General features: G+C 68.1%; 53 protein-coding genes (2 of these 53 running past the window's edge). 34 read left to right on the forward strand and 19 right to left on the reverse strand.

Translation table 11 applies throughout. The features are described 5' to 3' along the window. On the reverse strand, window positions 1-1,034 hold the 5' portion of the coding sequence (locus tag U8D42_RS07570; RefSeq protein ID WP_322860719.1) for a YncE family protein. The gene continues 25 nt to the left of window position 1, outside the view; the window shows 1,034 of its 1,059 coding nt (coding positions 1-1,034); its start codon is at window positions 1,032-1,034; the stop codon falls past the left edge of the window. A 119-nt stretch (window positions 1,035-1,153) separates the two neighbouring features. On the opposite strand from U8D42_RS07570, the gene U8D42_RS07575 reads away from it, so the two are divergent. From U8D42_RS07575 to U8D42_RS07605, 7 genes are all read left to right on the forward strand, one after another. Continuing rightward, a complete protein-coding gene (locus tag U8D42_RS07575; protein ID WP_085239800.1) occupies window positions 1,154-1,456 on the forward strand; it encodes a hypothetical protein in 303 nt (100 codons plus the stop codon). Window positions 1,457-1,548: 92 nt separating this feature from the next. Then, window positions 1,549-2,376: a histidine phosphatase family protein gene (locus U8D42_RS07580; RefSeq protein ID WP_322860587.1), complete on the forward strand. Its 828-nt coding sequence runs from the start codon at window positions 1,549-1,551 to the stop codon at window positions 2,374-2,376. Between the two features lie 73 nt (window positions 2,377-2,449). Further along, window positions 2,450-3,037: a DUF3090 domain-containing protein gene (locus tag U8D42_RS07585; RefSeq protein WP_085239802.1), complete on the forward strand. Its 588-nt coding sequence runs from the start codon at window positions 2,450-2,452 to the stop codon at window positions 3,035-3,037. Further along, window positions 3,021-3,836: an SCO1664 family protein gene (locus tag U8D42_RS07590; RefSeq protein ID WP_322860588.1), complete on the forward strand. Its 816-nt coding sequence runs from the start codon at window positions 3,021-3,023 to the stop codon at window positions 3,834-3,836. Before U8D42_RS07585 ends, U8D42_RS07590 begins: the two co-directional genes overlap by 17 nt. Before the next feature lie 92 nt (window positions 3,837-3,928). After that, entirely contained in the window at window positions 3,929-4,717 is a 789-nt protein-coding gene (locus U8D42_RS07595; RefSeq protein ID WP_085239804.1) for a 3'(2'),5'-bisphosphate nucleotidase CysQ, read from the forward strand. Window positions 4,718-4,741: 24 nt separating this feature from the next. Further along, the gene (gene mshC, locus U8D42_RS07600; RefSeq protein ID WP_085239805.1) at window positions 4,742-5,977 is read left to right on the forward strand and encodes a cysteine--1-D-myo-inosityl 2-amino-2-deoxy-alpha-D-glucopyranoside ligase; all 1,236 of its coding nucleotides are present in this window, start codon (window positions 4,742-4,744) and stop codon (window positions 5,975-5,977) included. A 33-nt stretch (window positions 5,978-6,010) separates the two neighbouring features. Beyond that, window positions 6,011-6,895, forward strand: a complete 885-nt coding sequence (locus U8D42_RS07605) for an SDR family oxidoreductase (protein ID WP_322860589.1) — start codon at window positions 6,011-6,013, stop codon at window positions 6,893-6,895. Here the strand turns inward: U8D42_RS07605 and U8D42_RS07610 are convergent. After that, a complete protein-coding gene (locus tag U8D42_RS07610) occupies window positions 6,892-7,782 on the reverse strand; it encodes a PAC2 family protein (protein ID WP_085239807.1) in 891 nt (296 codons plus the stop codon). The two genes, U8D42_RS07605 and U8D42_RS07610, sit on opposite strands and share 4 nt — an antisense overlap. 301 nt (window positions 7,783-8,083) lie before the next feature. Between U8D42_RS07610 and metH the strand changes: the two genes are divergently transcribed. Beyond that, window positions 8,084-11,851, forward strand: coding sequence for a methionine synthase (gene metH, locus U8D42_RS07615; protein ID WP_322860590.1), 3,768 nt, complete (start codon window positions 8,084-8,086; stop codon window positions 11,849-11,851). Window positions 11,852-11,930: 79 nt separating this feature from the next. After that, a complete protein-coding gene (locus U8D42_RS07620; RefSeq protein WP_322860591.1) occupies window positions 11,931-12,218 on the forward strand; it encodes a hypothetical protein in 288 nt (95 codons plus the stop codon). A gap of 37 nt (window positions 12,219-12,255) precedes the next feature. Here the strand turns inward: U8D42_RS07620 and U8D42_RS07625 are convergent, their stop codons facing one another. The 10 genes from U8D42_RS07625 to U8D42_RS07670 are packed head-to-tail and all read right to left on the reverse strand — an operon-like array spanning window position 12,256 to window position 22,755. Next, entirely contained in the window at window positions 12,256-13,023 is a 768-nt protein-coding gene (locus U8D42_RS07625) for a mannan-binding family protein (protein ID WP_322860592.1), read from the reverse strand. After that, on the reverse strand, window positions 13,020-13,700 hold the full coding sequence (locus U8D42_RS07630) for a DUF3329 domain-containing protein (RefSeq protein ID WP_322860593.1): 681 nt from the start codon (window positions 13,698-13,700) through the stop codon (window positions 13,020-13,022). The genes U8D42_RS07625 and U8D42_RS07630 overlap by 4 nt, the downstream gene beginning before the upstream one ends. Window positions 13,701-13,731: 31 nt before the next feature. Continuing rightward, window positions 13,732-15,006, reverse strand: a complete 1,275-nt coding sequence (locus tag U8D42_RS07635) for an MlaD family protein (protein ID WP_431523864.1) — start codon at window positions 15,004-15,006, stop codon at window positions 13,732-13,734. Continuing rightward, on the reverse strand, window positions 14,988-16,223 hold the full coding sequence (locus U8D42_RS07640; RefSeq protein WP_322860595.1) for an MlaD family protein: 1,236 nt from the start codon (window positions 16,221-16,223) through the stop codon (window positions 14,988-14,990). The genes U8D42_RS07635 and U8D42_RS07640 overlap by 19 nt, the downstream gene beginning before the upstream one ends. Next, window positions 16,220-17,314 (reverse strand): MCE family protein, encoded by a 1,095-nt coding sequence (locus U8D42_RS07645; RefSeq protein ID WP_322860720.1) that lies wholly within the window; start codon window positions 17,312-17,314, stop codon window positions 16,220-16,222. Before U8D42_RS07645 ends, U8D42_RS07640 begins: the two co-directional genes overlap by 4 nt. A 41-nt stretch (window positions 17,315-17,355) precedes the next feature. Beyond that, entirely contained in the window at window positions 17,356-18,402 is a 1,047-nt protein-coding gene (locus tag U8D42_RS07650; protein WP_322860596.1) for an MlaD family protein, read from the reverse strand. After that, the gene (locus tag U8D42_RS07655; protein WP_322860597.1) at window positions 18,395-19,450 is read right to left on the reverse strand and encodes an MlaD family protein; all 1,056 of its coding nucleotides are present in this window, start codon (window positions 19,448-19,450) and stop codon (window positions 18,395-18,397) included. Before U8D42_RS07655 ends, U8D42_RS07650 begins: the two co-directional genes overlap by 8 nt. After that, window positions 19,447-21,039 carry an MlaD family protein gene (locus U8D42_RS07660; RefSeq protein WP_322860598.1) on the reverse strand — a complete coding sequence of 531 codons (1,593 nt, stop codon included), beginning with the start codon at window positions 21,037-21,039 and terminating at the stop codon, window positions 19,447-19,449. The genes U8D42_RS07655 and U8D42_RS07660 overlap by 4 nt, the downstream gene beginning before the upstream one ends. Before the next feature lie 11 nt (window positions 21,040-21,050). Further along, window positions 21,051-21,914, reverse strand: a complete 864-nt coding sequence (locus tag U8D42_RS07665; protein WP_322860599.1) for an ABC transporter permease — start codon at window positions 21,912-21,914, stop codon at window positions 21,051-21,053. Window position 21,915: 1 nt separating this feature from the next. Beyond that, on the reverse strand, window positions 21,916-22,755 hold the full coding sequence (locus U8D42_RS07670; protein WP_085239817.1) for an MlaE family ABC transporter permease: 840 nt from the start codon (window positions 22,753-22,755) through the stop codon (window positions 21,916-21,918). 316 nt (window positions 22,756-23,071) lie between these two features. Here U8D42_RS07670 and U8D42_RS07675 point away from each other — a divergent pair, with 316 nt between their 5' ends. From U8D42_RS07675 to U8D42_RS07695, 5 genes are all read left to right on the forward strand, one after another. Further along, window positions 23,072-23,674, forward strand: coding sequence for a TetR family transcriptional regulator (locus U8D42_RS07675; RefSeq protein WP_322860600.1), 603 nt, complete (start codon window positions 23,072-23,074; stop codon window positions 23,672-23,674). A 56-nt stretch (window positions 23,675-23,730) separates the two neighbouring features. Beyond that, complete coding sequence (locus U8D42_RS07680) at window positions 23,731-24,012, forward strand: phosphoribosyl-ATP diphosphatase (RefSeq protein ID WP_322860601.1); 282 nt, start codon at window positions 23,731-23,733, stop codon at window positions 24,010-24,012. Window positions 24,013-24,014: 2 nt separating this feature from the next. Next, window positions 24,015-24,872 (forward strand): ATP phosphoribosyltransferase, encoded by an 858-nt coding sequence (gene hisG, locus U8D42_RS07685; RefSeq protein WP_085239820.1) that lies wholly within the window; start codon window positions 24,015-24,017, stop codon window positions 24,870-24,872. Between the two features lie 115 nt (window positions 24,873-24,987). After that, a complete protein-coding gene (locus U8D42_RS07690; protein WP_322860602.1) occupies window positions 24,988-25,497 on the forward strand; it encodes a DUF4126 domain-containing protein in 510 nt (169 codons plus the stop codon). Further along, complete coding sequence (locus tag U8D42_RS07695) at window positions 25,494-26,867, forward strand: FAD-containing oxidoreductase (protein WP_322860603.1); 1,374 nt, start codon at window positions 25,494-25,496, stop codon at window positions 26,865-26,867. Before U8D42_RS07690 ends, U8D42_RS07695 begins: the two co-directional genes overlap by 4 nt. 77 nt (window positions 26,868-26,944) lie before the next feature. On the opposite strand, the gene U8D42_RS07700 is transcribed toward U8D42_RS07695, so the two are convergent. Next, window positions 26,945-28,240 carry a DEAD/DEAH box helicase gene (locus U8D42_RS07700; RefSeq protein WP_085239822.1) on the reverse strand — a complete coding sequence of 432 codons (1,296 nt, stop codon included), beginning with the start codon at window positions 28,238-28,240 and terminating at the stop codon, window positions 26,945-26,947. A 244-nt stretch (window positions 28,241-28,484) separates the two neighbouring features. Further along, window positions 28,485-29,363 carry a RecB family exonuclease gene (locus U8D42_RS07705; protein WP_322860604.1) on the reverse strand — a complete coding sequence of 293 codons (879 nt, stop codon included), beginning with the start codon at window positions 29,361-29,363 and terminating at the stop codon, window positions 28,485-28,487. 73 nt (window positions 29,364-29,436) lie between these two features. On the opposite strand from U8D42_RS07705, the gene trmI reads away from it, so the two are divergent. Next, window positions 29,437-30,279: a tRNA (adenine(58)-N(1))-methyltransferase TrmI gene (trmI, locus tag U8D42_RS07710; protein ID WP_085239823.1), complete on the forward strand. Its 843-nt coding sequence runs from the start codon at window positions 29,437-29,439 to the stop codon at window positions 30,277-30,279. Between the two features lie 24 nt (window positions 30,280-30,303). Here trmI and U8D42_RS07715 read toward each other — a convergent pair whose 3' ends face one another. Both U8D42_RS07715 and U8D42_RS07720 read right to left on the reverse strand, forming a co-directional pair. Further along, entirely contained in the window at window positions 30,304-30,597 is a 294-nt protein-coding gene (locus U8D42_RS07715; protein ID WP_085239824.1) for a DUF503 domain-containing protein, read from the reverse strand. Window positions 30,598-30,605: 8 nt separating this feature from the next. Continuing rightward, complete coding sequence (locus U8D42_RS07720) at window positions 30,606-31,199, reverse strand: hypothetical protein (RefSeq protein ID WP_322860605.1); 594 nt, start codon at window positions 31,197-31,199, stop codon at window positions 30,606-30,608. A 310-nt stretch (window positions 31,200-31,509) separates the two neighbouring features. Here U8D42_RS07720 and arc point away from each other — a divergent pair, with 310 nt between their 5' ends. Continuing rightward, window positions 31,510-33,339, forward strand: a complete 1,830-nt coding sequence (arc, locus tag U8D42_RS07725; RefSeq protein WP_085239965.1) for a proteasome ATPase — start codon at window positions 31,510-31,512, stop codon at window positions 33,337-33,339. Between the two features lie 94 nt (window positions 33,340-33,433). Here the strand turns inward: arc and U8D42_RS07730 are convergent, their stop codons facing one another. Beyond that, on the reverse strand, window positions 33,434-34,075 hold the full coding sequence (locus U8D42_RS07730) for a hypothetical protein (protein ID WP_322860606.1): 642 nt from the start codon (window positions 34,073-34,075) through the stop codon (window positions 33,434-33,436). A gap of 308 nt (window positions 34,076-34,383) precedes the next feature. Between U8D42_RS07730 and dop the strand changes: the two genes are divergently transcribed. The 11 genes from dop to U8D42_RS07785 all read left to right on the forward strand — a co-directional run bounded on the left by dop (window position 34,384) and on the right by U8D42_RS07785 (window position 46,594). Continuing rightward, a complete protein-coding gene (gene dop, locus U8D42_RS07735; protein ID WP_090422253.1) occupies window positions 34,384-35,892 on the forward strand; it encodes a pup deamidase/depupylase in 1,509 nt (502 codons plus the stop codon). Window positions 35,893-36,012: 120 nt separating this feature from the next. Continuing rightward, window positions 36,013-36,207, forward strand: a complete 195-nt coding sequence (locus tag U8D42_RS07740; RefSeq protein WP_068060237.1) for a ubiquitin-like protein Pup — start codon at window positions 36,013-36,015, stop codon at window positions 36,205-36,207. Next, window positions 36,204-37,082 (forward strand): proteasome subunit beta, encoded by an 879-nt coding sequence (prcB, locus tag U8D42_RS07745; RefSeq protein WP_322860607.1) that lies wholly within the window; start codon window positions 36,204-36,206, stop codon window positions 37,080-37,082. The genes U8D42_RS07740 and prcB overlap by 4 nt, the downstream gene beginning before the upstream one ends. Then, a complete protein-coding gene (gene prcA / locus U8D42_RS07750; protein WP_322860608.1) occupies window positions 37,079-37,873 on the forward strand; it encodes a proteasome subunit alpha in 795 nt (264 codons plus the stop codon). Before prcB ends, prcA begins: the two co-directional genes overlap by 4 nt. A 180-nt stretch (window positions 37,874-38,053) precedes the next feature. Next, entirely contained in the window at window positions 38,054-39,412 is a 1,359-nt protein-coding gene (pafA, locus tag U8D42_RS07755) for a Pup--protein ligase (RefSeq protein WP_090422251.1), read from the forward strand. A 194-nt stretch (window positions 39,413-39,606) separates the two neighbouring features. Continuing rightward, a complete protein-coding gene (locus tag U8D42_RS07760) occupies window positions 39,607-40,611 on the forward strand; it encodes a helix-turn-helix transcriptional regulator (RefSeq protein ID WP_322860609.1) in 1,005 nt (334 codons plus the stop codon). Next, window positions 40,608-41,579, forward strand: a complete 972-nt coding sequence (locus tag U8D42_RS07765) for a helix-turn-helix transcriptional regulator (RefSeq protein WP_322860610.1) — start codon at window positions 40,608-40,610, stop codon at window positions 41,577-41,579. Before U8D42_RS07760 ends, U8D42_RS07765 begins: the two co-directional genes overlap by 4 nt. 72 nt (window positions 41,580-41,651) lie before the next feature. Then, window positions 41,652-41,933 carry a Sec-independent protein translocase subunit TatA gene (gene tatA / locus U8D42_RS07770; RefSeq protein WP_322860611.1) on the forward strand — a complete coding sequence of 94 codons (282 nt, stop codon included), beginning with the start codon at window positions 41,652-41,654 and terminating at the stop codon, window positions 41,931-41,933. A gap of 45 nt (window positions 41,934-41,978) precedes the next feature. After that, window positions 41,979-42,947, forward strand: coding sequence for a twin-arginine translocase subunit TatC (tatC, locus tag U8D42_RS07775; protein ID WP_322860612.1), 969 nt, complete (start codon window positions 41,979-41,981; stop codon window positions 42,945-42,947). After that, window positions 42,937-45,756, forward strand: a complete 2,820-nt coding sequence (locus tag U8D42_RS07780; RefSeq protein WP_322860721.1) for a DEAD/DEAH box helicase — start codon at window positions 42,937-42,939, stop codon at window positions 45,754-45,756. Before tatC ends, U8D42_RS07780 begins: the two co-directional genes overlap by 11 nt. Before the next feature lie 79 nt (window positions 45,757-45,835). Beyond that, on the forward strand, window positions 45,836-46,594 hold the full coding sequence (locus tag U8D42_RS07785; RefSeq protein WP_085239833.1) for a DUF4333 domain-containing protein: 759 nt from the start codon (window positions 45,836-45,838) through the stop codon (window positions 46,592-46,594). A 4-nt stretch (window positions 46,595-46,598) separates the two neighbouring features. On the opposite strand, the gene U8D42_RS07790 is transcribed toward U8D42_RS07785, so the two are convergent. Continuing rightward, window positions 46,599-47,519: a 5'-3' exonuclease gene (locus U8D42_RS07790; protein ID WP_348636962.1), complete on the reverse strand. Its 921-nt coding sequence runs from the start codon at window positions 47,517-47,519 to the stop codon at window positions 46,599-46,601. A gap of 140 nt (window positions 47,520-47,659) precedes the next feature. On the opposite strand from U8D42_RS07790, the gene U8D42_RS07795 reads away from it, so the two are divergent. The 5 genes from U8D42_RS07795 (at window position 47,660) to U8D42_RS07815 (ending at window position 55,176) form a co-directional block, all read left to right on the forward strand. Beyond that, complete coding sequence (locus U8D42_RS07795; protein ID WP_322860614.1) at window positions 47,660-48,787, forward strand: M24 family metallopeptidase; 1,128 nt, start codon at window positions 47,660-47,662, stop codon at window positions 48,785-48,787. Between the two features lie 34 nt (window positions 48,788-48,821). After that, window positions 48,822-51,104 carry an alpha/beta hydrolase-fold protein gene (locus tag U8D42_RS07800; RefSeq protein WP_322860615.1) on the forward strand — a complete coding sequence of 761 codons (2,283 nt, stop codon included), beginning with the start codon at window positions 48,822-48,824 and terminating at the stop codon, window positions 51,102-51,104. Between the two features lie 61 nt (window positions 51,105-51,165). Then, the gene (locus U8D42_RS07805; protein WP_322860616.1) at window positions 51,166-54,279 is read left to right on the forward strand and encodes a TNT domain-containing protein; all 3,114 of its coding nucleotides are present in this window, start codon (window positions 51,166-51,168) and stop codon (window positions 54,277-54,279) included. A gap of 32 nt (window positions 54,280-54,311) precedes the next feature. Beyond that, complete coding sequence (locus U8D42_RS07810; RefSeq protein WP_322860617.1) at window positions 54,312-54,884, forward strand: hypothetical protein; 573 nt, start codon at window positions 54,312-54,314, stop codon at window positions 54,882-54,884. A gap of 28 nt (window positions 54,885-54,912) precedes the next feature. Continuing rightward, a complete protein-coding gene (locus U8D42_RS07815; RefSeq protein WP_322860618.1) occupies window positions 54,913-55,176 on the forward strand; it encodes a hypothetical protein in 264 nt (87 codons plus the stop codon). A 351-nt stretch (window positions 55,177-55,527) separates the two neighbouring features. Here U8D42_RS07815 and U8D42_RS07820 read toward each other — a convergent pair whose 3' ends face one another. Then, on the reverse strand, window positions 55,528-55,941 hold the full coding sequence (locus U8D42_RS07820) for a F420-dependent biliverdin reductase (protein ID WP_085239840.1): 414 nt from the start codon (window positions 55,939-55,941) through the stop codon (window positions 55,528-55,530). Between the two features lie 35 nt (window positions 55,942-55,976). Here U8D42_RS07820 and U8D42_RS07825 point away from each other — a divergent pair, with 35 nt between their 5' ends. Both U8D42_RS07825 and cbiE read left to right on the forward strand, forming a co-directional pair. Beyond that, entirely contained in the window at window positions 55,977-56,726 is a 750-nt protein-coding gene (locus tag U8D42_RS07825; RefSeq protein WP_322860619.1) for an SDR family NAD(P)-dependent oxidoreductase, read from the forward strand. A 49-nt stretch (window positions 56,727-56,775) separates the two neighbouring features. Next, window positions 56,776-57,671 carry the 5' portion of a precorrin-6y C5,15-methyltransferase (decarboxylating) subunit CbiE gene (cbiE, locus tag U8D42_RS07830; protein ID WP_322860620.1) on the forward strand. 277 nt of this gene lie beyond the right edge of the window, so only the first 896 of its 1,173 coding nucleotides appear in the window; it begins with the start codon at window positions 56,776-56,778; its stop codon lies beyond the right edge, outside the window.

Genomic DNA, 57,671 nt, shown 5'->3' on the forward strand with positions numbered 1-57,671 from the left:
ATGACCTGAACCCCCGCACCGGACCCGGACACCACGTACAAGGTGTCCGACGCTTCGTCGAAGCCCAGTGAGTTCGGTTGCTGCACGGTTGGGTAACGCACCTTTTCGACGGGAATTCCGGTGGACAGATCGTAACCAATGACCATATTAGAAGCGGTCTGCGAAACCCAGGCCAATGCGCGCGAGCCGGCCAGGCCGTACGGCGCCTGGGGCACCGGGTAGGCCTGGCGCAGGATCAGGGGGTCGACGCCGTACACGAGCAGTTGGCCGCCCCGGGTGTCGGCGACCAGGATGCGGCCCCAGGGGTCCGCGGCCATGGTGGTCGCCCCTTCGCCGGCCCGCAGCGCCTGTTGGACCCGGCCGTCGGCGCCTATCGTGGTCACCGAGGTCTGCCCCCGGTCCAGGACCGCCGTCATATTCCCTTGCGTGGCAAGGCAATCGACGCGCGCGAAGATCTTGGTCCGGCTGCCGGCGGTCGCGGTGGCCACGGCCCCGGGTGTCGGGGAGGTGAGGGTATAGACGGCCCCGTCGGCGCTGCCCAGCACCAGCTTGCCGTCGGCGCGTTGGGCGACCGCGGTGAAGTCGGTCTGCTGAGCGTCGGCGACGCTCACCTCTCCCGTGTGGCCGGTGCGCAGGTCGACCACGAAATAGCCGCCGCGGGCAGCGAGGAAGAGGGTGCCGTGGCCGTCATCGGTCATGGCGCTCGCCGGGCCCGGCAGGTCGATGACGCGCGGTGCGGCCTCCGGGGCGTCGAAGACGGTGACGCTGGACCGCCCCGCCGGGGCGGCGCCGGGCGCCAGCACGGCCAGTCGGTGGGTGCCGCCGTCGAAGGTGGCCGCGGCCGCGTGCACCGGCAGCGGGCGCACCGTGCCGGCGGGGTTGTGTGACACCGGCGGGGACACCGCGGGGGCGGCCGGTTCGATGGTGGGCGGCGCGGAATTGAATGTATTGGACGAACAACCCGTCACCGCGCTCAGCAAAATTGCGACGCCGAGTGCAACGCAGTGAGCTGCCGATTGATCACGACCGCGCAGTGACAGCAATTATTTTCCCTCGTGCAGTGAATGTGGACTTCCCACTCTAAGGAACGCCTTCGCATCCAATATCGCCATGTCGCGCACATCAAGTCTCGCGGGCGAGGTATGGTCGGCTCATGGCCGTCATCGTTGACCGGCACAGTGCGGAAAAAGAGTTTGCTGTCGAAGACATGTCGACAGGAATATTCGCCAGCGGCTATGGACAAGTCGGTGATGGGCGCAGTTTCTCGTTCCACATCGAGCACGGCTCACTCGTCGTCGAGATTTACCGGCCGCGCCTTGCCGGGCCAGTTCCGCAGGCCGATGAGGTGGTCGCCACCGCGGTCCGCAGCCTGGTCGACATCGACCTCACGGACCAGCGCAGCCTGACCGCCGCCGTGCGGGACTCGGTGGCGCACGCGGTGCCGGTGGCGCGCTAGCCACGCGCTGATCATCGGGTCCGGGTTGCACCGGGTACGGTCGTGATCGTGGTTGACCCAATGTCTCGGACTTCCCGGTTGGGCACCGCGGCATGACGGTGATCCTGCTGCGCCACGGCCGGTCCACCTCGAACACGGCCGGCGTCCTGGCCGGTCGCTCGGAGGGTGTCGACCTCGACGATAAGGGCCGCGATCAGGCCGCCGGGCTGATCGACCGGATCGGCGACCTGCCCATCCGCGCGGTGATCAGTTCCCCGTTGCTGCGCTGCCGGCGCACGGTCGAGCCGCTGGCCACCGCGCTGTGCCTGGAGCCGCTCATCGACGACCGGCTCGCGGAAGTGGACTACGGGGACTGGACCGGCCGCAAGATCGCCGAGCTGGCCGGCGAGCCGCTGTGGAGGGTCGTGCAGGCCCACCCGAGCGCGGCGATGTTTCCCGGCGGCGAGGGTTTGGCGCAGGTGCAGGCCCGCGCCGTGGCGGCCATCCGGGAACACGATCGACGGCTGGCCCTCGAGCATGGCGGGGAACACGGCGGCGACGCCCTGTGGGTGGCCTGCACTCACGGGGATGTCATCAAGGCGGTCATCGCCGACGCGTACGGCATGCACCTGGACGCGTTCCAGCGGGTCACCGCCGACCCGGCCTCGGTCAGCGTGATCCGGTACACCGAACTGCGCCCGTTCGTGTTGCACGTCAACCACACGGGTGCGAAATTGGCCGCGGCGCTGCGGGCGGGACCGCCGCCCCAGGACGGGGCGAAGGCCAAGACCGACGGCGAGACCCCGGCTGCGCCAACGGAACAGGCACCAACCGAACAGGCGCCAACGGAACAGGCGTCAACCGAACAGGCCGTGTCTGGGCAGCAGCCGGCCGGGCTCGTGCCGTCCAGCGACGCGGTGGTCGGCGGCTCGACCGATTAATTCCGCTTAAAACAGGCAGAGCGGGGCAATCGAATCGCACGGCGAAGGCAACAGCCGGTATTTTGGAGGTGCCATGGCCCGCGCAATCCACGTCTTCCGCACACCCGACCGCTTCGTGGCCGGGACCGTCGGCCAGCCCGGAAACCGCACCTTCTACATCCAGGCGGTGCACGATTCGCGGGTGGTGTCGGTGGTGTTGGAGAAGCAGCAAGTCGCGGTGCTGGCCGAACGCATCGACGCGCTGCTGCTCGAGGTGAATCGCAGGTTCGGCACGCCGGTCCCGCCGGAGCCCGCCGAGGTCGAGGATCTCAACCCACTGGTCACGCCCGTGGACGCCGAGTTTCGGGTCGGAACGATGGGCCTGGGCTGGGATTCGGAGGCGCAGACCGTGGTGGTCGAATTGCTGGCCGTCACCGACGCGGAGTTCGACGCGTCGGTGGTGCTCGACGACACCGAGGAGGGGCCCGACGCGGTGCGCGTGTTCTTGACGCCGGAATCGGCGCGGCAGTTCGCCACGCGCTCGAATCGCGTCATCTCGGCGGGACGGCCCCCGTGCCCGCTGTGCGACGAACCGTTGGATCCGGAGGGCCATATCTGCGCGCGCGCCAACGGCTACAGGCGCAGCGCGCTGCTCGGGCCTGACGATGAACTTGAGGCCTGACGACCGTGAGGTGTTGCGGAACGGCGAGCTGACGGTCCTCGGACGCATCCGCTCTGCCAGCAACGCCACCTTCCTGTGCGAGTCCACGCTCGGCGAATCGACCGTGCACTGCGTCTACAAGCCGGTCTCGGGCGAGGCCCCGCTCTGGGATTTTCCCGACGGGACGCTGGCCGGCCGCGAACTCGCGGCGTACCTGGTGTCGACGCAGTTGGGGTGGAACATCGTGCCCTACACGGTGATTCGTCACGGGCCGGCCGGCCCCGGCATGCTGCAGCTGTGGGTGGAGCAGCCGGGTGACGCGGCCGGCTCCGACCCCAGGCCCGGCCCCGACCTGGTCGACCTGTTTCCCGCCGGCGAACCGCAGCCGGGTTACCTGCCGGTGCTGCGCGCCTACGACTACGCCGGCGACGAGGTCGTCTTGATGCACGCCGACGACATCCGGCTGCGGCGGATGGCGGTCTTCGACGTGCTGGTCAACAACGCCGACCGCAAAGGGGGCCACGTCCTGCGCGACATCGAGGGCCACGTCTACGGTGTCGACCACGGGGTGTGCCTGCATGTCCAGGACAAACTGCGGACGGTGCTATGGGGCTGGGCCAACCAGCCGGTCGACGAGACAATGCTCGAGGCGGTGGCCGGTCTCGTCGACGCGCTGGACGGCTCGTTCTGCGACGAGCTGTCCGAGCTGATCACGCGGGCGGAGATCGCGGCGCTGCGCCAGCGCGCGCACGCGCTGCTGAACGATCCGGTGATGCCGGGACCGAACCGGCACCGGCCCATTCCCTGGCCGGCCTTCTGAGGCGATGGCAAGCGCGGCGCAGCCGGTCGCCGACCCGGCCTTCTAGTGCCCGGCCTTCTGAGGCCCGCGTGGGCGTCGGAGATACTGGGTCGGTGAGCCAGGGCCCGGATGAGCTGACCGATGCCGCACTGGCTGCCGAACTCGCCGCGGACGCGGGGGAGTTGCTGCTCAAAGTGCGCGAAGAGATCGGCTTCGGTCAGCCGTGGGCGCTGGGTGACGCCGGAGACAGCCTGGCCAACGAGCTGATCCTGCGCCGGCTGGCCGCCGAGCGCCCCGACGATGCGGTGCTCAGCGAGGAGGCCTACGACAACCTGGTCCGGCTCAAGCACGACCGGGTCTGGATCATCGACCCCCTGGACGGCACCCGCGAGTTCTCCACGCCCGGCCGCGACGACTGGGCCGTGCACATCGCGCTCTGGCAGCGGCCCACCAACGGCCGGCCGGAGATCACCGACGCGGCGGTGTCGCTGCCGGCCCGCGGGAACACGGTGTACCGCACCGACACCGTGACCGCCGACGCCGCACGCGTCGGCGTCCCGCACACGTTCCGGATCGCCGTCAGCGCCACCCGGCCGCCCTTCGTGTTACACCGCATGCGGCAGTCGCTGGCCATCCAGCCGGTGGCGATCGGGTCGGCGGGCGCCAAGGCGATGGCCATCATCGACGGCGAGGTCGACGCCTACCTGCACGCGGGCGGCCAGTGGGAGTGGGACTCGGCGGCACCGGCCGGGGTGGTGATGGCCGCGGGCATGCACGCCTCGCGCCTGGACGGCTCGCCCATGCGCTACAACCAGTTCGATCCCTACCTGCCCGATTTCGTGATGTGCCGCGCCGAGGTGGCGCCGATCCTGCTCGCGGCCATCCGCGACGCATGGCGCTAACCACGCGCGTTTAGAGTCGATGCCATGCAGTCTTGGGCGTTTCCCCCGGTTCCGGTGTTGCCGGGGCGTGGCCCCGAGCTTCGGCTGTATGACACCTCCGACCGGCAGGTGCGCCCGGTGGCGCCCGGTTCGACCGCGACGATGTACGTCTGCGGCATCACCCCGTATGACTCCACCCACCTCGGCCACGCGGCCACCTACCTGACCTTCGACCTGGTGTACCGGCAGTGGCTGGACCTCGGCCACGCCGTGCACTACGTGCAGAACGTCACCGACGTCGACGATCCGCTCTTCGAACGCGCCGACCGCGACGGTGTCGACTGGCGCGAGCTCGGTGATCGGGAGGTCACCCGGTTCCGCGGGGACATGGCCGCGCTGCGGGTCCTGCCGCCGCGCGACTACGTCGCGGCCACGCAGGCGATCCCCGAGGTGATCGAGCTGGTCGAGAAGATGCTGGCGTCGGGCGCGGCGTACGTCGTCGACGGCGAGTACCCGGACGTCTACTACCGCGCTGACGCCACGCAGCAGTTCGGCTACGAGTCCGGCTACGACCGCGACACCATGCTGCGACTGTTCGAGCAGCGCGGCGGCGATCCGCACCGGCCCGGCAAGACCGACGAGCTGGACGCGCTGCTGTGGCGGGCGGCGCGGCCGGGGGAGCCGAGTTGGCCGTCGCCGTTCGGGACCGGGCGGCCCGGCTGGCACGTCGAGTGTGCCGCGATCGCGCTGAGCCGGCTCGGCAGCGGCCTGGACATCCAGGGCGGGGGCAGCGACCTGATCTTCCCGCATCACGAGTTCACCGCCGCCCACGCCGAATGTGTCCGGGGGGAGCGACGATTCGCGCGGCACTACGTGCACGCGGGAATGATCGGCTGGGACGGGCACAAGATGTCCAAGAGCCGCGGCAACCTGGTGCTGGTGTCGACGTTGCGGGCGCAAGGCGTCGAGCCGGCGGCGATCCGGTTGGGTCTGCTGGCCGGGCATTACCGCGCGGACCGGTTCTGGAGCTCCGACGTGCTCGACGAGGCCAACGCCCGGCTGCGGCGCTGGCGCACCGCCACCGGGCTGCCCGCTGGCCCGGACGCCGCCGACGTGATCGCGCGCGTGCGCCAGTACCTGGCCGACGACCTGAACACTCCCAAAGCCCTTGCCGCGCTTGACGGCTGGGCCACCGACGCTCTGGAATACGGTGGTCACGACAGCGAGGCGCCGAAATTGGTGGCGACCGCGGTCGATGCGCTGCTCGGGGTGGAGCTGTGAACACCGAGCTGTAAAGGCGGTACCTTGGCGGCCATGACATCGCTGCAGGACCAAGTTGTTTTCATCACCGGCGGTGCCCGGGGCATCGGTGCCGCGGTCGCCCGTCGGCTGCGCAACAAGGGCGCCAAACTCGTGCTGACCGATCTCAACGACGCCGAGCTGAGCGCGCTGGCCGCCGAACTCGGCGAGGAGCACGTGCTGACCGCGGTCGCCGACGTGCGCGAGCTGCCGGCCATGGAGGCCGCCGCCGCCCGGGCCGTCGAACGCTTCGGCGGCATCGACGTGGTGGTGGCCAACGCCGGCATCGCCAGCTACGGGTCGGTGCTGCAGGTCGACCCCGAGGCGTTCAAGCGGGTGCTGGACATCAACGTGCTCGGCGTCTTCAACACCGTGCGGGCCACGCTGCCCGCGGTGATCGAGCGCCGCGGTTACGTGCTGGTCGTCTCGTCGCTGGCGGCGTACGCCGCGTGTCCGGGCCTGGTCCCGTACAACGCGTCGAAGGCCGGCGTCGAGATCCTCGCCAACGCGCTGCGGCTGGAGGTGGCCCATCACGGCGTCCGCGTCGGCTCGTCGCACATGTCGTGGATCGACACCGCGCTGGTCCGCGACACCGAGGCCGACCTGCCGGCCTTCGGCAAGCTGCTCGCCAGTTTCCCGTGGCCGTTGAACAAGACCACCACGGTCGACAAGTGCGCGGACGCCTTCGTCAAAGGCATCGAGGGCCGCCGCAACCGGATCTACTGCCCGGGCTGGGTCGCCCTGTTCCGCTGGATCAAGCCGGTGCTGTCCACCCCGGTCGGCGAACTGCCCCTGCACAAACCCACGGCCGAGCTGCTGCCCCAACTGGACGCCCAGGTCGCCGCGCTCGGGCGCTCCACCAGCGCCTACAACCAGGGCCTCGGCAAGAAGCAGCTCTAGCGCCCGAAGCCGGGCCGCCGGCGGCGCAGGTAGCGCTCGAATTCCGCCGCCAGCGCGTCGCCGTCGATCTTGCCCAGCGCATCATTCATGTCGACCTCGGCGTCGCCGCGCTGCTCCAGCGACAGCACGTATTCGGCCAGGTCCTCGTCCTCGGTGGCCATCTCGGTGATCGCCTGCTCCCACTCCTCGGCATCCGTCGGCAGGTCGCCCAGCGGAACCTCGATGTCCAGCACGTCCTCGACGCGGCGCAGCAGCGCCACCGTCGCCTTGGGGTTGGGCGGCTGGGACACGTAGTGCGGCACCGCCGCCCAGAACGTCACCGCCGGGATCCCCGCGGCCACGCAGGCGTCCTGAAAGACCCCGGCGATGCCGGTCGGGCCCTCGTAGCGGCTTTCCTCGAGCCCGAAGCGTTTCGCCGACTCGGGGCTGTAGGCCGCACCGGAAACCGGAACCGGCCGGGTGTGGGGCGTGTCTGCCAGCAGGGCGCCCAGGATGACCACGGTGTCCACGTTGAGCTTGTCGGCGATGGCGACCAGCTCGGCGCAGAACGTGCGCCAGCGCATGTTGGGTTCCACGCCGTGCATCAGCACCACGTCGCGGTCGCTGCCCGGGGGCCGGCAGTGCGAGATGCGCATCGCCGGCCACACCAGTTCCCGGGTGACGCCGTCGACCTGCCGGATGACCGGGCGGTTCACCTGGTAGTCGTAGTACGCCTCGTCGTCGATCTCCAGGATCGGATCCGCTTCCCAGATGGCCTCGAGGTGCTCGAGCGCGTCGCTGGCCGCGTCGCCGGCGTCGTTCCAGCCCTCGAACGCCGCCACGACGATGGTGTTGTGCAGTTCGGGCAGTGCGGCTCCTCCATTAGGGGGGCCCTCGGGCGGGGTCACAGAATCAGCGTACGGGCTCCCGTGCGCCGCCGAGGCGGACCGTGCGCGGTCGGCCGGGGCGAAATACTTCGGCCGCGAACTGGTTAACATTGGTAACTACGACATCGCCGACACGATTCGCCGGATGGCGCTCACGGGCACCGCGGACGCCAAGCGGATCGGGTCGAGCTGGGCGTCCAGGCGTCGGGTGACGACGTAGACTTTTTTGGTCGAGAGGCGTTGCAACGGGTCCGGGTCTTACAGCCGGTATCCGCCACGCTCGGCAGAGTCAAGGACGCCTTCCGCTACGGAAGGAACGTATGTGAGCGCCTTGGACACCTCCGCACCGAACACATTCGTGCCTAACGTCCGCCCCGACTGCACCGACGAACTGACGGCAGCGCTGCGCCAGCGGATCATGGTGATCGACGGCGCGATGGGCACGGCGATCCAGCGCGACCGGCCGGACGAGGCCGGCTACCGCGGCGATCGGTTCACGGAGTGGCCGACCGCCCTGCAGGGCAACAACGACCTGCTGAACCTGACTCAGCCGCAGATCATCGAGGGGATCCACCACGAGTACCTCGAGGCGGGCGCCGACATCCTGGAGACCAACACGTTCAATGCGAACGCGGTCTCGCTCTCCGACTATGGCATGCAGGACCTGGCCTACGAGCTGAACTACGCCGGGGCCGCCCTGGCCCGCAAGGCGGCCGACGAATTCAGCACCCCGGAGAAGCCGCGCTACGTCGCCGGCGCGATCGGGCCGACGACGCGGACCGCGTCGATCTCGCCCGACGTCAACGACCCCGGGGCCCGCAACGTCTCCTACGACCAGCTGGTCGCCGCCTACCTGGAAGCCGTCAACGGCCTGGTCGACGGCGGTGCCGACCTGCTCATCATCGAGACGATCTTCGACTCGCTCAACGCCAAGGCCGCGGTGTTCGCCGTCGAGACGCTGTTCGAGGAGCGCGGGCGCCGCTGGCCGGTGATCATCTCGGGCACCATCACGGACGCTTCCGGGCGGACGCTGTCCGGTCAGGTCACCGAAGCGTTCTGGAACTCGATCAGGCACGCGCGGCCGATCGCGGTCGGCCTCAACTGCGCGCTGGGCGCGCCGGAGATGAGGCCCTACATCGCCGAGATGTCGCGGATCGCCGACACTTTCGTCTCCTGCTACCCGAACGCCGGCCTGCCCAACGCCTTTGGCGAATACGACGAGTCCCCCGAGCGTCAGGCGAGCTACATCGCCGACTTCGCCGAGGGCGGTCTGGTCAACCTGGTCGGTGGCTGCTGCGGGACGGCGCCGCCGCACATCGCCGAGATCGCCAAGGTCGTCGAGGGCAAGCCGCCGCGCGAGGTGCCGGAGATTCCGGTGGCCACCCGGCTCTCGGGCCTGGAGCCGCTCAACATCACCGACGACTCCCTGTTCGTGAACATCGGTGAGCGCACCAACATCACCGGCTCCGCCCGGTTCCGCAACCTGATCAAGGCCGAGGACTACGACACCGCCCTGTCGGTCGCCCTGCAGCAGGTCGAGGTCGGCGCGCAGGTCATCGACATCAACATGGACGAGGGCATGATCGACGGCGTCGCCGCGATGGACCGGTTCACCAAGCTGGTCGCGGCCGAGCCGGACATCAGCCGCGTTCCGGTGATGATCGACTCCTCCAAGTGGGAGGTCATCGAGGCGGGCCTGAAGAACGTGCAGGGCAAGCCGATCGTCAACTCGATCTCCCTGAAGGAGGGCGAGGAGAAGTTCGTCCGCGAGGCGCGGCTGTGCCGCAAGTACGGCGCGGCCGTGGTCGTGATGGCCTTCGACGAGCAGGGGCAGGCCGACAACCTGGAGCGCCGCAAACAGATCTGCGGGCGCGCCTACCGGATCCTGACCGAAGAGGTCGGCTTCCCGGCCGAGGACATCATCTTCGACCCGAACTGTTTCGCGCTGGCGACCGGTATCGAGGAGCACGCCACCTACGGGATCGACTTCATCGAGGCCTGCGCCTGGATCAAGGAGAACCTTCCCGGGGTGCACATCTCCGGCGGTATCTCGAACGTGTCGTTCTCGTTCCGGGGCAACAACCCCGTCCGCGAGGCGATCCACGCGGTGTTCCTGTTCCACGCCATCAAGGCCGGCCTGGACATGGGCATCGTCAACGCCGGTGCGCTGGTGCCCTACGACTCGATCGACCCCGAGCTGCGGGACCGCATCGAGGACGTCGTCCTGAACCGTCGCGAGGACGCGGCCGAGAGGCTCCTCGAGATCGCCGAACGGTTCAACAGCAAGGAAGACGCCGGTGACACGGCGGTGGCCGAGTGGCGCAGCCTCCCGGTCCGCGAGCGGATCACGCACGCCCTGGTCAAGGGGATCGACGCCCACGTCGACGCCGACACCGAGGAGTTGCGGGCCGAGATCGCCGCCGCGGGTGGCCGCCCGATCGAGGTGATCGAGGGTCCGCTGATGGACGGCATGAACGTCGTCGGTGACCTGTTCGGCTCGGGCAAGATGTTCCTGCCCCAGGTGGTGAAGTCGGCCCGGGTGATGAAGAAGGCCGTGGCGTACCTGCTGCCGTTCATCGAGGCGGAGAAGGCGGATAACACAGCGTCCGGCACGTCCAAGTCCAAGGACACCAACGGCACGATCATCATGGCGACCGTGAAGGGCGACGTTCACGACATCGGCAAGAACATCGTCGGGGTCGTGTTGCAGTGCAACAACTTCGAAGTGATCGATCTCGGGGTGATGGTGCCCGCCCAGAAGATCCTGGACGCGGCGAAGGAGCACGACGCCGACATCATCGGGCTGTCGGGACTGATCACCCCGTCCCTGGACGAGATGGCCAACTTCGCGGTCGAGATGGAACGTGAGGGGATGGAGATCCCGCTGCTGATCGGCGGCGCGACCACCTCGCGCGCCCACACGGCGGTGAAGATCTCGCCGCGCCGTAGCGGTCCGGTGGTCTGGGTCAAGGACGCCTCCCGCTCGGTGCCGGTGGCCGCCGCGCTGCTCGACGACAAGCAGCGTCCGGCCCTGCTGGAGGCCACCGAGGCCGACTACGCGTCCCTGCGCGAACGGCACGCCCAGAAGAACGAGCGGCCGATGCTGACGCTTCAGAAGGCCCGCGCGAACCGGACGCCGATCGACTGGGACGGCTACACGCCGCCGGTGCCCGCGATAGGTGCCGGAGTACGAGAATTTCGTGAGTACGACCTGGCCGAGTTGCGCGAGTACATCGACTGGCAGCCGTTCTTCAACGCCTGGGAGATGAAGGGCCGGTTCCCCGACATCCTCAACAATCCCGCGTCGGGCGAGGCCGCCCGCAAGCTCTACGACGACGCCCAGGAGATGCTCGACACGCTGATCAAGGAGAAGTGGCTGACGGCCAACGGGGTGATCGGGTTCTTCCCGGCGAACGCGGTTGGTGACGACATCGAGCTGTACACCGACGACACCCGTACCGAGGTGCTGACGACGTTGCACAACCTGCGCCAGCAGGGCGAGCACCGCGACGGCATCCCGAACCGGTCGCTGGGCGACTACATCGCGCCCAAGGACAGCGGTCTGGCCGACTACGTCGGCGCCTTCGCCGTCACCGCGGGGCTCGGCAGCCAGGAGAAGATCGCGGAGTTCAAGGCGGCCCTCGACGACTACAGCGCGATCCTGCTGGAGTCGATCGCCGACCGGCTGGCGGAGGCTTTCGCCGAACGCATGCACCAACGGGTCCGCAAGGAGTTCTGGGGATTCCAGCCCGACGAGCAGTTGGACAACGCAGCGCTCATCGACGAGAAGTACGTGGGAGTCCGCCCTGCCCCCGGCTACCCGGCCTGCCCGGACCACACCGAGAAGGTGACGCTGTGGAACTTGATGGACGTCAAGGGACGGACCGGCATCGAGTTGACCGAGTCGATGGCGATGTGGCCCGGTGCCGCCGTCAGCGGCTGGTACTTCTCACATCCGCAGTCGCAGTACTTCGTGATCGGTCGGATGGCCCAGGACCAGGTCGCCGACTACGCGAAGCGCAAGGGCTGGACCCTGCAGGAGGCCGAGCGCTGGCTCGCCCCGAACCTCGGCTACAACCCCGAGGACTGAGCCGTAGACTCCAGCACCGGTGCCACGTCAGTCGAGGCGCTGGACGCACCGTCCTGGTCGTGCCGAACCAGGGGGAGGGATGTTTATGCTGGTGCGAGAGTTGAACCGCATTGCCGACATCGCCGTGGAAGCCGTCAACGTCACGGTCCTGCATGTCCGGCGCATCGTCGGGGTGCTGTGTACCGCGCTCGGCCGCACGAAACGCGAAGTGAGCGACTTAGCCTGGGACTACGGCGATCTGGCGGCAACCGTTCGCTTCTCGGCCCGTAGCAGCCGTGCGCCCAGCGCGGACGACGGTCGGGTCGGGCACAGCGAGCACTCTGCCGAGGTGATATCGATCGACGTGCGTCGCCGAAAGGCCAACTGAGACCACCCCGGCCGCGCGGTCCCTAGACGCGCGGTCCCTAGACGCGCAGGACCGGGGCCAGGGCCGACAGCGGGATGTGCGCTTGCACGGTGCCGCCGTCCATGAACCACTGCATGACACCGGGCGTGAAGTTGAGCGGTTCGTCGTGGCCCACCGGGTAGTCCGGCATGTAGAGGATCAACTCGTCCGGTGTCACCGCCCAGGCCTTGTACGCCCCGGAGTAGACCTTGTCCGGGGTCCAGCGGTCGACGACGAAGGGGTAGGTTCCGGGGTCGTGGGGCGGCGGCGCCTGGTTGAGCGCGGTTTCGATAAACGGTTGGGCCAGTGGGGGAATGGCGGTCAGCGGGTTTGACGTCGTCAGGTCCGCCAGCTGCACCCGCCGGCCACTTGCCATGTCGAACGTGAAGGTCCGGTAGGCGTTGTTGGGCTTCGGCCCGTCGGCATGGTAGTCCTCGTGGAACACCGCGCTGAGCAGGTTGCCGTGGCGGAATACCTCGAAGTTCTCCTCGCCGTAGCTGTCGGCGGCCATGGCGCCGTTGGCAGTTTTCCAATTGTTGACCAGGGTGCGCAGGTAGTCGCGGATCACCGGGCCGGTGGTCGGATTGTCCACCAGTTCGTCGGGCACGGCGACCTTGATGTCCCGAACGGCGTTGCGCTCCGACGTCACGGAGGTGTGGCAGTACTGGCCGTCCCAGTCGCCGCCGAGTTCGCCACAGAAGGACGGGGCGGATGCGCGCGCGTGCGCCGTGCCGGGAAGCGTTGCGGCGGCGATCATCACCGATGCCGCGAGTATTCGGCGCATCACAGCAGCTGGACCTTGCTGGCCCGCCAGCGACCGTCGACCTTCTCCATGGTCATCTTGATCCGGCTGCGGTCGATGCGCGGGTCGGGCGCGGCCGTGTTGGTGACGGTCTGGTCGATGAAGACGAGCACGACGACCTTGTTCGTGGATTCGGACTGAATCGCCGAGTCCACCACCACGCCGTGCGCGGTCGCCTTGTTGTCGATCAGCAGCTGCCGGAGCTTGACGCTGGACTGCGTGTACATGTCCTTGAATTCGCCCGTCGCGCCGTCGAGCACCTGCCGGAAGTTTTCGTCGACCTTGTTCGAGTCGATGCTCGTCAGCACCTGCGCGTAGGCGATCGCCGCCTGTTGGGCCTGGTCGCCGGCCAACTTGACCTGATGCTCCTGCCAGAGCCGCCAGCCCAGGAACCCCGAAACGGCAAGTGACGCAATGAGTAGCGCCGGCAGCACGCCGCGACGCAGATGGCGCTTCCAGCGGCGCTTACCGCGCTCGGCCGCGGAGGGCTTGCGTTTGAGCAGCGCACCTTCGTCTTCGCCGGCTGATTCACCGGCGGGCATCTCGTCGACGTCTTCGATTGCGGCGTCTTCGATTGCGGCGTCCGGTGTTTCGGCGTCCGGTGTCACCTCGGCATGCGCCTTGGCCCTCGGGTTCTTCTCGGTGGTCACGATCACGGTCATCTCCTGGGGATCGGGTCAGCTGGTTTACGGCTCAGTGCGGCGGTTCGATCGGCAGCGGCGGACCGCCGTAGGGGGTGGGAATGGTGTAGCGGCCCCGCGGCGTCGGATCGGTTCGCCGGCCCAGGTCGGCCCCCGGTGGCGGGCCGGCGGTGTCGTCGCCGCCCGGCCGCGGCGCGTTCTTGGCGCCGCGGATCGAGACCGCGGGGTCGTCATCGCGGCAGTAGGTGTACATGAACGGCTCGTAATAATCGGCGGCCGAAGAGGCGTGCGCCGGTGTCCCGTAGTCGCACACGTAGCGGGGGTAGAGGTCGGCCGTCGCCCAGACGCCCCCGTCGTGGAAGGTGCTCGTCACCGCGTCCAGCACCGACCCGCGGTAGTCGGGGAACAGCGCGTTGAGCGCGGGGACCCGCAGGTAGAGCAGCTGCGACATGGTGGCCATGCTGCCCAGCAACTGCACCATCGTGTCGGAATTGTCGGCGAACAGGTTGTCGACGGCCGAAAGCGTGCGCGGCGTCTGATCGGTCAGGCGGCGATAGCCGGCCTGCATCCTGGCGACACCGGTCAGCGTCCTGTTGAGTTCGGTTGCCGCAGCGCCCAATCCGGCGTTCTTGTCGCTTGCCAGGTTGAGCACCACCCGGCTGGTCTTGATGATGCTGGTGGTTTGCGGCAGCACCGAATCCAGCGTCGAGAGCAGGAACGTGCCGCCGTCGACGATGGCGGTCAGCTTCGCCGGACCTTCCTTGCTCAGGCTCAGTTCCTTCTTGATCAACTCGATCTGGTGGGGGTCGACCTGGGCCAGCAGTCCGTCGGCGTCGCCGAGCAACTGCGCCAAGCTGACCGGCACGTCGGTGTGGTCGCGCGCGATGACGCTACCGTCGCGCAGAAACGGCCCGGCGTCCGATGCGGCCTCGAAGTTGATGTACTGCTCACCCGCGGGCGAGAGCGCCGACACGTGCACGACGCTGTTCGCCGGGATCCGCACCTCGGAGGCGATGCTGGCGACGGCATCCACCCCGTTGTCGGTGATCTGTAGCGACTCCACCCGGCCTACGCGCACCCCGCGCAGGGCGACATCCTGGTTGGGCAGCAGGCCGCCGGAATCCGGCAATTGCACGGTGACTCGGTAGGAGGAGGCGAACGGCTTCACCCGCAACGCGCCGATCAGCAGGTAGGCCGTAGCGACGATCAGGATGAGCGCCAGTCCGGCCACCGACAACCAGACCTGTTGGCGGTGACCGGTGCGCACCACTCGGACAACGAAACCGGCAGAGTTGTCGATGGCGCGGATCACGGTTGCCGTCCCGATGGCGGTTCCGGTGGCGGTCCCGGCGCGGGCGCCGGCGGGGCGCCAGGGGCGACATCGATCTGGCCCGGGACGGTCGGATCCGGAATGACGGGCACCTGCGGCGAGTTCGGTCCCCGGCCCACCACCCGTTCCTGCAGCCGCCACAGGGTGTACTTGAGTGTGCCGACGAGCAGGTTCACGTTGTAGTGGTGGGGTCCGTGCAGCCCGATATCGCCGGGGAACCCGATGTCGGGCAGCGACCCGAGCATGATCTTGTCCACCCCCACGTTCACCGAAATCGAGTTTCCCGCAGTCGATTTGACCAACGCGGGAATCAGCCGGTTGATCGACAGCCAGCTGGTATCCGGACTCATCGCGACGTCGTTGGCGGCCGCGGCGACCGTGTTGAGGTCGCGGATGATGCTGCGGCCGCTGGTGTCGGTCCCGCCGATCGACGGGAACCGGGCCAGCAGCCGGGAGGTGTCACCCACCTGCACGGCCACGTTGGAGAGCTGGGTGGTGTTGTCGGCCAGGGCCGCGGTGGCGGGGCGGGCGGCCGCCATCAGGTCGGTGACGGTCTGGTTCTTGGCGTCGAGCTGATCGGCCAGTTGCGACAGCTGGGTCAATGCGGCCGAGATCTGATCGGACCGGGAATCCAACCTGCCGAGCAGCTCGTTGGACTTGCGGATCATGTCGCCGAACGCCTGGCCCTGGTCACCGGTGGCCTTGCCGAAACCGTTGATGATGTTGGTGAAATTGCGCACCGCCCCGCCGTTGACCAGGATCGCCGCGGAGCTCAGCACCGACTCGACGGTTGCGGCCGCCGCGGTCGAATCCAGGCCGATGGTGTCGCCGTCCTTCAACAGCGGCGCGTCCGGTTCGCCCGCGGCCGGCGGCTTCAGCGCCACGAACACGTCGCCCAGCGGTGTCGCGGTGCGCAATTCGGCGGTGCTGCCCTGGGGCAGTTGCACGCCGTCCCTGATGCGCAGCCGGGTGACCGCCGTGTAGTTGCGGGCGACCATCGATTCGAGCTGCCCGACGTCGGCGCCGGCGAGCTTCACCTTGGCGTTCATCGGCAGGTTGAGCGCGTTGGAGAAGACCGCGTTCAGCGAGTAGCCACCAGAACCCAGCCCCGGCGCCGGAAGGGGCAGGCTGGCAAGCCCGTTCGTGGCACACCCCGCCGTCACCATCGCGGCGGCCATCACCGTCAGCACGCCGCGCGCGCCCGCGGTCATCATTTCTGCCCCATGGCGGCCATGCCGTCGAGCACGTACGTCAACCCGAAATCGGGGCCGAAGTCCTGGATGGTCCCGGTGCTGCAGCCCAGTTGCCGAAGCCCCATCAGGTTGCAGATCTCCTTGGTGTACTGGCTGTCGAAAAGCAATCGGTCCGTGAGGAAGCGAGCGCGCACGCTGCCGTTCGCCCGGTCGACCATGTTGTAGGCGTTGTCGGCCACCAGCGGAGCCAGGTCGAGGAGTTCGGCGAGGTCGCGCCGCTGGTCGGTCACCACCTTCAGGGTGGCGTTGCCGCTCAACGCGGCCCGCTTGATGTTGTCGCGGTTGGCGTCGAGCAGGTCGCCGGCCCGCTGGATCAGCTGGTCGAGTCTGCGTCCGGTGCTGCCGCTGCCGATGTCCTCGTCGGCCATGATCTGGCTGACCTGGTGGATGGTCGAGGCGAACTCGCGCAACTTCGTGTCGTTGGCGGCCACGGCGTCGAACAGGGTGCTGATGTTTCTGACGATCGTGGTGATCTGCTCGCGGGTCGTCGCGCCGCGGTCGCTGGACAGGCGCAGCGCCTTGGACAGCTCGCCCAGCGCCGCCTTGATCCGTTCGCCGTTGCCGTTGACCACTTCGGCGCCGCCGTTCAGCACGTCGGCGACCGGGCCGCCACCGTGGCCGTCGCCCTCGAGCGACTTGGTCACCTTGTCCAAAACGTTGAGGACGCTGCTGAATTCGACGGGCGTTTTGGTCCGCGGCAAGCCGATGGTGTCGTGATTCTCCAGCGTCGGCCCACCGCGATAGGGCGGCGTGAGCTCGATCTGTCGGTCGGTGAGGATGGAGGTCGACACCGTGACGGCCTGCACGGTGGCGGGAACCTTGACGTGGCGGTCGACGGTGAATTCGACTTCGACGTAGCCGCCCTTGGCGTTGATCTTGGTGACCTTGCCGACCGGCATCCCCAGCACCGCCACCACGTTGCCCTCGTAGAGGCCCGAGGCGTTGTCGAATTGGGCCGTCACGGTGATCGTGTCCTCGTCGGAACCCAGGTACCACCAGCCGATTCCGACCGCCGCGGCGACGACAGCGAGCACGGCGACGATGGCCGCCATCCTGGTCGCGAGGTTGAATCCCGCCTTCTTCACCGGCCCCTTCACTTGCAGTCCTTGAAGTACTGGATCATGCCGAACTGCTTGGCACGGCCGCTGATCGCGCACATCCACGAGTCGATCAGCGGAACGTTGGGGGCGTTGAAGTTGATCGCGTTGCCGTCACCGGTGAGGTTGGCGGCCTCGCGGAAGAAGATCGGGCTGGTTTGCAGCATGCTGTGCAGCAGGTCGTCGTGTTGAGCCATCAAGTCGGTGAAGTCCCGCATGTCCTTGATCAGCGAGTCCAGCCCGGACCGGTCGTTGACCACGACCTGACTCATGGTGTCGACGAGGCTGGAAAGGGATCGCATCATCGCGTGGAAAACGGCGCGCCGCGCGACGAATTGGCCCAACAGGTCCTGGCCCTGGTCGACCAGATTGCCGATGCCGGCCTGCTGGCGCCGCAGCGTGTTGGTCACCTGCTCGGTGCTGCGCAGCAGCTGTCCCAGTTGGTCGCGTCGTAGCGCGATGATCGAGGACAGGGTGTTGATATTCGAAATGGCCTGGGGGACAACGGCGGGCAGCCCCTCGAGCTGCTTGCCGAGCACCGCGAGCGACTGTGCGAACCGGTCGGAGTCGACCTGCTCGAACGTGGTGGTGGCGTCCTGCAGCGCCGCTTGCAGGTCGTAGGGGACCTCGGTGTGCGCCAGGTCGAAGGTGTTGTCGGGCAGGTGCGCCGGGCCGGCGGGTTCCAGCGCCAGGTAGCGCGAACCCAGGATGGTGGTGACCTTGATCTGCGCCCGGGAATACTTGCCCAGCGCGATGTTGTCCCGGATCTTCAGGCCCGCCTCGACGTGGTCGCCGACGAGTTTCATGCTGGTGACGTTGCCCACCGGGATGCCCGCGACCACGATCGGGTTGCCCGCCCGCAGCGAGGCCGCCTGCAGGAACTCCGCGGTGTAGTGCCGGTATCCGGCGCCGAGCGCGTGCACGAGCAGCATGATGGCGATGAGCACCGCGACCACCGCGACGGCGATGAACCCAAGCCACGTCTTGCTGTAGCTTTCCAGCGGACGCCTCTTCATCCGCTCCCACACGGACTCGTCAGCCATCGGCCGTGCTCCTGCACCTCGGGGTGTGCCACGCCGTGTTGCCCGGCGTGGCGGCGTTGACGATGATCGGAACGACGTCGTTGAGCCCGGGGAAGAACCCCATGAAGTTCACGTCGCAGACGTAGGCGTTGCCGTAGGCGCCCTGGTTGCCGACCCGGGTCAGCCCCTTGAGTAGCAGGGGTATGTTGTCGCCGAAGAACGCCACCTGCGGTTCGACGTCCATGATGTGCTTGGTGACACCGGGCTGACGATCGATGAATTCGCGCAGCGCCGGGTACACGTCCGCCGCCGAGGCCGACAGCCGGCCGGTCACCCGCGCGAGCGAGCCCACCGAGGCGACCAGGTCCGGGCGCCGCGCGTCGAGTTCGCCGACGACGCTGCGGGTCTGGGTGATGACACCGTCGAGATCGTCGTTCTGTCGGGCCAGGTTGCCCATCACCTTGTCGAGGTTGGTGATCACACTGCCCAGCGCCTCATCCCTGCCCGCGAATGTCTCTGTGAGGGTGGAGGTCTGGCCGACCAGCGTGGCCAGTGACGACGTGTCGCCCTGCAGCGAGGCGATGATGCCCTTGGTGAGGTTGTCGGCGTCGTGGGGGTTCAACAGGCTGAACAACGGTTCATAGCCATTGAGGAGCGTGGTCACGTCGAACGAGGGTTCGGTGCGTTCCAGCGGGATGGTGCTTCCCGGGGGGAGCAGCGCCGGACTGCCTTCCTTGCCCAAAGACAGTCCGAGATAACGCTGGCCGACGATGTTCTGGTAGGTGACCGACGCCAGGGTGTTGCCGAACAACCGCTGTTCTTGCTGCACCACGAACGAGACCTTCGCCAGTTTCCCGTCGAGCTCGATCTTTTCGACCCGGCCCACGCGCACCCCGGCCATCCGGACGTCGTCGCCCTCGCGTAGCCCGTACACGTCGCTGAACACCGCCGAATACTCGGCGGTGTTGCCGGCGACGTCGCGGCGCAGGCTCACGTACACCAGCCACGTCAGCGTCAACGAGACCACCATGAACAGGGTCAGCGCGATGAGCGGGCCGCGAAACTTCACTTGGGCTCCCCGGGTCGAGGAGCCGGTGCATGAGCTATGGACACCGTCGTTCCGCGGGCGACCGGACCCAGCAGCAGTTCGGTGGCGTCCGTCGCGGGCGCGCCGGTGATCACGCCCAGCATGTTCCGCTCGTATTGGCTCCCAACGGGTCCGACGTTCCCCCCGTAGGCGGCCCGGAACGAGGCTTGGGGTATCCACGGCGCCTTGGGGGCCACCGGTGCGACCCACGGTTCGTGCGGTTGCGGCGTCGCCGGCGCGCCGGGTGACGGGTTATCGGGGTTCGCGCTGCCGGGGACGGGTGGTGACGGCGTGATCCCGGCGGGCAGCGGGGGATTGGGGTCGGACAGGTTGGGGTTCGGGTTGATCAGCGGTGGGCCCACGGCCACGAGGTTGCCGTCGGGGCCGATCACGGTGCCCGGGGGCGGGGCCAAGTCCTTGGGCGGCTGGTAGTTCTGCGGCAGCAGCACTTCGGGCAGATCGGGACGCACCGGAATCAGCGGCGCGGTGAAGCAGCTGGGGCCCTTCAGCTCGCCGTAATGCGGGCAGTCGGCACGTGTGTACGTGGAACTCGGCGTGAACGTCAGCATCGCGCGCATGTTGCCGAGATTGGTCCGGGGGTTCCAGACCTGCTCCATGAACTGGTTGGCCAGGTTGTCCAGCTTGACGATGGCGGGCACGAAGTTGTTCGACTTCTGCGCCAGCACGCCGAGCACCGGCGTGAAATCGGTGGTGATCTGGATGAGTTGGTCGATGTGGTTGCCCAACGATTGGCGCGTCGTGCCGACCGTGTAGTCGGCGCCCGAGAGCAGTGAGGCCAGCTGCCCGCGTGTCTCGGCGAAGGTTTGCATCGGCTCGACGGCCTGATGCAGTGCGTCGAGAAGGTCGGGGGCGGTCTGCGCCAGCCCGCGCGTCGCATCCAGCAGCGCGGACACCGTAGAGGGGCCGGTGTCGGTGCTGACAATCGAATTGAGCTGGTCGAGAAGGCGATTCAGTTGAGCGCCGGCGTTGAGCAGGCTGACCCGGCGGTGGTCGGTGGCGGCACCGAGCGCGGCCAGAATCCCCACGGACCGGTCGTCACGTCCGCGCCCCGCCGCGGCGAGCACGTCGCGCAACTTGCTGACGGTCGTTTGGAAGAGAACGGTCGGAAGCCGATTGTCTTCCGGTATGTGCGCGCCTTCGCGGATCTTCTCGCCGGGGCCCTCTTGGTTCGGGGAGCCCACCAACTGCACCGATGACACGGCGAACACGTTGCTGGGCACCACGCGTGCGGTCACATTGGCCGGAATCGACGTGGCGTATTCCCGTTTGAGGTCGATGTGGACGTAGTTGGGTTTGCCGTGCGCTGCGGGGACGACGCCGTTGACCATGCCGACGAGTACGCCGTGGTACTTGACGTCGGATTTCTGCGGAAGGCCGTCGCCGACGTTCACCAGATCCGCGACCACCCGCACGTAATCGTTGAGCCGGCCAGTCGATTTGACCACCATCGCGGTGGTGAGCAGGGCGCTGACCGCCACGACCGCGATGCCTATGCCGAACAGCTGGCGGTCGGAGGGTCCGCGTCCGTCCAGCTCAAAGGAATTGGGCATGTTCCACCGACCTAGCCGCCGAATCTCGCGCCCGAGTCCACGCCCCACAGCGCCATGGTGAGCAGCATGTTGACGATGATCACCACGGTGATGCTGGCCCGCATGCCGTGTCCCGCCGCGACGCCGACGCCCTCGGGCCCGCCGCCCGCGTAGTAGCCGTAGTAGCACTGGATCGTCGACGCGATCCAGACGAAAATGACGGCCTTGATCAAGGAGTACACGATGTCCTGTCCGGCCAGCATCAGCGTGAAGTAATGCAGGTAGGAACCGGTCGAGCCGCCACTGCTGATGCCCACCACCAGTTGGGTGCTCAGGTAGCCGATCGCCAGGCAGGCGGCGTACAGCGGGACGATCGCGACCACCGAAGCGATCAGCCGGGTGGTCACCAGGTAGGGGATCGGGCGAATCGCGATCGATTCCATGGCGTCGATCTCCTCGGCGATGCGCATGGAACCCAGCTGGGCGGTGAAGCGGCAGCCGCCTTGCATGGCAAAGGCGAGCGATGCCATCAACGGAGCCAGCTCGCGGGTGTTCACCAATGAGGAGACGAACCCGGTGGCGGGCCCGAGGCCGAGCAGATCCAGGAAGTTGTAGCCCTCGATCCCTACGAGCGCACCGACCGTCATGCCGAGCACCACGGCCACCCCCGCGGTGCCACCGCCCACCACGATCGAGCCGTTGCCCCAGGTGATGTTCGACAACAGCCGCAAGAACTCGCCGCGGTACTGCCGCAAGGCAAGCGGCACGGCGACCAGCGCGCGGACGAAGAAGACCAGCAGATGGCCCAGCCGGATGATCGGTACCTTCCCGCGGCGGTAGAGCCGGACGAGTGGGACCGAGATCGGTGCGAACGGTTGATACGCGGAGGCCGTCACGTCACAGCCCCGTCCTGGGCGACAGCATGATGTAGAGCTGGCTGATCGCGACGTTGACGATCATCAGCAGCAGGATCGCCTCGACCACCGCCGCGTTGACCGAGTTCGCGACGCCCGTCGGTCCGCCCTTGGTGGACAAGCCTTTCTGGCTTGACACGACGGCCACGATCGCGCCGAACACGATCGCCTTCACCAGCGCCAGAATCATGTCGCCGGTCGTCGCGAACGACGCGAACGTCGACACGAAGCTGCCCGGCGCCCCGTTCTGGAAGTACACGTTGAACATGTAGCTCGCGAAGAAGCCGGCGAAGCACACGACGCCGGTGAGGGCCACTCCGATCATCACCGCCGCGGCCAGGCGGGGGACGACCAGACGACGGATCACCGAGACGCCCATCACCTCCATCGCGTCGGTTTCTTCGCGCATCGTCCGCGAACCCAGGTCGGCGGTGATGGCCGAACCGACGGCCGACGCCATGAGCACCGCGGCCACTAGCGACGCCCCCTGTCGAATGACCGCGAGACCGCTGGCGGCCCCGGCCAGCGAGGTGGCCCCGACCTGGCCGGCCAGCAGCGCGAACTGGATGGAGAGGGTGACGCTGATCGGCAGCGACACCAGGATCGTCGGCAACACGGCGGTGCCGGCCATGAATGCGCCCTGCCGGACGAACTCCTGCCACTGGAACCGCCCGGTCACCAGGTCGACAAAGAAGTATTGAACGGTGCGCACACCCAAGACGAACTGTTCGCCGACCGTCGTCAGCGAGGCGACCGGGTGACGCCTGACGTACCCGACCGACCAGCTCCGAACGGCGGCGACGCCATCGAGTTGCGCCGTCATCGTGGCGTGAGCTGGAGTCCAGCCAGCAAACTCATGACACCGGTCATGGCGTGTCGGCTACCGCTTTCATCGGCCCTCTCCCCACCCTTTGAAACCCTGAGTGCCGAGCAGACGACTTCGGACGCCATTGACGCGATTTGATGCGAATCCTTATTAAAATAGTGTCAACAAGCCCTAAGAATCTGCAGTTCGTCGGTGTGTGCTGCATCACAGTAGCGTACTTGATAGGGACTTTCAATAGTGTAGAGTCACTCATCTGAGTTCGTCGTTGGACGGCATCATGGGGCTGGAATGTCGGATTGACGAAGGTGATGGCATGCCGTCAGCAAACACCGGTTCGCTGCGGGACCGGCGCCGGGCCGCGCTGCTCTCGCAGATTCAGCAGACCGCGCACCGGCTGTTCGCCGAGCGCGGCTTCGAGGCGGTGACGACCGAGGACATCGCGGCGGCCGCGGGGATTTCCATCAGCACCTACTTCCGGTATGCGCCGACCAAGGAAGGCCTGCTGGTCGATCCGGTCCGGGAGGCGGCCGCCGAGATCGTCGGTTCCTACAGCACGCGGCCGGCACACGAGTCGCCGGTCGAGGCGCTGATTCAGCTGTTTGTCACGCACGCCGAAGACGTCAGCGAAGTCGACGACCTCGATCTGTGGCGTCATGCCGTCGCGACCGCGCCCCACCTGTTGAGCAAATCCGTGCTTGTCAGCGAAACCGACCACCGCGAGCTGATCGAGCAAGTCGCACACCGGATGGGTGTCGATGCGGCAGCCGACATCCGGCCCGCGCTGTTGGTCCACACCAGTTTGGCCACAGTGAAATTCGTCCTCGATGGGTGGCTGACCGCGGATATCGTCGCGAGCCCGCCGTTTCACGTGCAATTGGAAGAGGCGTTGCGGATCACGCTCGCCGGATTCGACTGACCGGTCGGCCGAAAACGCCGCCGGAGCGAAACCGCCGTGACTTTGCTCGCCACCGCGTGAAACAATCGCTGGCCGTGAAGACCTTCGAGGATCTGTTCGCCGAACTCGGTGACCGTGCGCGCACGCGGCCGGCCGGCAGCGCGACGGTCGCCGCGCTGGACGGCGGCATACACAGGCTGGGCAAGAAGATCCTGGAGGAGGCCGGCGAGGTGTGGCTGGCCGCCGAGCACGAGCCCGACGAGGCGCTGGCCGAGGAGATCAGCCAGTTGCTCTACTGGACGCAGGTGCTGATGATCGCCCGCGGACTGTCCCTCGACGACGTGTACCGAAAGCTGTGACCATGCTGCGCGTTGCGGTCCCCAACAAGGGCACGCTGAGCGAGCCGGCCAGCGAGATTCTCTCGGAGGCGGGCTACCGCCGCCGCACCGATGCCAAGGACCTCACCGTCATCGACCCGGCCAACCAGGTCGAGTTCTTCTTCCTGCGGCCCAAAGACATTGCGATTTATGTGGGTTCGGGTCAGCTGGACTTCGGCATCACCGGGCGAGATCTGGTGCGCGACTCGGACGCGCCGGTCCGCGAACGGCTGGCGCTGGGCTTCGGGTCGTCGAGCTTCCGGTATGCCGGCCCCGCCGGGCGCGAGTGGACGACCGCCGATCTGGCCGGCAAGCGCATCGCCACCGCCTACCCCAATCTGGTCCGAAAAGACTTGGCGGAACGGGGCATTGAGGCAACCGTCATCAGACTCGACGGGGCGGTGGAGATTTCGGTGCAGCTGGGGGTGGCCGACGCCATCGCCGACGTGGTCGGTTCCGGGCGCACCCTGAGCCTGCACGACCTGGTGGCCTTCGGCGATCCGCTGTGCGACTCGGAGGCGGTGCTGATCGAGGGCGCCGATCCCGACGGTCAGGACGGGACTCGTGCGGCGCGCGATCAACTGGTGGCGCGGATCCAGGGCGTGGTGTTCGGCCAGCAATATCTGATGCTCGACTACGACTGCCCGCGGTCCGTGCTGGACCGGGCCACGTCGATCACGCCCGGCCTGGAGTCCCCGACCATCGCGCCGCTGGCCGACCCCGACTGGGTCGCCATCCGCGCGCTGGTGCCGCGTCGCGGCGTCAACGAGATCATGGACGAGCTGGCCGCCATCGGCGCCAAAGCGATTCTGGCCTCCGACATCAGGTTCTGCCGGTTCTGACCGAACGGGTGCGGAGCCCGCGGCTGTGTTAGCGTCCGCCTAGGGCTGCTTGCCCGTGTCACCCCCATGGGCCGTCATCCCTGCCGTTGCCGGGTCGTCTCCCAGGAGGGTCTTCGTGACACATGCGCTCATTCTGCTGCTGGCTTTGCTGATCGGTGTCGTCGCCGGGTTGCGCTCGCTGACGGCTCCCGCCGTGGTCGCCTGGGCCGCCTTCCTGGGCTGGATCGACCTGCACGGCACGTGGGCCTCCTGGATGGCCAACATCGTCACCGTCGTCGTGTTCACCGTCCTGGCCGTCGGTGAACTCATCAACGACAAGCTGCCCAAGACGCCGGCCCGCACCGCGCCACCGATCTTCGCCGCCCGGATCGTCATGGGTGGGTTGGCGGGCGCGGCCCTGGGCGCCTGGCCGCACTGGACCTTCTCCGCGCTCGGTGCGGGCGTCATCGGCGCCGTGCTCGGCACCGTCGCCGGCTACCAGGCACGCAAACGGCTGAGCGCCGTGGCCGGGAGGGACCTGCCCATCGCGCTGCTGGAGGACGCGGTCGCGATCGCCGGCGGACTCGCCATCGCTGCGGTGACGGGGCACGTGCTGACCGAATACCTGCTGACGGCCGTTAAGTGACAAAGCATTTCGATGCGATCATCGTCGGCGCCGGGCAGGCCGGCCCACCGCTGGCGGGGCGACTGACGGCCGCCGGGCAGCGGGTCGCGCTGGTGGAGCGCAAACTGATCGGCGGCACCTGCGTCAACACCGGGTGCATCCCGACGAAGACGCTGGTGGCCAGCGCGTACGCCGCTCACCTGGCCCGCCGCGGTGCCGACTACGGCGTGGTGACCGGGCCGGTCAGCGTTGACATGGCGAAAGTCAAGGCGCGCAAAGACGAAATCATGCTGGGCGACCGCAAGGGTGTCGAGGACTGGCTGGCGGGCATGGACGGCTGCACCGTTTTTCGCGGGCACGCCCGTTTCGAGGATCCGCACACCATCAGCGTGGAGGGCGACCTGCTGCGCGCCGACCGCATCTTCCTCAACGTCGGTGGCCGCGCCGTGGTCCCGGACATTCCCGGGCTGGCCGGCGTGGAGTTCCTGACCAATGTCTCGATTCTCGAACTCGACACACTGCCAGCCCATCTCGTCATCCTCGGCGGCAGCTACATCGCGCTCGAGTTCGCCCAGATGTACCGGCGCTTCGGGGCCCGGGTGACGGTCGTCGAAAGGGGTGCGCGCCTGGCGTCCCGGGAAGACGAGGACGTATCCGCCACCATCCGCGACATCCTGGAGGACGAGGGCATCGACGTCGTCGTCGGCGCCGATGACGTGCGAATCGCCAAGACGGACAGCGGGTTTGAGCTCACGCCGAGCGCGGGCGCCGCCCCCATCGCCGGCAGTCACCTGCTACTGGCCGTGGGCCGGCGGCCCAATACCGACGACTTGGGGCTGGACGCGGCCGGCGTGCGGACCGACGCCCGCGGTTACATCGTGGTCGACGACCAGCTCAAGACGAACGTCGAGCACATCTGGGCGATGGGGGACTGCAACGGCAAGGGTGCCTTCACCCACACCTCCTACAACGATTTCGAGATCGTCGCCGCCAACCTGCTCGACGGTGACCCGCGGCGCGTGAGCGACCGCATCACCACCTATGCGCTCTACATCGACCCACCGCTGGGGCGGGCGGGCATGACCGTTGCGCAAGTCCGTGCGTCGGGACGCAGGGCGCTGGTCGGCAAGCGGCCGATGACACGAGTCGGTCGGGCGGTGGAAAAGGGTGAGACGCAAGGCTTCATGAAGGTCGTGGCCGACGCCGACACGCGAGAGATCTTGGGGGCGGCAATCTTCGGCGTCGGTGGCGACGAGGCGATTCACGCCATCCTGGACGTGATGTCGGCCAAGGCGCCGTACACCACGCTGGCGCGGACCATGCACATCCATCCCACCGTCAGCGAACTCGTTCCCACCATGCTCCAGGAGATGACACCACTACCGGGCTAGTGGTGATCGCAAGCGGGGCCGTGGCGATCGCGAGCACCCTCAGCGGTAGCGGGGCGAAGCGGGTCGCCACCAACAAACTAGCGCGCGGTGGGTGCGGGCCGCCGGGACCGGCGTCGCCTGGTGCGTGCGCCGGACGGGCCGTGATGCGCGGCGGCGGCCGGTTGCGGCCGACGCGCCGCGACCGGCGCGGGAGCGACGGCCCGCCGGGGTGAGGCCTGGCCGGCCAGCGCTTCGATGACGGGGGAGGCCGCGGTGACCTGTTGGGGGACGGCGCGGATGGCGGCCTTGCGCATCATCGATTCGGTGTCGCGGCGTTGCTCGGGCAGCACGATGGTGACCACGTCGCCGGAGGCGCCGGCCCGGGCCGTGCGGCCGGACCGATGCAGATAGGCCTTGTGCTCCGGCGGCGGGTCGACGTGCACGACCAGCTCGATGTTGTCCACGTGCACGCCGCGCGCGGCGATGTCGGTCGCCACCAGCACTCGCGCGTCACCGGCCGCGAAAGCCGCCAGATTCCGGTCGCGCACGGACTGGGACAGGTTGCCGTGCAACTCGACCGACGCGATACCGGATTGGGTGAGCTGGCGGGCCAGCTTGCGGGCCTGGTGCTTGGTCCGCATGAAGAGGATTCGCCGGGAGTCTCCCGCGGCCAACCGGTGCACCAACTCCTTCTTGGCCTGCGGGCCGTCGACACAGAAGAGGTGGTGTGTCATGGCGGGTGTCACGGACTTCGGTTCGGCGATCGATCGGGTCACCGGGTCGCTGAGGAAGCGCTTCACCAGGGTGTCGACCGCCGCGTCCAGGGTGGCCGAGAAGAGCATCCGCTGGCCGTCCGCGGGGGTGGCCGCCAGGATGCGGGTAACGGTGGGCAGAAAGCCCAGATCGGCGAGGTGGTCGGCTTCGTCGATGACCGTCACCTGCACCGCGCCCAGGTTGACGAGGCGTTGCTTCATCAGATCATCGAGCCGGCCGGGGCAGGCGACGACGATATCGACGCCCGACCTCAGCGCGGCGACCTGCTTGTGCTGCGGCACCCCGCCGTAGATCGTCACCACGCGCAGGCCCCGTACCGCGGCAAGCGGCTGGATGGTCGCGGCGATCTGGGTCGCCAGTTCCCGGGTGGGCGCCAACACCAGGCCGGTCGGCCTGCCCGGCCGCCGATCGCGGGCGTCGAGCCGGCTCACCAGCGGAATCGAGAACGCGAGCGTCTTGCCGCTGCCGGTCTTGCCGCGGCCCAACACGTCGCGGCCGGCAAGCGTGTCCGGCAGCGTCTCGATCTGGATCGGAAACGGCCGGTGGGCACCGCCCTCGGCGAGGGCGTCAACCAGCGGCGGGCTCACCCCGAGGTGAGCAAAGGTTTTGTCTTCAAGCATCTTTCATGTCCTACAGCTTCGGTGGTAACGAAATTGCCCGTACGGCAACATCGATCGTCGCGACTCGAGGCTGTGCGGTGCGCACCTAAGTCATCTCGGACTCGGCGCCCCGCGGGGATCTGAGAAGAAATAACGAATCGATCACGACTTGCCGGCCAAGCCAATCGGCGGCCAACGTTGTCACGAGCCTACCCCATGCGCCGCCCGGGCGCTTACCGGGGCGTCGAACCGCCGGGAACCGACGTCACGCCGCGGGCTCCGCCGGATCCGAAACAGGTTGGGCGGGTGAGTAATCCGGCCAACCGGGGTAGGTCGGCGGGGTTCCCCCGAACAGCGGGCAGTGCTGCTGGTGGGGGCACCAGTCGCACAGCCGCGACTGGCTGGCACGGAAATCGCCCGTCTGCCCGGCGGATTGGATGGCGCGCCAGATCGCCATCAGGGTCTTCTCGAAGCGCAGTAGCTCGTCGTGGTCCGGCGAGTAGTCCAACACCTGCCCGTCGGCCAGATAGATCAGCCGCAGCCGGGTGGGCGGCACGCCGCGCGTGCGCAGCAGGGCCACCGCATAGAACTTCATCTGGAACATCGCTTTGAACTCCGCCAGGGCCCGCGCGGCCGGCGGCGCCTTGCCGGTTTTGTAGTCGACCACGCGCAGCTCTCCGGTAGCCGCGACGTCGATCCGGTCGATGAATCCGCGCAGCAGCGTGCCGTCGGCGAGCTCCACCTCCACGCGCTCCTCGCAGCACTGCGGGTCGAAGCGGGTCGGGTCCTCGAGCCGGTAATACCCGGACAGCAACGTGCGGGCCTCGGCCAGCAGCTGGCCGCGCTGCTCGCGATCGAACTCGCCGGCCAGGTCGGGCGCCGAGGCGATGACCTGGTCCCAGGCCGGCTCGAGCAGTGCCAGGGCGGTCTCGGGACCGCGCTGCGCGGAGGGCAGGCCGTAGAGCTGCTGCAGGGCGGCGTGCACCACCGAGCCGCGCAGTTGGGCGGCCGACGGCGCCTCGGGCAAGCGGTCGATCGCCCGGAACCGGTACAGCAACGGGCACTGCTTGAAGTCGGCCGCCCGTGACGGCGACAGCGCCGGCTTGGCGGCCGGCCGCGCGCGCTCCTGCAGCTGGTCGGTCATGCCCGCAGCGTAGAACCGGGTGCCGACAACCCCGAGCACCGCCGGCGGCGAGTCGGCTGGCACGCTAGACGGCGTGTCCGCAACCGGCCCGTTCACCGTCGGGGAACGCGTTCAGCTCACCGATGCCAAGGGCCGGCACTACACGATGTCGCTCACGCCCGGCGCGGAGTTCCACACCCATCGCGGCTCGATCGCACACGATGCGCTGATCGGGCTGGAGCAGGGCAGCGTGGTCAAATCCAGTAACGGCGCACCGTTTCTGGTGCTGCGCCCGCTGCTGGTCGACTACATCATGTCGATGCCCCGGGGTCCACAGGTCATCTACCCCAAGGACGCCGCGCAGATCGTGCACGAGGGCGACATGTTCCCGGGCGCCCGCGTGCTGGAGGCCGGGGCGGGCTCGGGGGCGCTGACCTGCTCGCTGCTGCGCGCCGTCGGGCCCGGCGGGCGGGTGGTCTCCTACGAACAGCGCGCCGATCATGCCGAACACGCCCGCCGCAATGTGTCGGTGTTCTTCGACGGGGCGCCCGCGAACTGGGAGCTGATCGTCAGCGACGTCGCCGACTCGGACCTGCCCGACGGCTCCTTCGACCGCGCCGTGCTGGACATGCTGGCGCCCTGGGAGGTGCTCGACGCGGTCTCGCGGCTGCTGATCCCCGGCGGCGTGCTGATGGTCTATGTCGCCACCGTGACGCAGCTGTCGCGGGTCGTGGAGGCGCTGCGGGCTCAGCAGTGCTGGACCGAGCCGCGGTCATGGGAGACGCTGCAACGCGGCTGGAACGTGGTCGGCCTGGCCGTCCGGCCACAGCACTCGATGCGCGGGCACACCGCGTTCCTGGTGTTTACCCGGCGGCTCGCGCCCGGCGTCGTCGCGCCGGCGCCCTTGGGCCGCAAGCGCGAGGGCCGCGACGGCTAGTTGTGCCAGCCACCAACGGTCGAGCTAGTCGTCGCTGCGCTGCAGCCCCCGCCGCACCGCGAGCAGCTCGAACTCCGGGTGCGCGGCCACCAGCCGTTCGGCCGCGTCCAGAACGTCGACCGCGTGGCTCCGGTCGCCGGACACCGTGGCCACCCCGATGCCCGCCCGTCGATACAGCTCCGGTGAACCCGTCTCGGCCGCCGACACGCTGAACTTGCGTCGCAGCTCGGCGACCACGGGGCGGATCACCGACCGTTTCTCTTTGAGCGATCGGACGTCGCCCAACAGCACGTCGAATTCGAGCCAGCCGACCCACATGCCGCGCGTCAACCGGGCGGACTCGTCGCCGGGGCGGGCGCCGGTGCCGGGGCGGGCTCCGGAGCCGGGGGCGGGTTGGGCGGCGGCACCGCCGGCGAACTGCCCAGCGTCAACAGCATCTCGGCGGTTCGCCGGGACAACTGCCAACCGCCTTGAAAGGGCGTGAATTCCATGGGGGAGTGGAAGCTGCCGTTCGCCGGCTGGGCCGTGTTGACGTCGATCGTCGCCACCACGTCGGAGGGGGTCTTGTCCGACCAGGCGATGTCGTGCGCGACGAAATTCATGGGCAGGTAGCCGTTGTCGCGCAACGCGTTGCTGAACTTGTCCAGGCTGGCGGCGCTCTCGGGGGTCGCGCCTTCGACCAGGCTCACCTTGTTGATACCGGGTACGTTCGGGTCGGCCAGCCGGGCCAAGATGTCGGTGAGGGCTTCGGGCGGCGGCAGCGGGGTAGTCGGAGAGACGACAACGGTGCTCGACGTGGCCGGCGCCGCAGCGGGCGCGGAGGAGGCGATCCTGGGTTGTTGATGCGACGAACATCCGGGGATCCCGACCGCCACCACCACGGTGGCGGCGCTCAACGTCGCGCGCAGGTGCCGGTGCATCCGGTCGATCAGGCGGGTCGCGGGGTCGGGGCGCTTTCCGGGGCGGGTGTCCGCCGCGCGGTGGAGCCAACGGGTGCAACTGAACTCACACCGCCGGTCGCCACGCCGGCGCCGGTCGTGCCGACTAAGCCCGTGGCGAGGCTTTTTGCGGTCACGGCGGCCCTTTCGATCGGCGAGATTAGTGGCCGAGGTTACCAGCGTGACGAAAATCTTAACTTTTCGTGGGTATTTGACTCCGCACATCATTGGCCAATCGCCGGTAGCTTTGAAGTATCCACCGCGCCAATTCGGTGTGGGAAAGGAGCGCAACATGGGTGGCTCAGAGCGTTCTGAAGCATTCGGTACCCCCAGCGAGTCGGGCATGTCCAGCGGCGATGCTGCCGAGTTGGAAGAATTGCGCCGCGAGGCAGCGTTGCTGCGCGAGCAACTCGAGCACGCGTCCGGGGCGCAGGGCGGCACCCGCTCGGCGCGCGACGTGCATCAGCTCGAAGCGCGCATCGACTCGCTGGCGGCCCGCAACTCGAAGTTGATGGAGACGCTCAAAGAGGCGCGCCAGCAACTACTTGCGTTGCGGGAGGAAGTCGATCGGCTCGGACAACCGCCGAGTGGCTACGGCGTGTTGCTGGGCGCACACGAGGACGACACGGTCGACGTGTTCACCTCGGGTCGCAAGATGCGACTGACCTGTTCGCCGAACATCGACGTCTCCTCGCTGCGCAAGGGCCAGACGGTCCGCCTCAACGAGGCGCTGACCGTCGTCGAGGCCGGCACCTTCGAATCCGTCGGCGAGATCTCGACGTTGCGCGAGCTACTGGCCGACGGGCACCGGGCACTGGTCGTCGGCCACGCCGACGAGGAACGCATCGTGTGGCTGGCCGAGCCGCTGGTCGCCGAGGACCTGCCGGAGGGGCACCCCGACGCGCTCAACGACGACAGCCGCCCGCGCAAGCTGCGGCCGGGCGACTCGTTGCTGGTTGACACCAAGGCCGGCTACGCGTTCGAACGCATCCCCAAGGCCGAGGTCGAAGACCTGGTCCTCGAAGAGGTGCCCGACGTCAGCTACTCCGACATCGGCGGCCTGACGCGCCAGATCGAGCAGATCCGCGACGCCGTGGAGCTGCCCTTCCTGCACAAGGAGCTGTACCGGGAGTACGCGCTGCGCCCGCCCAAGGGCGTGCTGCTGTACGGCCCGCCGGGCTGTGGGAAGACGTTGATCGCCAAGGCGGTGGCCAACTCGCTGGCCAAGAAGATGGCCGAGGTGCGCGGCGACGACGCGCGTGAGGCGAAGTCCTACTTCCTCAACATCAAGGGTCCGGAGCTGCTGAACAAGTTCGTCGGCGAGACCGAGCGCCACATCCGGCTGATCTTCCAGCGGGCGCGGGAGAAGGCGTCCGAAGGAACGCCGGTGATCGTGTTCTTCGACGAGATGGACTCGATCTTCCGCACCCGCGGCACCGGGGTCTCGTCGGACGTCGAGACCACCGTGGTCCCGCAGCTGCTGAGTGAGATCGACGGGGTCGAGGGGCTCGAGAACGTCATCGTGATCGGCGCCTCCAACCGTGAGGACATGATCGACCCCGCGATCCTGCGGCCCGGCCGCCTGGACGTGAAGATCAAGATCGAGCGGCCCGATGCCGAAGCGGCGCAAGACATCTTCTCGAAGTACCTGGTCGAGTCGCTGCCGCTGCACGCCGACGACCTCGCCGAGTTCGGCGGGGACCGCACCGCGTGCATCAAGGCGATGATCGAGAAGGTCGTCGAGCGGATGTACGCCGAGATCGACGACAACCGGTTCCTGGAGGTCACCTACGCCAACGGTGACAAGGAAGTCATGTACTTCAAGGACTTCAACTCCGGGGCGATGATCCAGAACGTCGTCGACCGGGCGAAGAAGAACGCGATCAAGTCGGTGCTGGAGACCGGGCAACCGGGTCTGCGCATCCAGCATCTGCTCGACTCGATCGTCGACGAGTTCGCCGAGAACGAGGACCTGCCCAACACCACCAACCCCGATGACTGGGCGCGGATTTCGGGTAAGAAGGGCGAGCGGATCGTCTACATCCGCACCCTGGTCACCGGCAAGAGCTCGAGCGCGTCGCGGGCCATCGACACCGAATCCAACCTCGGCCAGTACCTGTAAGGCTGTTCAGCCCACGCCGGCGCTCAAACCTGGCACACCACGCGCCGCGGTTTGAGTGCCGGCGAGGTGTTGCTAGCGGTCAGTCCGCCAAGCGTCAGCCGGTCACCAGCGAGTAGCTGTTGGTCAGGTTGTCCTGCAGCACCTGGGCCGCCCTGCTTCTGGTGTCCACCCGCAGCTCGTCGGTGAGCACCCGCGGCTGGTAGGTCCACCCGGCGGGCAGGTCGAGGCGGTCGGCGAGCCGCGGCAGGTCGGCCCGCGACAGGTTGGGGTCGGCGACCTGGCTCAGGGTCTGCATCACCCAGTGCTGTCCCTGCGGGTCGATGAGTTCGTAGATCTGCTCGCCGGCGTTGAAGACGAAGACCGTGTGGCGGTTGACCTTGTTGGGGATGTAGGGCGCCGGATTCATCGACGACAGCAGGACGGTGGCCTGCTGGATCATCTCGATCCCGCCGAAGCTTTTCGTCACCTGCGGACCCTGGGCTTCCTTTTCGATGGCGTTCATCAGCCAGTACCGGGGACCGTTCAGCAGGGCTGCGGCCACACCGTTTTCGGCGGCGATGGCATGCGGGTCCAGCGCGGACCACAGGTCGGCGGGGCAGTCGTTGAGCGGGAAGCTGTTGTAGACCGTTGCCTGCGGACCGGCCTCGCCGGCGGTCACGAGCAGCACTTCGCCGTAGCGTTTTCCGGCCAGATCGAGTGCGTGTTTGCCGACGTGGTCGGACTGGGGGGCGGACACACGGTGAAGTTAATCACTGCCGTCGGTGCCGTCAACAGCGGGCGCGGTGGGCGCGCCGGGGAAACGACGCCCCCGCACCGGTGGGTATCGCGTACGCCGCGGGCGTGGGCACCGAGCGTGGCGACGGCCACCGCCCGCCTCCTCAACGCCCCGCCGCGCGGGGCGCATCGTCGGCGGGCGGAGCTTGATTGCCTGCCTCCTCAACGCCCCGCCGCGCGGGGCGCATCGTCGGCGGGCGGAGCTTGATTGCCCGCCTCCTCAACGCCCCGCCGCGCGGGGCGCATCGTCGGCGGGCCTACGCTTAGGCCATGCAACGGATTATCGGGACGGAGGTCGAGTACGGCATCTCCTCACCGTCGGACCCGACGGCCAACCCGATCCTCACCTCGACCCAGGCGGTGCTGGCCTATGCCGCCGCCGCCGGCATCCAGCGCGCGAAGCGCACCCGCTGGGACTACGAGGTGGAATCACCGCTGCGGGACGCCCGCGGTTTCGATCTGAGTCGTTCGGCCGGCCCGCCACCGGTGGTCGACGCCGACGAGGTCGGCGCGGCCAACATGATCTTGACCAACGGGGCGCGGCTCTACGTCGACCATGCCCACCCCGAATACTCGGCGCCCGAGTGCACCGACCCGCTGGACGCGGTCATCTGGGACAAGGCCGGCGAGCGGGTCATGGAGGCCGCCGCCCGGCACGTCGCCAGCGTGCCCGGGGCCGCCAAGCTGCAGCTGTACAAGAACAACGTCGACGGCAAAGGCGCCTCCTACGGCGCCCACGAGAACTACTTGATGTCGCGGCAGACGCCGTTCTCGTCCATCATCGCCGGGCTGACCCCGTTTCTGGTGTCCCGGCAGGTGGTGACCGGCTCCGGCCGGGTCGGCATCGGGCCCTCCGGTGACGAGCCCGGCTTCCAGCTGTCCCAGCGCTCGGACTACATCGAGGTCGAGGTCGGCCTCGAGACCACGCTCAAGCGCGGCATCATCAACACCCGCGACGAACCGCACGCCGACGCCGACCGGTACCGCCGGCTGCACGTCATCATCGGCGACGCCAACCTCGCCGAGACGTCGACCTACCTGAAACTGGGCACCACGGCGTTGGTGCTCGACCTGATCGAAGTCGGCCCGGAACACGGCATCGACCTGAGCGACCTCGTTCTGGCCCGCCCGGTGCATGCGGTCCACGCGATCAGCCGCGACCCGTCGCTGCGGGCCGCGGTGGCCCTGGCCGACGGACGCGAGCTGACCGGCCTTGCCTTGCAACGGATTTACCTGGACCGGGTGGCCAAGTTGGTCGACAGCCGCGACCCCGATCCCCGCGCGGCCGACATCGTGGAGACCTGGGCGCAGGTGCTCGACCAACTCGAGCGCGACCCGATGGAATGCGCCGAGGTGCTCGACTGGCCCGCCAAGCTGCGCCTGCTCGAGGGTTTCCGGCAGCGGGAGAACCTGAGCTGGTCGGCGCCGCGGCTGCACCTCGTCGACCTGCAGTATTCCGACGTTCGGCTGGACAAGGGGCTGTACAACCGCCTTGTCGCGCGGGGTTCGATGAAGCGTCTGGTCACCGAGCACCAGGTGCTCGAGGCAGTGGACAACCCGCCGACCGACACCCGCGCGTACTTCCGCGGTGAATGCCTGCGCAGGTTCGGCGCCGACATCGCGGCGGCCAGCTGGGACTCGGTGATCTTCGACCTGGGCGGCGACTCGCTGGTGCGCATTCCGACGCTCGAGCCGCTGCGCGGCAGCAAGGCGCACGTCGGGGCGCTGCTGGACTCGGTGGACAGCGCCGCCGAACTGGTGGAACAACTCACCAGCTAAGCCGGTTAGACCGGGGAACGTCGGGGTTGACCGGTAGGGTAGAGAAATACCAGCGGGCAGTGTGGCTCTCAGGGACCAGGCAAGCCGCTGAACAAGTTCAGATGAAGCAGGAGGCCGGCGATGGCTCAAGAGCAGACCAAGCGTGGCGGTGGTGGTGGCGAGGACGACGACTTCGCCGACAGCACGGCCGCGGGCCAAGAGCGCCGCGAGAAGCTAGCCGAGGACACCGACGATCTGCTCGACGAGATCGACGACGTCCTCGAGGAGAACGCCGAAGACTTCGTCCGGGCATACGTCCAAAAGGGCGGACAGTGACCTGGCCCTTCTCCGATCGCCTGTCCACTAACTCCGCACTCCCGGCAAATCCCGCCGTAGACCTGTCATCCTTTGCTGACTTTCTGCGCCGTCAGGCGCCGGAGCTGCTGCCGACCGGCCTCGGCGGCGGCGCGCACGCCGATGGGGCCGGCTCGCAGCTGCCGCACGGGACCACCATCGTCGCCCTGAAATACCCCGGTGGCGTGGTCATCGCCGGGGACCGGCGTTCCACCCAGGGCAACATGATCGCCGGGCGCGACGTGAAAAAGGTGTACGTCACCGACGACTACACCGCCACGGGCATCGCTGGCACCGCGGCCATCGCGGTGGAGTTCGCCCGCCTCTACGCGGTGGAACTCGAGCACTACGAGAAGCTCGAGGGTGTGCCGCTGACGTTTGCCGGAAAGGTGAACCGGCTCGCGATCATGGTGCGCGGCAACCTGGCCGCGGCGATGCAGGGCCTGGTGGCCCTGCCGCTGCTGGCGGGTTATGACATCGACGCGGCCGATCCCGAGGGCGCCGGCCGGATCGTGTCGTTCGACGCCGCCGGCGGCTGGAACGTGGAGGAAGAGGGCTACCAGTCGGTGGGTTCCGGGTCCATCTTCGCCAAGTCGTCGATGAAGAAGTTGTACTCGAGGGTCGTCGACGCCGATTCCGCGGTGGGGGTGGCCGTCGAGGCGCTGTACGACGCCGCCGACGACGACTCCGCCACCGGCGGCCCCGACTTGGTTCGCGGTATCTATCCGACGGCGGTCACCATCGGCGCCGAAGGGGCGGCCGAGGTGCCCGAGAGCCGGATCGCCGAATTGGCCCGCGAGGTCATCCAGAGTCGCTCGCGCGCAGACACTTTCGGCCCCGACGGCGGTGAAAAGTGAGCTTCCCGTATTTCATATCGCCCGAACAGGCGATGCGCGAGCGCAGCGAGCTCGCGCGCAAGGGCATCGCACGCGGCAAGAGCGTGGTGGCGCTGGTCTACGCCGGTGGCGTGCTGTTCGTGGCGGAGAACCCGTCGCGGTCCCTGCAGAAGATCAGCGAACTCTATGACCGTGTCGGCTTCGCGGCGGCCGGCAAGTTCAACGAGTTCGACAATCTGCGCCGCGGCGGGATCCAGTTCGCCGACACCCGCGGGTACGCCTACGACCGCCGCGACGTCACGGGACGCCAGCTGGCCAACGTCTACGCGCAGACCCTGGGCACCATCTTCACCGAGCAGGCCAAGCCCTACGAAGTCGAGTTGTGCGTCGCCGAGGTGGCGCACTACGGCGAGACGAAACCGCCTGAGCTGTACCGGATCACCTACGACGGGTCGATCGCCGACGAGCCGCATTTCGTGGTGATGGGTGGCACCACCGAGCCGATCACCACCGCGCTCAAGGAGTCCTACGCCGAGAACGCGGACCTGCGCGACGCGACGCAGATCGCCGTGAAGGCGTTGCGGGCCGGCAGCGGGAACGGATCCAGCGAGGATCAGCCCTCTCCCGACGTGGGCAGCCTGGAGGTCGCGATCCTCGACGTCAGCCGGCCGCGACGAGCGTTCCGGCGGATCAACCGCGCCACCCTGGAAAGCTTGCTGCAAGACGGCGATTCGAAGCAGCCGGAAACCAACGGCGAAGCCCCGGAAACCAACGGCGAAGCCCCAGAAACCAACGGCGGCTCCGCGGGCTGAATCGGGCGGCATCGGCCCGGCCGGTGGTGTTCGCTCAGGGCGGAACGCTCGGCTGGCTGCGCGACGCCGACGTTGCCGGCCAGCGTTCTTGGCGGCCGAGACGCCTCGGCGTGAAACTCGTCGGACCCGTAGGCGCGGCTTCCGCACCGTCCCGGTCGGAGAACCAGTACCCTCGATTACGTGCAGCGGCGAATCATGGGCATCGAGACCGAGTTCGGTGTCACCTGCACCTTCCACGGACATCGGCGCCTGTCTCCGGACGAGGTAGCCCGCTATCTCTTCCGCCGCGTCGTGTCCTGGGGGCGCAGCTCCAACGTTTTCCTGCGCAACGGCGCCCGCCTGTATCTCGACGTGGGCAGCCATCCGGAGTACGCGACGGCCGAGTGCGACAGCCTGGTGCAGCTGGTCACCCACGACCGCGCCGGTGAATGGGTGCTCGAGGACCTGCTGATCGACGCCGAGCAGCGGCTCGCCGACGAGGGCATCGGCGGCGACATCTACCTGTTCAAGAACAACACCGATTCGGCGGGCAACTCCTACGGCTGCCACGAGAACTACCTGATCGTGCGGGCCGGTGAGTTCTCCCGGATCTCCGACGTGCTGTTGCCGTTCCTGGTCACCCGCCAGCTGATCTGCGGTGCCGGCAAGGTGCTGCAGACGCCCAAGGCGGCGACGTTCTGCCTGTCGCAGCGCGCCGAGCACATCTGGGAGGGCGTCTCCTCGGCGACCACCCGCAGCCGGCCGATCATCAACACCCGCGACGAGCCGCACGCCGACGCCGAGAAGTACCGGCGGCTGCACGTGATCGTCGGCGACTCGAACATGTGCGAGACCACCACCATGCTCAAGGTGGGGACCGCCGCACTGGTGCTGGAGATGATCGAGGCCGGCGTTCCTTTCCGCGACTTCTCGCTGGACAACCCGATCCGGGCCATCCGCGAGGTCAGCCACGACATCACCGGCCGGCGGCCGGTGCGGCTCGCGGGCGGGCGTCAGGCCAGCGCGCTCGACATCCAGCGCGAGTACTACAGCCGCGCCGTCGAGCACCTGCAGACTCGGGAGCCCAACGCCCAGATCGAGCAGGTCGTCGACCTGTGGGGCCGCCAGCTCGACGCCGTCGAGAGCCAGGACTTCGCCAAGGTCGACACCGAGATCGACTGGGTCATCAAGCGCAAGCTGTTCCAGCGCTACCAGGACCGCTACAACATGGAGTTGTCCGACCCGAAGATCGCCCAGCTGGACCTGGCCTACCACGACATCAAGCGGGGTCGGGGTGTGTTCGACCTGCTGCAACGCAAGGGACTCGCGGCGCGCGTCACCACCGACGAGGAGATCGCGGAGGCGGTCGACCATCCGCCGCAGACGACCCGCGCCCGGCTGCGCGGCGAGTTCATCAGCGCCGCCCAGGCCGCGGGCCGTGACTTCACCGTCGACTGGGTCCACCTCAAGCTCAACGACCAGGCCCAGCGCACGGTGTTGTGCAAGGACCCCTTCCGCGCGGTCGACGAGCGGGTCAAGCGGCTGATCGCCAGCATGTAGCCCGCCTGTTCCCTCAGTCACATCAGCCCCACCGGGGCAGGCCATGCTCGACGCGCGAACGTGATATCGCCGGCGCTATCAACTTTGCGAGGGCGGTAATGCCCGCCAGCTCGTGGCTGATGTGGCGCATGTGAAGGCTGCGACTTGCCCACCGGTGCAGGCGCCGGCGAGCCGCCGGTTATAACCTGATGCGAATGGCAACCTCGAAGGTCGAGCGGTTGGTCAATCTCGTCATCGCCCTGCTGTCCACCCGCGGGTACATCAGCGCGGAGAAGATCAGGTCCAGCGTGGCCGGTTACGCCGACAGCCCCAGCGCCGAGGCCTTCTCCCGCATGTTCGAGCGCGACAAGAACGAGCTGCGCGATCTGGGCATCCCGCTCGAGGTCGGCAGGGCGTCGGCCTGGGATCCCACCGAGGGCTACCGGATCAACCGCGACGCCTACGCGCTGCCGCCCGTCGAGCTCACCCCCGACGAAGCAGCCGCGGTCGCCGTCGCGACGCAACTGTGGGAATCGCCCGAACTGATCACCGCCACCCAGGGTGCGCTGCTCAAGCTGCGCGCCGCCGGGGTGGACGTCGACCCCATCGAGACGGGGCCGCCCGTGGCCATCACGTCACCGGCCGGCGTGCCGGGTTTGCGGGGTTCGGAGGAGGTCCTCGGAATCCTGTTGTCGGCCATCGATTCCCGGCAGGTGGTGCAGTTCCCGCACCGGCCGTCGCGGACCGAGCCGTACAGCATGCGCACGGTGGAGCCGTGGGGGGTCGTCACCCAGAAGGGACGCTGGTATCTCGTGGGACACGATCGCGACCGCGACGCCACCCGTACGTTCCGGCTCTCGCGGATCGGCTCCGAGGTCAGGCCGATCGGTCCGCCCGGAGCGGTCGTCGTGCCCGGGGATGTGGACCTGCGCCAGATCGTGGCCCGCACGATCGCTGAGACCCCGACCGGCGGGCAGGCGCGCGTGTGGGTCGCCGACGGGCGTGCGACCGCACTGCGGCGCGCCGGAAGGCCCACCGGCACGCGGGAAGTGGGCGGCCGCGACGGCGAGGTGATCGAAATCGACATCGGATCCAGCGATCGGCTGGCGCGCGACATCGCCGGCTACGGGGCCGACGCCGTCGTGCTCGAACCGCAGTCACTGCGCGAGGACGTGCTGGCCCGCCTGCGCGCCCACGTGGGCGGGGGCGAGCCGCAATGACCGCGATCTCGACGCGGTTGATCCGGCTGCTCAACATGGTGCCGTACTTCCAGGCCAACCCGCGGGTCACCCGCGCCAAGGCCGCCGCCGACCTCGGGGTGTCGGCCAAGCAGCTGGAAGAGGACCTCAACCAGCTGTGGATGTGCGGCCTTCCCGGCTACTACCCGGGCGACCTCATCGACTTCCAGTTCGCCGGCGACACCATCGAGGTGACGTTCTCCGCGGGCATCGACCGGCCGCTCAAGCTGACGTCGCCGGAGGCCACCGGTCTGCTTGTGGCCCTGCGGGCGCTCGCCGACATTCCGGGTGTGGTCGATCCCGAAGCTGCCCGCAGCGCAATCGCCAAAATCGAGGCGGCGGCCGGCGCCGTCGGGCACGACACCACCGGATCGGCGGCAGCGGTCGATCAGCAAGCACCCGCCGAGAGTCGCGCCGCGGCCGCGGTGCGCACCGCGGTCCAGGCCCGACACGCGCTGGCCATCGACTATTACTCCGCGTCGCACGACACCCTGACCAGCCGGATCGTCGATCCCATCCGGGTGCTGCTGATCGGCGGCCACAGCTACCTGGAGGCTTGGTCGCGCGAGGCAGAAGGGGTTCGGCTGTTCCGCTTCGACCGGATCGTCGACGCCACCGAGTTGGACGAGCCGGCGGCCGCGCCCGAACTGGCCGTCCAGGCGCCGCCGGACACCTCGCTGTTCGACGGCGACCCGTCCCTGCCGTCGGCGAGGCTCCGGGTCACGCCGTCGGCGTCGTGGATGTTCGAGTACTACCCGATGCGCGAGGTGCGGGAGTTGGCCGACGGATCGTGCGAGGCGGTGATGACCTATGCCTCCGAGGACTGGATGACGCGCCTGGTGCTGGGCTTCGGGTCGGCCGTGCGGGTGCTCGAACCGGAGTCGCTCGCACGACGTGTACGGGATGCCGCGGCGGCGGCGTGCGAGTCGTATCAGGCGCTTGCGCCCTGAGGCCACGGCGCGGGCGGCCCGGTGTATCGCCGCACTGCGGTAGCATCGGGTAGACGTCTGGAGGTAATCAAAGTGGGCAGTCTTAGTCCGTGGCACTGGGCGATCCTTGCGGTGGTGGTGATCCTGCTTTTTGGTGCCAAGAAGCTCCCCGATGCAGCACGTTCGTTGGGCAAGTCGATGCGCATCTTCAAGTCTGAGCTGCGCGAAATGCAGAGCGAGAACAAGTCGGAACCGTCCGCGTTGGACACGAACAGCGCGCCCTCCGCGGCGAACCCCACTCCCGTGCAGTCGCAGCGGGTCGACGCTCCGGCGGCGGCCCCCGAGCAGGGGCACTCTGAAGCACGCCCGGCTTAGCCCGCCATCATCGTCGCGGTGCCCGAACGCCACTGAACGAGCGTCGTGAAAGGTTTCAAGGTTTCAGCGCGCACTGCCGGCGTGCTGAGGCGCCTCAATCCGCGTAACAGGCGCAGCCGCACCAATCCCGACGCGACGATGTCGCTCGTCGACCACCTGACCGAGCTGCGCACCCGGTTACTACTGTCGCTGGCCGCCATCCTGGTGACCACGATTTTCGGGTTCTTCTGGTACTCGCATTCGCTCTTCGGGCTGGAAAGCCTGGGCGATTGGCTGCGCCACCCCTACTGTTCGCTGCCCCAATCCGCGCGCGCCAGCATCAGCGCCGACGGACAATGCCGACTGCTGGCCACGGCGCCGTTCGACCAGTTCATGTTGCGGCTCAAGGTCGGCCTGACCGCCGGGGTCGTACTGGCGTGTCCGGTTTGGTTCTACGAGCTGTGGGCCTTCATCACGCCGGGCCTGTACCAGAAGGAGCGCCGTTTCGCGGTCGGGTTCGTGGTCCCCGCGGCGGTGCTGTTCGTCGCCGGCGCGGTGCTGGCCTACTTCGTGCTGTCCAAGGCGTTGGGCTTCTTGCTGACCGTGGGCAGCGACGTGCAGGTGACCGCGCTGTCCGGGGACCGGTACTTCGGGTTCCTGATCAACCTGTTGGTGGTCTTCGGGGTCAGCTTCGAATTCCCGTTGCTCATCGTCATGCTCAACATGACCGGGGTGCTGCCCTATGAAAAGCTCAAGTCCTGGCGGCGCGGCCTGATCTTCGCGATGTTCGTGTTCGCAGCAATTTTCACGCCCGGCTCCGACCCGTTTTCGATGACCGCCTTGGGCGTGGCGCTGTCGGTGCTCCTCGAATTCGCCATCCAGATCGCCCGCCTGCACGACCGGCGCAAGGCCAAGCGCGAGGCCCAGGCCGTCATCCCCGACGATGAGGCATCGGTCATCGAGCCGCCCACACCCCTCCAGCAGCCGGTCCCGGAGCCGTCGTTCACCGCCGGCCAGCATGACGATGTCACCTGAACCGTCAGCGCCGCAGGACGTCGCGGAGCTCGTCGAGCTGGCCCGGTTCACCGCGGAGCTGCCGTTCGCGCTGGACGGCTTCCAGCAGCGGGCGTGCGCGGCGCTGGAACGAGGGCACGGCGTGCTGGTGTGCGCGCCGACCGGCGCCGGCAAGACCGTGGTGGGCGAATTCGCCGTCCACCTGGCGCTGGCCGCGGGCGGGAAGTGCTTCTACACCACCCCGCTCAAGGCGCTGAGCAACCAGAAGCACACCGACCTGACCGCACGCTACGGCCGCGACCGGATCGGCCTGCTGACCGGTGACATGTCGGTGAACGCCGACGCGCCCGTGGTGGTGATGACCACCGAGGTGCTGCGCAACATGCTCTACGCCGATTCTCCCGCGCTGCAAGGGCTTTCCTACGTCGTGATGGACGAGGTGCATTTCCTGGCCGACCGGATGCGCGGCCCGGTCTGGGAGGAAGTGATCCTGCACCTGCCCGACGACGTGCGGGTGGTCAGTCTGTCGGCGACGGTGAGCAATGCCGAGGAATTCGGCGGCTGGATCCAGACGGTGCGGGGCGATACGACCGTGGTGGTCGACGAGCACCGGCCCGTTCCGCTGTGGCAGCACGTGCTGGTGGGGAAGCGGCTCTTCGACCTGTTCGACTACGGGAACGCGGAAGCCGGCGAGCGGCCAGGTGCCGGACGTGAGTCGCGGGTCAACCCGGACCTGGCGCGCCACATCGCGCACCGCCGGGAGGCGGACCGGATGTCGGACTGGCGTGGTCCCCGCCGGGAGGCGGGAAGGCGTGGCGGCGGCCGCGGCGCCCCCGGCCGGCCGCGTTTCTACCGGCCGCCCGGTCGGGCCGACGTGATCGCGACCCTGGACAGCGAGGGGCTGCTGCCGGCGATCACGTTCGTGTTCTCCCGCGCCGGCTGCGACGCCGCCGTCCAGCAGTGCCTGCGCTCGCCGCTCCGCCTGACCACCGAGGAGGAACGGGCGCAGATCGCCGAGGTAATCGACCACCGGTGCGGCGATCTCGCCGACGCCGACCTGGCGGTGCTCGGCTACTACGAGTGGCGGGAAGGGCTGCTGCGCGGCCTGGCGGCCCACCACGCCGGAATGTTGCCGGTATTCCGGCACACCGTCGAGGAGCTGTTCACGGCCGGTCTGGTCAAGGCCGTGTTCGCCACCGAGACGCTGGCGCTCGGCATCAACATGCCCGCCCGGACCGTGGTGCTCGAAAGGCTGGTGAAGTTCAACGGCGAGCAACACATGCCGCTGACGCCGGGGGAGTACACGCAGCTGACCGGGCGCGCCGGCCGGCGCGGCATCGACGTCGAAGGCCACGCGGTGGTGCTGTGGAACCCCGCCGAAGAGAACACCGAGCCCGCCGCGGTCGCGGGTCTGGCCTCGACCCGCACCTTCCCGCTGCGCAGTTCGTTCGCCCCGTCGTACAACATGACGATCAACCTGGTGCAGCAGATGGGTCCCGAGCAGGCGCATCGGCTGCTGGAGCAGTCGTTCGCCCAGTATCAGGCCGACCGCTCGGTCGTCGGCCTGGTCCGCGGCATCGAACGCGGCACCGCGATGCTCGCCGAGATCGCCGGCGAGCTTGGCGGCCCGAAGGCGCCCGTTCTCGACTACGCGCGGCTGCGGGCGCGCATCTCCGAGCTGGAGCGCGCGCAGTCCCGCGCGTCGCGACTGCAGCGGAGGCAGGCGGCCAGCGACGCGCTGGCCGCGCTGCGGCGCGGTGACATCATCAACATCACCCAAGGCCGGCGCGGCGGGCTGGCGGTGGTGCTGGAATCGGCCCGCGACGACGAGGATCCGCGCCCACTGGTACTCACCGAAAACCGTTGGGCGGGGCGGATTTCGACGGCCGACTACCCGGGGGTGTCGGCCCGCGTCGGCTCCATGCCGTTGCCCAAGCGGGTCGAGCACCGCCAGCCGCGGGTCCGGCGTGATTTGGCGTCGGCGCTGCGGTCGGCGGCCGCCGGGCTGACGCTTCCGGCCCGGCGCCGCAGCGGCCGCGGCGAGCACGACGGCGCGTTTCAGGACCCGGAGCTGGCGTCGTTGCGCGACGAGCTGCGTCGGCACCCGTCGCACAACAGTCCCGGCCTCGAGCCCCAGGTCCGGCAGGCCGAGCGCTACCTGCGCATCGAACGCGACAACGCGCAACTGGAGAGCAAGGTTGCCGCCGCGACGAATTCGCTGGCGCGCACGTTCGACCGCATCGTCGGCCTGCTCACCGAGCGCGGCTTCATCGAAGGCCCGGACACCGATCCCCACGTCACCGCCGACGGCCGGCTGCTGGCCCGCATCTACAGCGAGAGCGACCTGCTGGTTGCCGAATGCCTGCGCACCGGCGCGTGGGCCGACCTGAAGCCGCCCGAGCTGGCGGCGGTGGTCTCGGCGGTGCTATACGAAAGCAGGGGCGGTGAAGGCCCGGGCGCGGCGTTCGCCGCCGAAGCCCCCACTCAGCGAGTGCGGCAGGCGCTGCAGCAAACGTCGCGGCTGTCGCACGCGCTGCGCTCCGACGAGCAGACGCACCGGATCACGCTCAGCCGGGAACCCGACGACGGGTTCGTCAATGTCATCTATCGGTGGGCCAAGACCGGGGACCTGGCGGCGGCGCTGGCGGCCGCCGACCCGGGCGGCACCGGCTCGCCCCTGCTGGCGGGGGACTTCGTACGGTGGTGTCGCCAGGTTCTCGACCTGTTGGACCAGGTCCGCAATGCCGCCCCGGACGCTGACCTGCGGGCCACCGCCAAGCGCGCCATCAATGACGTTCGGCGCGGCGTCGTCGCTGTTGACGCCGGGTAGGCTGAGCCGGAGCTACCGTAGATCCCGAAACCACCACGCCGATAGTTCATGCCGAGACACAAGGGGCTGAGGAGAGACGATGAGCGGACCGCAGGGACCGGAGCAGCAGTGGCAACCGCCGGGCCAGGGTAGCGATCCTTCCTCCGAGCCCACCCAGGCCGGTTCGCCCTGGCAACAGCAGCCGGGCCAGGAAGCGACGTGGCAGACCCCCGCGTACACGCCGCCCGCCGAGTACCCGCAGTACCAGCAGCCTGCCGAGCCGGCGTACCCGCAGCAATACCCGCAGCAGCCCGGCTACGGGCAGCCCGGGCAGTACGCGCAGCCGGGCCAGTACGGGCAGCCCGGTCAGTACCCCCAACCGGGTCAGTACGGGCAGCCCGGGCAGTACCCGCAGCCGGGCCAGTATGGGCAGCCGGGTCAGTACGGCCAGCCGGGCCAATACGGGCAGCCGGGCCAGTACCCCCAGCAGTACCCGCCCTACGACCAGCAGCCGGCCAAGAAGCGGTCGACGACGGTGATCCTGGGCGTGGCCGGGGCGATCGCCTTCCTGCTCCTCGCGGTCGTCCTGGTGCTGGGCTTTTGGCAGCCCGGTTTCTTCGTGACCACCAAGCTGGACGTGAACAAGGCGCAGGCCGGTGTGCAGCAGGTGCTGTCGGATGAGACCAACGGCTACGGCGCCAAGAACGTCCAGAACGTCAAGTGCAACCACGGCCAGAATCCGACCGTCAAGAAGGGCGCCACTTTCGACTGCGACGTCAGCATCGACGGCGCCCCCAAGCATGTGACGGTGACGTTCCAGGACAACAAGGGCACCTACGAGGTGGGACGCCCGCAGTAGTCGGTTACTCCGGCAGCGCGTCGAGCGCCTTTTGCAGTCGGGCGATCGAGGACCCGACGCCCAGCGTGGTCGCCAGCTTGGCGGTGCGCTGCGGGTCCTCGGCCGCCAGCGGTAGCGCGTCGGTTGCAGTCGACAGGCTGACGGGCGCGTCGGTGGCGACCCGCACCACCCGCCCGGCGGCCTCGATGTAATCGTTGGCGCCCAGCAGTTTCGAGCGCAGACCCTTGGCCATCTTCGATTTCGGGTCCCGGGCGGCCGCCAGGATCTGTTCGAGCGACTCGTGCTGGGCCAGCAGGGTCGCCGCCGTCTTCTCGCCGACGCCCGGCACGCCGGGCAGGCCGTCGGACGGGTCGCCGCGCATCAGGGCGAACTCGGCGTAGGCAGGCCCCGCACGATGCTCGGGCACACCGTAGTGTTCGGCGACCTCCGCGGGCCCGAACAGGGTGGCTTTGGTCAGTCCGCGGCCCAGGTACAACACCCGGACCGGGACCGGGTCGTCGGACACCACCTGCAGCAGGTCACGATCCCCGCTGACCACCACCACCGGGTCACGACGCTCGCGGGCGGCCAGCGTCCCCAGCACATCGTCGGCCTCGAACCCTTCGGCGCCCGCGGTCGGGATCCCGAAGGCGTCCAGCAATCCCATGATCATGTCGATCTGCGGCGCGAGGTCGTCGGGAACCTCTTCGACGTCCGGTTCGCCCTCGGGCTCGGGCTCCGCGACGCGATGCGCCTTATAGGACGGGATGAGGTCCACCCGGAACTGCGGTCGCCAATCCAGGTCCAGGCAGACCACCAGCCGGCCGGGGCGTTGCTGGTTGATCACCACGGCCATCGAATCGATGAATCCGCGCACGGCGTTCACCGGCCGGCCGTCGGGCGCGGTGATCGAGGAAGGCACCCCGAAATACGACCGGAACCACATGCTGGCCCCGTCGAGCAGCACTAGCGGCGATCGCGAGCGCGGCGAAGCCGGGCGCTGCGGGTCGCCGCTGGTACCTGAGGGTCTGGTCATGCCGGTATCGTCTCACGCCGCCGAGCGCCGGCCGGGTTAGCCTGGCTGCCATGGAATCTCATCGGTTCGACACCGGGGTGTATGCGCGCCGGCTGAAGGCGGCCGCCGATGCGACCGCCGACGCGGGATTGTCCGGCCTGGTCATCACCCCCGGCTACGACCTGCGCTACCTCGTCGGGTCCCGCGCCCAGACGCTCGAGCGCTTCACCGCGCTGGTGTTGCCGGCGTCCGGTGACCCGACGGTGGTGGTGCCGCGGCTGGAGCTGGCCTCGCTCAAGGGGTCGGCCATCGCGGATCTGGGTCTGGCGGTGCGCGATTGGGTCGACGGGGACGACCCGTACCAATTGGTGGGCGCCGCATTGGGTAGGGCGCCCGCCGCGACCGCGGTCACCGACTCCATGCCGGCGCTGCACCTGCTGCCGCTGGTGGGTGTGCTCGGGATGCTGCCGGTCCTGGCCACCGAGGTGATGCGCAAGCTTCGGATGGTCAAGGAGGAATGCGAAACAGACGCGCTGCGCAAAGCCGGCGCGGCCATCGATCGGGTGCACGCCCGGGTCCCGGAGTTCCTTGTCCCGGGCCGGACGGAAGCCGACGTCGCCGCCGACATTGCGGAAGCGATTGTGGCCGAGGGGCATTCGGAGGTCTCGTTCATCATCGTCGGTTCCGGGCCGCACAGCGCCGACCCGCACCACGGCTACTCGGATCGCGAATTGCAGGTCGGCGACATCGTCGTCGTCGACATCGGCGGCGCCTACGAGCCCGGGTACCACTCCGACTCGACCCGTACGTACAGCATCGGCGAGCCGGATCCCGCAGTGGCACAGCAGTATTCGGTGCTGCAGCGGGCGCAGCGGGCGGCCGTGGAGGCGGTGCGCCCCGGGGTGACGGCCGAGCAGATCGACGCCGCCGCGCGCGACGTGCTGGCCCGCGCCGGGCTCGCGGAGGCTTTCGTCCACCGCACCGGTCACGGCATCGGGCTATCCGTCCATGAGGAGCCCTACATCGTCGCGGGCAACGACCTGCCGGTGGCCGCGGGCATGGCCTTCTCCATCGAGCCGGGCATCTACTTCCCGGGCCGCTGGGGCGCCCGCATCGAGGACATCGTCGTGGTCACCGACGATGGCGCGCTGGCGGTCAACAACCGTCCGCACGACCTCATCGTGGTGCCCGTGGCATAGCAGCCGGGGCTCACCGGCGCGTACGTTGGGCTTGATGTCACTTGTGGATTTGACTCTCCTTCCGATTCGCATCGCACGCCACATCGCCGACGCGCTCCTGCATCCCGCCGCGACGGCGCCCGCGCCACCGGCTGAGCTCGTCGTCGTCGACGGGATGCCCGAGGGGGTGCCACCGGCCGCGCTGCGCCCCGAGCCGCAACTCCCGGTGCCTGCGGGATGGCCGTTCGGCGAGGAGTTTCCGCGCACCTGCGGCGCGGGCCGCCTGGCCGGCGGTGCGCTGTTTTGGACCGACTTCCTCTACGACGATCACGGCGCGACGGGCCTGCCGATCGGTGATCTCAAAGTGCAGGCGCCGCCACGGGGCACCTACGTCTATCCCGACGGCCCCGCGGCCCGCAACGGCGCCGACATCTTCCGCGTCGCGATCGGGCTCACCGCGACCCACACGTGGTGGCGGGTCGACTGGAATACCTTGCTGGACGCGTCGGTCCCCATCGCGCTGTTCACCCTCGACACGGACCCCGCCCGGACCGCGCCGGACCAATGGCCCGCCGGGGCCGGGGTGCGCTCGGCCGGAATCGACATGGCCTTGCTGGTTTCGGCCAGTGGCGCCGCGCTGATCGACCTGACCACCCAGTCGAGGACGCCCGTACCGCACAGCGTCGACATGGGGTCGCGCACGTTTCTGGCGCAGGTGCCGCGCACCCTGCTGGAACCGCGTGGCACCTGGAAAGTGCGCCTGGCGGCGGGGCTGTCCAATGCGGCGGGCGACGGGTTCGCCGACGTGCCCGCCGAGCACGGCGCGCTGCCCGGGCAACCCAATGTCTACAACGTCGCATTCCGCACCAACGAGCAGGAACCGCCCCATCTGAACTTCTGGTCGGATGCCGCGCAGGCCGAGGCCCTGACCGCCGGCGACGTGTCGAGGTTCGCCGTGACGGTGGAGTGGGGGCGCCTGGCCGCCGGCGAGACCGCTCCCGAGCCGGTGATCACCGGCCCGTCGACGCGCTGGTATGTGTCCTCGATCGAGCTCGGCCAGGGCGTGGCCGCCGACGATATCTTGAGCACCAAGCCGCAGTTCCTCGGCCGGGTGCAGCCCTATTCGGTGTGTCTGCCGTCGAGTTTCAAGCCCGGCCGGAGCCTGCCGTTGACCCTGCTGCTGCATTCGCTTGCGTTGGGGCAGAGCCAGTTCGCCGCTATCGACCCCCGCCTGCTGCACCAAGTGTGCGAGGTTCGCGACTCGGTGGTGATCACGCCGCTGGCCCGAGGCCCGTCGACGTGGTACTTCGACACCGGGGAACTCGACGTGTGGGAGGTGTGGGCGCGCGTCGCCGAGCAACTGGGCACCGATCCCAATCGCACCGTGATCTCCGGTTACTCGATGGGCGGTTATGCGGCATACAAGCTGGGACTGACCTACCCGCAAGTGTTTTCGCAGGCGGTCGTGCTGGCCGGGCCGCCGACGTGCGGGGTGCGGCTGCTTCCCGACATCGACATCCCGGCCGACCTCGACCCGGACTCGCCCTGTGCCCGCGAGGGCGACACGTGGAAGCTGCTGGTGAATGCCCGCTGGTTGCCCTACGTCATCGCGCACGGGCTGGTGGACGAGCTGGTGCCGTTCCCGTCGGCCGCCGAGCAGGTGCTCGAACTCGACCGGCTGGGCTACCGGCACCGCTTCACGGTGTATCCGTTCGAGGACCACATCGCCTGGGTGTTGCAGGACAAGTTCGAGGATCCGATCGCCCACATGGAAACCGGCCTGCGGCAAGCCGATCCGGGACACATCACATTCGCGTGGCACCCGCAACTGGTGCGCGACGACTTGGGTATCGGGCCGCATCGGGTGTGGTGGTTGTCGGGCCTGGCCGCGGATCCCGCGGTGACGGCGCGGCGCGGGGCCATCGCCGAAGTCGACGCCCGGTCCTATGCGCGCCCGGATCCGACACACACCGTTCGGCATCATCGCGGGGTCATCCTGAACTTCGACCCGACCCCGGGCGTGTACAGCGAACTGGACTGGCGGGTAGGCCCGCCCGTCGGCCCGCTGCCGTATCTGACGCTGCGGCTCACCGGCGTCGCCGCGATCACGGTGGACGTCCAGCGGGCCGGACTGGCGGCGTTGCCGGCGTCGACCATCACCGTGGCCACGGACACTGCCGCGCGGATCACGCTGAGTGGGCTGCCTGCCGGGGTCAGCGTCCTACTCGACGGTCACCCGGCCGAACCGGCCCTGGCGGTGCCGGTGGGACGGCACCGCATCACGTTGGCCGCCCGGGCTGTTGATAAACGAGTTGTGGCTGCTGGTGGCGGCCGCTAGCTTGGCAAAGCCATCATTGGGTGAGTAGCTTCTGCGCGCGGTCTCGACGAGAATTTCGCGCGTGGCTCCGTTGTCCGTCGACCCCGAGGCGATGTTCGCTGCGGGTAGTGCGGTGCAGGCCGCCGGTGAGGGGTTGGCGGCGAATCTGGCGGTGCTGACCGCCGGTTTTTCGGCCAACACGGGCCACGACCTGCCCGGTGAGGTGTTCGGCCTGGGCTATCAGGATGCAGCCGGATCGCTGCTGAATGCCGCGGCGGCGGCAATCAACGCCTGCCGGCACTGCGGAGCTCGTATCCAGCAGGGTGCAGTCAACTATTCGAATGTCGAGGCGGCATCGACGCTGGGGGGTGGCGGCGGCGGGCTGCAGGCGCCGGCCGAACCGGTCAAAATGACGGCCCCCGGTCCGCCCGGCACCTTGGGCCCGGGGCCGCCGCCGCCGGCACTTTGGGAAGTGGTGCAATCTTTCGTCGACGGCCTTTGGCCGGACGGGGACGTGGCGGGAATCCATGCCGCGGCGGCTCGGTGGCGTGGCTTCGGTGCGGCGGCGAACGGAATGCGCGACGCTCTCAACGCCTCGAAGACGCTATTTGACGGCCAGCACATCCCCGAGGCCGGCAAGATTGATGAGGCTTTGTCCCAGATCGGGGACTGCATGGGGAAGCTCGGGGAGCAGTGCGGCGAGTTGGCGAGGCGCCTCGACCATTTCGCGAATGAGGTGGATCAGGCGCAAGACCATATCCGGGATCTGTTGCACCGGTTGGAATCGCTGGCCAATCCGATACACACCGCGATGTTGATTTTCGAGGGCGACGCGTTCGACGAGATCAAGAAAATCGCCCAGGACGTTAACGCCGTGCTGCACCAGCTGGGACGCGACGCCCGAGCGCTCGAGGACGGAATCAAGATAGTGATGCAGGTCGGCGACGGCCTGGTAGTGAAGTCCGAGAAGTATGTGCGCGGCGCCCTCGTGCAATTCCTGGGTGAGCGGGTGGGAAACCCCGTCGCGACCGTGTTCGACACGTGGGCCAACACGAACGAAGGTCTCCTCAAGGGCGCTGTCGGCATGGTGGAAGGCCTGGCCGACCTCAGCCCGCAATGGTTCCTGGTCGACCCGCAGGGCGCGGCGGCCACATGGTCCGGGCTTGGCAAGACCATGTGGAAGGGAAGCCTGGCCAACTCCTTTCTGCACCCCAAGGAGGCTGCAGAAACCAACCTGCAGATGCTCAAATCGCTTCTGCACGTTGAGGATTGGAGGCGGGACCGTCCCGGGTTGGGGCTGGGCGAAAACATCTTCGACGTCGGAACGCTGCTTGTTCCGGGAGCCGGCGAGGCGGGTGCGGCGGCGGATGGTGCTGGGGCGGCGGCGCGGGGCGCCGAGGCGGCCGGTCGTGCCGGTGAAGGCGCGGCCGGCGGACTACGGGGGATCGAGAGCGCTCGTGGCGCGTTGGCCGGTATCTCCAAGACGGGCGGTGACCTAGGCAAGAACCTCGAAGGCGTTACCGGGGACTTGCCCAAGATCGAAGCGCCGCCCGCTGGTGGTACGCCGGTGGGTCTGTCGTCAGGCAAGCCGCCCGAGGCGCCCGTCGAGGCAGCACCACATCCGCCCGATGCTGCGCCGGGTGCGCCCCAGAGCCCGACGCCCTCTGAGGTTCGCGAACCCGGGGCTGGAGGAGGTACGCACGAGCCGGTGGCTGCCCCTGCGGGTGCGGGTCCGCACGATCCAGTGGGGGAGCCCGCAGCAGCACCAGCGCATGCGGGTGGGGTTCCTGACTCGGTCAGTGAGCCGGCGGCCGCTCCGGCGCCGGCGTCAGCGCATCCGGTCGGCGGCCCCCACGATCCGTTGTCGGTACCGGTCGAGTCAGCTCCGGCTCCGGTGGCGGGTGGCCCCCACGATCCGGTGTCGACGCCGATCGAGTCCGCGCCGGCTCACGCGACGGGTGCGGGCGATCCCCGCGAAGCGGTATCCACGCAGGCGGAGGCTCCCGCTCCGCCTGCTGCACCCGTGGGCGGTGGTCCCCACGAACCAGGAACGATTCCCGCAGGTAGCCCCCATGATCCAGTGGAGGTGCCGTCCGGTGGCCCCCATGAATCTGCGCCCGCGCCCGTCGGTGATCTGCGGGAACCGATCCCACCCAAGGCGCCAGGATCAGCGTCGCTAGCCGTGCCTGCCCCAGCGGGCGACCGGGTACCAGCAAGCGTGGCGCAGCTCGCCGAACATTCGCCGGCGCGTGCGCCGCTGGCGGCGAGCGGACCGCCGGTTGAGGCTGGGCCGGTCGGTCGCAGCGCTCCGAGGCCTGCGTCTGTCGCCCCGCCCGCGGCGTCTGCACCGCATTTCACCGCCCCGGGTGGCCGCCCGGCGGAAATGCCTGCACCTGGCCGCGCATGGGACAGTCCGGGTGACGGTGGCCCGGCAGACGGTCAGCCTCCGCATGGGGGACAGCCGAGCGGTCCCGGCGACCGCGACCCGGCCGGCGGTAAGCCGGACGGACAACCACCGGGCGGTGGCGGCCGGCGAGGGCACCCTCACGAGGGCGATGGCGTCGGTGACCAACCACCTGGAGGGACGGATGCCAGCGGCTCAACCGGAACACCGATTCCCGAGAAGATTCCGGGCGTCGACTACTCACTGCCTGCGGCGGATGCATTGCGCTTGCTTGAGCGTCCCGGCGCCGAGATCGAACGACTCTTAAGCGGGGGCGTCCCGCAGAATTTGTTGGATGGCTACGAACCGCTAGCTGGACGGAGCCTACAAAAATTTAATGAAGAATTCACAATACAAGGCCCAAATGGCGAGGTCTGGTGGGACTGGGAAGGTCAAGCGCCTCGAAACGGGTTCGCAGGGGAACCATCAACTGGCAATTGCATTCCGACCGAAATCCGCCTCGACCGCCTAGGTTCGAACGCCGGCGGGTTCTTGTCCCCCGAGGGAGTGCCGTTGGCGGAGCGTGCAACCCCACCTGGACTGGCTACGCAGTACCACTTATTTGAAGGGACGGGGCGAGAAATTCCTCCGGGAAAAGATTGGCTTGTTCAACACGGTCCGGCCAAGGAAGCATTCGGCCAGCCGGGCGGCGGCGAACAGTGGATCGTACTCGATACGTCGACAGGAAAACCTGTTCCAGTAGACGAACTGATTCAGGCTCGACTTATAAGAGAAATAACTCCACCGACATGATATGCTTTTATGGAGATCGAAGGAGCTGGGCAGTGACGCTGGAAAAAAACGATCCAGAAATCAGAGAGCTTATTGCCCGATTCAATAAATGGAGAGAAATCTACAGTCTTGTCGGAGAGCCGCCTCCTGACGAAGCCACCTGGGAGGAGGGCAGGTTATACCTCCGTTTTGGCTACCCGCATCCGGACTGGTGGGCTTATATTCTCGGTGAAGACAGCTATGGGCTGTATTCAGTAATCCGTGGGTCGACTGAGCGAAGTAGGACTCTCACAGAATCTCCCAAAGGAAGCTTTTCTCGCCTCCGGGATGCTGGAAAGTTCCTTATTTATGAAGTTGCGGAATGGCTGCGAATTAGTCGCCGGATGGAGCCGGTTAGTTGGAGATGGGATGACGCCGGCCTTGATCCTCAAGTAGATCAAGTTGTTCATAGTGACAAAATTGTGAAATATTCGCTGCGCAGCGATTCCGATGCATATTTCATTATGGCACGCGGCGATGTGGCTTACAGTCACCTCCTTCCCCTTTCTTATGAAGAGCTGGATGCTCAGCTTATTGATGGATTTCCCGATAGCGTTGCATCGCGGCTCCGTATCGGATCGCGTTGATCGCCGAACGAGTGAGAGGAAAAGAGCGTTGAATTTCCATGACTTTCATACCTCGAGAACTGGCAGATACTCGATTGGAGTCGAGTCAAATTCAGGGCAATACTATGCATCGATTCCGGTGAGCAACGGTATAGTTGATTATGAAGAATATTATGAGCTCACGCCGAATCAATATCGTCAACTATCCTGCAACCCGAGAGCTGCAATCCAGTTCGCTGAAGAGTGCCGCAGACGTGAGCACGATAATCTACTGATCCAGGAGCCGGGCAGTAATCGAGGAACGCCTGTGTGAAGGCCTAAGCCAACCTCAACATTGCGCCAGTCAGGAGAATGACAGATACGGTGTTATGAGCAAGCAAATCGCAGGCAAGACATTCTCTACGCCAGAAGAGGCCGGTGTGACCCCGCCGACGGAAGAGGAGTTGGCCGGAGGCGAGCAAAATTTTTGATGAATTTGAGCAGAAGATAAACGCTGTTGCTCCAGAAGATCAAGTGACAGACGTATCACCGAAGTTTTGAGATGACATTTCGGGTACTGAATTTGACCCCCGCAGGAAAGACCGCTAAGCGGACGATACGGACGCTGATGACCGCGGCTGACGAGTCGACTGGTCCTCCGCCAGCGAATGCAACTGGGCGTGGCCTACGTCTCGCCCCGGTCCAGCAACCCGGACGACCCCAGCACGCGCTCCACGCGCACCTCGATGACCACCCGCCGCGGATTCGGTCGCGGGGTCCGGTAACGCTGGGCGTACCGCAACTCGGCATCGCGGACAGCGTCCACATCGGTGTTCACCTTGGACCGGCCCTCCAGCGACAACCACCGCGCGCCGTCGACCTGACTGAGCACCGCCACGCCGCCGCGGTCGGCGTTCACCGCTTTCTGCGAACCACCGGTGGTGATCACTCGCGCGATGTGTGTCTTGGGGTCGAACGTGAAACCGACCGCCACGACATGCGGTGAATTGTCGGCTCGCAGCGTGGTCAGCATGGCCAGATGCCGTTCGGACAGGAACGCCAGCGCATCGTCGGTGAGCCGGGTAGTGGTATTCGCCATCACCGCTCACGCTAGCGCAGGTCATAATCGCAGCCGTGGACGACACGGGCGCAGGCCCAGTACTGATCCTGGGCGGCCGCAGCGAGATCGGCATCGAGTTGGCGCGGCTCCTGGCGCCCGGGGCCACGGTGGTGCTGGCCGCGCGCAAGGCCGACCAACTCGACGAGCAGGTCGCCGCGGTGAAAGCCGCCGGGGCCCAAACGGTGCGCACGGTCGAGTTCGACGCCGACGACCTGGCGTCGCACGGTCCGCTGGTCGACTCGATGGTCGCCGAGCACGGACCCATCACCACGGCGGTGCTCGCGTTCGGCATCCTCGGCGACCAGGCCCGCGCCGAGGCCGACGCCGCACACGCGGTCGCGATCGTGCACACCGACTACCTCGCCCAGGTCAGCATGCTCACCCATCTGGCCGCCGCCATGCGCCAGGCCGAAAAAGGCCGACTGGTGGTGTTCTCCTCGATCGCCGGCGCGCGGGTGCGTCGCGCCAACTATGTCTACGGCTCGGCCAAGGCCGGCCTGGACGGCTTCGCGAGCGGCCTGGCCGACGCCCTGCACGGCACCGGCGTGAAACTGCTGATCGTCCGCCCGGGATTCGTGATCGGACGCATGACGCAAGGCATGGATCCCGCGCCGCTGTCCAGCACGCCCGCACAAGTGGCCGGGGCCACGGCCCGTGCGCTGGCCAAGGGCCGACGCACCGTGTGGATCCCCTGGGCGCTGGGGCCCGCCGCTGCCGTGATGCGGCTGCTGCCGCAGGTCGTGTGGCGCAGGATGCCGCGATGATCCGCGCCGGTGACGATGCAGAGCGGAGCGAGGGGGAGGAAAGGCGCTCATGATCATCGTGGTCGGCATCGGGGCCGACGGCATGGCGGGACTCGCGGAAGCCTCTCGCGATGAACTGCGAAGGGCCACAGTAATTTACGGATCCAAACGGCAGCTCGACCTGCTCGACGACACCGTGGCCGCACCGCGCCGGCAGTGGCCCTCGCCGATGCTGCCCGCGCTGCAAACCCTGCGAGACCGCCACCCCGAAGACATCCATGTGGTGGCCAGCGGCGACCCCCTCATGCACGGCATCGGGGGCACGCTGATCCGACTGTACGGCCTGGAACACGTCCGGGTGCTGCCGCACGTGTCCTCGGTGACGCTGGCGTGTGCGCGGATGGGCTGGAACGCCCACGACACCGAGGTGATCAGCCTCGTCACCGCGCCACTGCACACCGCGGTGCGCCGCGGCGGTCAAGCGATCGTGCTGTCGAGAAACGGCGCCACGCCGCAAGAGCTCGCCGCACTGCTGCAAGACCACGGCCGCGGCGACTCTGAGATGAGCATCCTCGAAAACCTCGGTGGCCCAACCGAACGGCGCCGGGAGAGCACGGCACGCCAATGGGCGCGGGACGCGCCCGAACACGTCGACGACCTCAACGTCATCGCCATCCGCTACCTGCCCGAGGAACGGCTGTCGCCGCTGCCCGACGACGCGTTCCGTCATGACGGACAGATCACCAAGCGCGGCATCCGCGCGGTGACGCTGGCGGCGCTGGCGCCACGCCCGGGCGAGCGGCTGTGGGACGTCGGCGCGGGCTCCGGCAGCGTCAGCGTCGAGTGGTGCTTGAGTGGAACCGGTTGCAGCGCAGCCGCATTCGAGCGCGACGAACGACGCCGCGGCAACATCGCCTTCAACGCCGCGGCCTGCGGTGTGGGCATCGACGTCCACGGCGACGCCCC

Origin of the sequence: Mycobacterium europaeum (assembly GCF_034555895.2) — a bacterium.
Taxonomy (GTDB): domain Bacteria; phylum Actinomycetota; class Actinomycetes; order Mycobacteriales; family Mycobacteriaceae; genus Mycobacterium; species Mycobacterium europaeum.

Excerpts from the sequence above, each read along its gene's own strand:
- U8D42_RS07575 (WP_085239800.1), top strand. The coding sequence starts at position 1,154 with ATGGCCGTCATCGTTGACCGGCACAGTGCGGAAAAAGAGTTTGCTGTC.
- U8D42_RS07580 (WP_322860587.1), top strand. The coding sequence starts at position 1,549 with ATGACGGTGATCCTGCTGCGCCACGGCCGGTCCACCTCGAACACGGCC.
- U8D42_RS07585 (WP_085239802.1), top strand. The coding sequence starts at position 2,450 with ATGGCCCGCGCAATCCACGTCTTCCGCACACCCGACCGCTTCGTGGCC.
- U8D42_RS07590 (WP_322860588.1), top strand. The coding sequence starts at position 3,021 with ATGAACTTGAGGCCTGACGACCGTGAGGTGTTGCGGAACGGCGAGCTG.
- mshC (WP_085239805.1), top strand. The coding sequence starts at position 4,742 with ATGCAGTCTTGGGCGTTTCCCCCGGTTCCGGTGTTGCCGGGGCGTGGC.
- U8D42_RS07605 (WP_322860589.1), top strand. The coding sequence starts at position 6,011 with ATGACATCGCTGCAGGACCAAGTTGTTTTCATCACCGGCGGTGCCCGG.
- U8D42_RS07620 (WP_322860591.1), top strand. The coding sequence starts at position 11,931 with ATGTTTATGCTGGTGCGAGAGTTGAACCGCATTGCCGACATCGCCGTG.
- U8D42_RS07630 (WP_322860593.1), bottom strand. The coding sequence starts at position 13,700 with ATGACCGTGATCGTGACCACCGAGAAGAACCCGAGGGCCAAGGCGCAT.
- U8D42_RS07640 (WP_322860595.1), bottom strand. The coding sequence starts at position 16,223 with ATGATGACCGCGGGCGCGCGCGGCGTGCTGACGGTGATGGCCGCCGCG.
- U8D42_RS07645 (WP_322860720.1), bottom strand. The coding sequence starts at position 17,314 with ATGGCGGCCATCGTCGCCGTGCTCGCTGTCGTCGCCGCGGCGGTCGGA.
- U8D42_RS07650 (WP_322860596.1), bottom strand. The coding sequence starts at position 18,402 with ATGGCTGACGAGTCCGTGTGGGAGCGGATGAAGAGGCGTCCGCTGGAA.
- U8D42_RS07660 (WP_322860598.1), bottom strand. The coding sequence starts at position 21,039 with ATGCCCAATTCCTTTGAGCTGGACGGACGCGGACCCTCCGACCGCCAG.
- U8D42_RS07670 (WP_085239817.1), bottom strand. The coding sequence starts at position 22,755 with ATGACGGCGCAACTCGATGGCGTCGCCGCCGTTCGGAGCTGGTCGGTC.
- U8D42_RS07675 (WP_322860600.1), top strand. The coding sequence starts at position 23,072 with ATGCCGTCAGCAAACACCGGTTCGCTGCGGGACCGGCGCCGGGCCGCG.
- hisG (WP_085239820.1), top strand. The coding sequence starts at position 24,015 with ATGCTGCGCGTTGCGGTCCCCAACAAGGGCACGCTGAGCGAGCCGGCC.
- U8D42_RS07700 (WP_085239822.1), bottom strand. The coding sequence starts at position 28,240 with ATGCTTGAAGACAAAACCTTTGCTCACCTCGGGGTGAGCCCGCCGCTG.
- U8D42_RS07705 (WP_322860604.1), bottom strand. The coding sequence starts at position 29,363 with ATGACCGACCAGCTGCAGGAGCGCGCGCGGCCGGCCGCCAAGCCGGCG.
- U8D42_RS07715 (WP_085239824.1), bottom strand. The coding sequence starts at position 30,597 with ATGTGGGTCGGCTGGCTCGAATTCGACGTGCTGTTGGGCGACGTCCGA.
- U8D42_RS07720 (WP_322860605.1), bottom strand. The coding sequence starts at position 31,199 with ATGCACCGGCACCTGCGCGCGACGTTGAGCGCCGCCACCGTGGTGGTG.
- arc (WP_085239965.1), top strand. The coding sequence starts at position 31,510 with ATGGGTGGCTCAGAGCGTTCTGAAGCATTCGGTACCCCCAGCGAGTCG.
- dop (WP_090422253.1), top strand. The coding sequence starts at position 34,384 with ATGCAACGGATTATCGGGACGGAGGTCGAGTACGGCATCTCCTCACCG.
- U8D42_RS07740 (WP_068060237.1), top strand. The coding sequence starts at position 36,013 with ATGGCTCAAGAGCAGACCAAGCGTGGCGGTGGTGGTGGCGAGGACGAC.
- U8D42_RS07760 (WP_322860609.1), top strand. The coding sequence starts at position 39,607 with ATGGCAACCTCGAAGGTCGAGCGGTTGGTCAATCTCGTCATCGCCCTG.
- U8D42_RS07765 (WP_322860610.1), top strand. The coding sequence starts at position 40,608 with ATGACCGCGATCTCGACGCGGTTGATCCGGCTGCTCAACATGGTGCCG.
- U8D42_RS07780 (WP_322860721.1), top strand. The coding sequence starts at position 42,937 with ATGTCACCTGAACCGTCAGCGCCGCAGGACGTCGCGGAGCTCGTCGAG.
- U8D42_RS07785 (WP_085239833.1), top strand. The coding sequence starts at position 45,836 with ATGAGCGGACCGCAGGGACCGGAGCAGCAGTGGCAACCGCCGGGCCAG.
- U8D42_RS07790 (WP_348636962.1), bottom strand. The coding sequence starts at position 47,519 with ATGTGGTTCCGGTCGTATTTCGGGGTGCCTTCCTCGATCACCGCGCCC.
- U8D42_RS07795 (WP_322860614.1), top strand. The coding sequence starts at position 47,660 with ATGGAATCTCATCGGTTCGACACCGGGGTGTATGCGCGCCGGCTGAAG.
- U8D42_RS07800 (WP_322860615.1), top strand. The coding sequence starts at position 48,822 with ATGTCACTTGTGGATTTGACTCTCCTTCCGATTCGCATCGCACGCCAC.
- U8D42_RS07820 (WP_085239840.1), bottom strand. The coding sequence starts at position 55,941 with ATGGCGAATACCACTACCCGGCTCACCGACGATGCGCTGGCGTTCCTG.